This window comes from Anaeromyxobacter soli, from assembly GCF_022808855.1.
GTDB lineage: Bacteria > Myxococcota > Myxococcia > Myxococcales > Anaeromyxobacteraceae > Anaeromyxobacter > Anaeromyxobacter soli.
In genome coordinates this window covers 1-53,626 of sequence record NZ_JAKZLF010000033.1, presented here as the reverse complement: position 1 = coordinate 53,626, position 53,626 = coordinate 1, and the positions used below count along the sequence as shown (strand labels likewise).

The following is a 53,626-nucleotide window of genomic DNA, read 5'->3' as shown; positions in this document are numbered from 1 at the left end:
CCTCGAGCCCGGCGTGAAGCGCACCTCGCACCAGTGGGTCGAGGCGTACGTGTCCGGCCACTGGATCCCGTTCTGCCCGACGAACGACCACTTCGCCGAGCTGCCCGAGCGCTACCTCTCCCTGTACTACGGCGACGAGGTCCTGTTCCGGCACACCTCGGACGTGAACTTCGACTACCGGTTCGACACGCGCACGCAGCTCGTGCCGTCGCCGCGCGCGAAGGCCTCCTTCACCTTCCTCGACGTGTGGGGCCTGTTCGATCGCCTGAAGCTGCCGTTCAGCCTGCTCCGGACGATCCTCATGCTCCCCATCGGCGCGCTCCTCACCGTGCTGTTCCGGAACGTCGTCGGAATGCCCACGTTCGGCACGTTCCTGCCGGCGCTCCTCGCGGCCGCGGCGGGGGAGACCGGCGCGGGCTACGGCGCGCTCGCGGTGCTCATCGTGGTCGCGGCGGTCGCCACCGCGCGCTGGGCCGTCGCGCGGCTCGAGCTCCTCCACTCGCCCACGCTCGCGATCCTCCTCTCCGCGGTGGTGGTCACGCTCGTCGGCACCTCGATGCTCGCGGAGCGGCTGGGCGTCGCGGGGCTCACCCACATCACGATGTTCCCGCTCGCGGTGCTCGCCATCTGCGCGGAGCGCTTCTACCTGTCGCTCACCGAGCACGGCCCGCGCGCGGCGGGCAAGGAGCTCGGGGGCACGCTCGTGGTGATGCTCGCCTGCTACGTGGTGATGAACTCGCTCGCGCTGCAGGTGCTCGTCATCGGCTTCCCCGAGGTGCTGCTGCTCGCGGTCGCCGCGAACGTGTACCTCGGGCGCTGGGTGGGGATGCGCCTCAGCGAGTACCGCCGGTTCCGCGGGCTCCTGACCGGAGGCGCGCCGTGAGCCTCCTCGCCGCGGCGCGCGGCCGCGTGCGCGCGCTCCTCGCCCGCCGCGAGGCGGTCTACGGCATCAACCGCCGCAACCTCGTCCTCGTCTACCCGAACAACGACCGGCGCGACTACCCGCTCGCCGACGACAAGCTCCTCGCGAAGGAGCGGTTCGCGGAGGCGGGCGTGCCGGTCCCGGAGACGCTCGCGGTGTGCGACGGGCTCTTCTCCGTCCCCGGGGTCGTCGAGGCGCTGCGCGGCCGGTCGCGGTTCGTCGTGAAGCCGGCCAACGGCTCGGGCGGCGGTGGGATCCTCGTCGCGGGCGAGTGGCTCCCCGACGCCGGCGGCTGGCGCCGCGCCGGCGGCGCGCTCCTCACCCCGCACGCGCTCGCGCGGCACCTCGCCGACGTGGTCTTCGGGGTCCACTCGAACCAGCTCGAGGACCGCGCCTTCGTCGAGCGCCGCGTCGACCCGCACGACGTGTTCGCCGCGCTCTGGGCCGACGGGCTCTGCGACGTGCGCGTCATCACCCTGCGCGGCGAGCCGGTGCTCTCGATGATCCGGGTCCCCACCGCCGAGTCGGGCGGTCGCGCGAACCTGCACCAGGGCGGGCTCGGCATCGCGGTGGAGCTCGAGACGGGCCGCACCTCCCGCGCGCTCCACCACGGGCGCGCCGTGGAGCGCCACCCGGAGTCGGGGGCGCCGCTCGTCGGGATCGCCCTGCCTCGCTGGCCGGAGATCCTCGACGTCGCGCGCCGGGCCGCGCGGGCCGTGCCGCTCGGCTACCTCGGCGTGGACGTGGTCGTCGACCGCGAGCGCGGCCCGCTCGTCCTCGAGATCAACGCCCGCCCGGGCCTCGAGATCCAGAACGTGACCGGCGTCGCGCTCGGGGACGCGCTCGCGGGGCTCCCCGCGGTGGTCGAGGTCCCCGGCGCGCTCGCCGCGAGCGGGAGCGCCGCATGAACCGCCTCGTCCTCGACCGCCTCTGGCCCATGCTCCTGTTCCTCGGCGTGCTGCTCGCGGGCGCGCTCGCGCTCGAGGGGTTCGCGGCGCGCCGCGGCAACGACCCGCTCGTCATCTCCATCGCCGGCGACGAGGAGTCGCTCGGGGACGAGGGCGACGCGCCCGCCGCGCCCGCCGCGGCCGGGGAGGAGGGGCCGGTCTCGGAGGCCCACGCCCGCGCCCGGCGCGCCGCACGCCGGGGCGAGAAGCCGGAGGCGCTGAAGCTCTACGAGGCCGCCCTCGCCGAGAGCCCCGGCTCCGCCGCCGTGGAGGAGGAGCTCGGCGCGGTGCTCCTCGCCGCGGGCGACGCGGCGACGGCGCTCCCGCACCTGGTGCGGGCGGAGCAGCTCGGGCCGGGCCCGCAGCGCGCGCTCCGCGTCGGGCTCGCCCGCGCGCGCCTCGACGACCTGGACGGCGCCGAGCGCGATCTCCGTCGCGCGCTCGCGCTCCGGCCCACGGGCGAGGCGCGCATCGCGCTCGGGAACCTGCTCCGCCGCCGGGGAGATCCCGTCGGCGCCGTCGCCATCCTCGCGCCCGCCGCCCAGTCCGGCTCGAACGAGGACCGCGCCCGCGCGCTCGTGGCGCTCGGCACGGCCGAGCTCGCGGCCGGCCGGCGGGAGGACGCCGAGCGGCGCTTCGCGAAGGCCATCGAGTACGCGCCGGCGAGCGCGGAGATCCTGCTCGGCACCGCGCGCGCCTGGCTCGGCACCGGCTCCGCCCCGGACGTGCGACGCGCCGTGCAGGTGCTCCTCCGGGCCGCCGAGGTGGCGCCGGACCTCGCCGCGGTCCACTCCCTGCTCGGGCGCGCGCACGAGCGGGCCGACGAGACGGCGGCGGCGCTCGAGTCGTACGACCGCGCCCTCCGGCTCGACCCCACTCAGCGCTACGCCCGCCGCCGCCTGCTGCGGCTCGCGCTCCAGTCGCGCGACTTCTCCCGCGCGCGCCACGAGGCGGACCGGCTCGTCGCCGACGCGCCCGCGGAGCCGGAGCATCACTTCCTCGCGGCGCTCGTCGCGGATCGCGACGGCCGCGACGACGACGCGCGCAAGGCGTACCGCAAGGCCATCGAGGTCGCGAAGGGCGACTACCCGGAGGCCTACCTGAACCTGGGCGTGCTCGAGAAGCGCGCCGGGGACGCCGCCGCGGCGCGCGCCGCGTACGGCGAGGCCCTGCGCCTGCGCCCCGCCTACGGCGCCGCCTGGGTGAACCTCGGCAAGCTCGAGGAGGCGGGCGGCGATCGCGCCGCGGGGGAGGCGGCCTACCGCAAGGCGATCGCGCTCGACGAGAAGTACGCGCCCGCGTGGCTCGCGCTCGGGCAGCTCCAGTCCGAGGCGGGGAGGTTCGACGAGGCGCGGTCCTCGCTCGGGCGCGCGCTCGCGGCGCGCCCGGGCTACGACGCCGCGCAGCTCTCCCTCGGCGTCGCGGCGGCGCGCGCCGGGAAGCCGGACGAGGCGATCGCCGCGTACCAGGCGCTGCTCGCCCGCTCGCCGCGCAGCGTGTCGGCGCTCTACGACCTCGCCCTCGTGCTCGGAACCGTCTCCCGCCGCGACGAGGCGCGCGACGCCCTCGCGCGCGCGCTCGCCATCGACCCCGCCCATGCCCCCTCGCTGCGCGCGCTCGCCGAGCTGCACCTCGACGCCGGCCGGCTCGCGGAGGCGCGGAAGGCGTTCGAGGAGCTCCTCGACCTCGTCCCCGGCGATCTCGAGGCGCGCGCCGGCCTCGCGGAGCTCACGGCCCGCCAGGGCGACCGCGCCGCCTGCGAGCGCACCGCGCGACGGCTCCTCGCCGAGGCCCCGAAGGACCCGGCCGTGCAGGGCCTCCTTTCACGATGCGCGGGCACGGGCGCCCCCGGCCCGCACCTCGCCACCCCCACCACCGCCGTCGCGCCCTAGCGCCCCACCGAGGAGCTCCCCCGTGCACCAGCGTCACCTGAACATCTCGCGCGGCCTCGCCTGCTGCGCCGCCCTCGCCGCGCTCGCGCTCGCGTGCAGCGGCGGGCATGACGGCGCGAGCGCGCCGGGCAAGGTCCCCATCGATCCCAACCGCCCCGGCGACTCGCTCTTCGCCGAGGGGCTCGCGCTCTACGACGCCGCCAACGTCGCCGCGGCCGACGCGCGGGCCCTCGCCGCGACCGATCCCGCCGCGAGCGCGGCGAAGGCGGCGCTCGCGCTCCAGGACTACGCGGACGCGCGGGCGAGGTTCGACGCGCTGCCGGTGCAGTTCCCCACCTCGATCCGGCTCGACAACGCCGCCTACCTCGCCGGTCGCTGCAGCTACGAGCGCGGGGTCCTCGGCGGAGATCCGGCGGAGCTCCAGGACGCGGCGCTGCGCCTCGACGCGATGCAGGCCGCCTTCGCCTCCTCGCCCTTCATCGACAACGCCGCCTACTTCGACGGCCGCGCCCGGTTCCAGCTCGGCGACTACGCCGCCGCGCGCCCGCAGTTCCAGCGCTCGCTCGCGGCCTCCCCGACGGGCACGTACGCCGACAACGCGCAGTACTACCTCGGCCGGTGCGACTTCGAGCTGGGGCTCGCGCGCGCGAACGCCGGCGACGGGCTCGGCGCGGCCGCCCTGCTCGACCTCGCCGAGGCGGAGCTGACTGCGGTGCCGGCCACGAGCACCTACTACGACAACGCGCAGTACTACCTCGGGCGGAGCTACCTCGAGGAGCCGGTGAACGCCACCGCCACCGTCACGGGGCTCTCCGCCTCCGAGGCGGCGGCCCGCAAGGCCAACCTCGAGGCGGCGATCGCGGCGTTCCAGCGGACCCTCGCGGTGCCGGCGACGACGTTCGCGGGCTCCGCGCAGTACTGGCTCGGCCGCGCCCGCTACGCGCACGCGTTCTACTACGCGAGCGCGGGCCTCGACCCGGCGGACCTCGCCGCGGCGGACGCCGCGTTCCGGGCGGTCCCGGCGACGAGCACCTACGCGGACAACGCGCTGCACTACCTCGCGCGCACCTACGTGAACTCCACCTGGCAGTTCTGCACCACCCCGCACGCGTCGGATCCCGCCCCGGCCTCGGCCTGCGCCGCCTACGCGAAGCTCTCCGCCGACTTCCCCTCGAGCCCCTACGTCTCCTCGACGGCGACCTACCTCGCCGGCGCGACCCCGCCGTGCATCTGCCCGTGACAAGGAACCCCGCGATGATCCGCTCCCTCGCTCTCGCCTCCGCCGTCACCCTCCTCGCCGCCGCGCCGCCCGCCGGTGCCGCCGACGCCACGCCGCAGTGGACGCTCGACGCGCGCGCCGGCCTGTACGCGGGCGCCTTCGACGGCTACGGCGTCCGCCGCGACTCGGGCACGCTCCTCCTCGCCGAGGGTGCGCTCACGCCCGAGCTCCGGAGCGGCGCCTTCCAGCTCGACCTGCCCGTCCGCTTCGCCCACCGGCAGACCTTCGGCGCGACGCTGTCGGAGACCACCGGCTCGGTCGGCGTCGAGCCCGAGTACCGGGTGCTGAAGCGGCTCCGCCTGGGCGCCGAGGCGTCGGTCGGGGGGGCCTGGCGGCCGGGCTGGGAGGACCTCTACCAGCGCGACGCGCTCGGCGACATGCCGGGCACCGACCGCTACGGCTACTTCACGTGGCGCGCCGGCGTGAACCTCTACGCGACGCCGTTCGCGCACCAGCACCTGCGGCTCAAGTACCGCTACGTCTCGTACTCCTACGTCGAGGACCCCAACTTCGACCCGGCCGTGCCGATGCACCTGACGCCCCGCGACAACGGCCAGAACCAGCTCGAGGCCTCGTGGCGGATCCTGGGCGAGCGCTACGCCACGGCGTTCCGGATCGACTACGCCCACCGCCAGGACTTCACGCTCCTCGCGCGCGACGCCGGCACCGGCGCCACGAGCGGGAACCCGGAGCAGGAGCTCGACACGCTCGAGCCCTCCGTGGAGGTGGAGCTCTCGAAGCTCGGCGGCAAGGTCGACGTGTCGCTCCGCTACGGGTACGAGGTCCAGCGCGACGCCTGGCAGGGCTACTACTCCTACCAGGGGCAGCACCCTCGCCTCATCGTGAAGTCCCCGCTCACCGAGCGGCTCGCGGCCGAGCTCCGCGCCGAGGCGTGGCTGCGGGGCTACGGGCCGGACTCGAAGACCAACACGTCGGACGGGGCGCGGCTCCACGACAACCGCCTCGCGCTCGGCGGCGAGCTCCGCTACGCGCTCGCCGGCGGCCTCGCGCTGCGCGCGGAGGCCGAGTGGATCACGCGCGACACGAACTACCCGGACTACGTCCCCGGCGTCTATCCGGCCGGCCGCTACTACGACATCCGCTGGAGCTACGACAACGTGCGCGCCGTCGCCGGCCTCGAGTGGCGCATGCCGCGCGCCGGCCGCTGACGCCACCGGCCTCGCCGCTCCGTGTGCGCCACCGCGGTCCTCCCGGCCGCGGTGGCGCCCGGCGGGCGCGGCTCGATTAGGCTAGGCCCGTGTCCCGCCACGGCGTCCGCGTCTCCGATCCCTCCCGCTGGGTCTTCAACCGGCTCGCGGAGGACTACCGGCAGCGGCCGGGCTACCCCTCGCCGCTCGTCGCGCGGCTGCTCGCGCTGGCGGGCGGTCCGGGCGCGCGCGTCGCCGACCTCGGCGCCGGCACCGGCCAGCTCGCGCTCCCGCTCGCGGCGCTCGGCGCCGAGGTGCACGCGGTCGAGCCGGCGCGCGCCATGCTCGACGTCCTCGCGGCGGCGGGCGCGCCGCGCGTCACCGCCGTGCACGCCGCGGCCGAGGAGACCGGCCTCGCCGCGGCGGCGTTCGACCTCGTGGTCCTCGCGGACGCCCTGCAGTGGGTCGATCCCACGCGCGGAGCGCGCGAGGCCGCGCGGCTCCTCGCCCCGGCGGGCGTCCTCGCGGTGGTGACCCCGCGGCTCGCGGACACCCCGTTCCTCGCCGCGCTCACGGAGCGGATCGCCGCCGCGAACTTCAAGGCCCGGCCGGCGGCGCCGCCCGTCGGCCTCCTCTTCTCCGTCGCGGGGCTCGGCGCGCCCGAGACGGAGGGCTTCGACGACGAGGAGGAGCTCGGGCCGGAGCGGCTCGACGCCGTGCTTCGCTCGCTCTCCTACGTCGGCCCCGCGCTCGGCGAGGGCGCCCTCGCTGCGCTCCTCGCCGACGCCCGCGCGCTCGCGAGCGTCCACGGCGGCGCGGTGTGGCGCCGCGAGCTCACGCTCGCCTGGGCGCGCTGAAAGACCGGCCGCTCACCCGCCGAGCCGGGGGTGCTCCTCGCGCCAGCGCCGCACGGCGACGAGGCGCTCCTCGCGCTCGTCCGCGAGGTGGCGGCGCACGGCCACGTCGAGCCGGGGGTCGAGGTGGAGGTGGGCGCTCCAGGTCTCCGCCGGCTCGAAGCCGCGCGCGACCTTGTGCTCCCCGCCCGCGCCGCCCTCGAAGACCCGGGTGCCGCGCCGGATGCACTCGTCGATGGAGTGGTACAGCGCCACGTTGAAGTGGAGGAACGGGTGCGACTCGACGCAGCCCCAGTAGCGCCCGTACAGCCGGTCGGGGCCGGCGACGTTGAACGCCATCCCGACGAGCTTCCCCTCGCGTCGCGCCTCCACCACCTCCACCGCGTCGGGGAGCCACGCGAGGGCGCGCTCGTAGAAGCCGAGGTTCACGAAGCGCATCCCCCACACCATCCGGTCCGTCGAGGCCCGGTGGAGCCGGTAGCACGCGCGCGCCCAGCCCTCCGGGTCGCGCGAGAGCTCGTCGCCGCGCACGGTGCGGATCGCGATCCCCTGGCGCTCCGGCGCGGCCCGCTCGCGGCGGAGCGCGTTCCGGCGCTTCGAGGGGAAGCGCGCGAGGAACTCCTCGGGCGAGGCGTAGCCCTCGTTCCGCCAGTGGTACTGGAAGTCCACGCGCAGCGCGAGCCCGACCTCCTCGAGCTCGCGCGCCTCCTCCGCGTCGGCGAAGAGCACGTGGAGCCCGTGCGCGCCCTCGTCCTGCGCGACCCGCCGTGCGCCCGCGAGGAGCGCGGCGGCGAGCGCGCGCCGGTCCTCGCCGCCGGCGACGAGGACGCGCCGGCCCGTGGCGGGCGTGAAGGGGACGGCGAGGACGAGCTTCGGGTAGTACGGGATCCCGGCGCGCTCGGCCGCCGCCGCCCACTCCCAGTCGCGCGAGAAGTCCCCGTCGGAGCCGCCTCTCAGATACGCCGGCGCGGCGGCGACGAGCGTCCCACCGCGGCGGAGGGCGAGGTGGCGCGGGCGCCAGCCGGTGCGCGGGGAGGCCGAGCCGCTCTCCTCGAGGGCCCGCAGGAACGCGTGGCGCACGAACGGGCTCGCCCGGGCCGGCTCGTGGGCGAAGAGGGCGTCCCACTCCTCGGCGGGGAGCTCCGAGATGGAGGCGTGCGCGGAGAGCGAGAGGGCGGTCACGGGCGGTTCTTATAGCCCTGCTCGCCCGGGATGCTCTCGAGGGCGGCGCGTCGCCTGCCGCGACGCGGCACGGCACGGCCGCCCGCTCGCCCTACACGGGACGCCCCGCGCACCTCGCGTCTCGGGCGGGCGCCCATTAGACCCTTCGCCCGAAGATGCGCCTCGCGACCTTACGTGACGGGAGCCGCGACGGGCGGCTCGTGGTGGTGCGCCGGGACGGCGCCGCGTTCGCCGACGCCTCCGGCGTCGCGCCGACCTTGCAGGCCGCGCTCGACGCCTGGGAGGCGCGCGAGCCCGCGCTGCGGGCCCTCGCCGCGTCGCTCGACGCCGATCGCGCCAGGGCGGAGCCCCTCGACCCTGCCCGGCTCCTCTCGCCCCTGCCGCGCGCGTTCGAGTGGGTGGACGGCTCGGCCTACCTGAACCACGTGCGCCTCGTCCGCAAGGCGCGCGGCGCGGAGCCGCCGCTCACCCTCGAGCAGGATCCCCTGGTCTACCAGGGCGGCTCGGGCGTGCTGCTCGGGCCGCAGGAGGACCTGCCCCTGCCCGATCCGGCCTGGGGCATGGACTTCGAGGCGGAGGTCTGCGTCGTGCTCGGCGACGTGCCGCGCGGCGTCGCGGCGGCCGACGCGGAGCGGTACGTCCGGCTCGTCTGCCTCGCGAACGACGTCACGCACCGGAACCTCGTCCCCCCCGAGCTCGCCAAGGGCTTCGGGTTCTTCCAGTCGAAGCCGGCGACGGCGTTCTCCCCGTTCGCCGTCACGCCCGACGAGCTCGGCGAGGCCTGGCGGGGCGGCCGGCTGCACCTGCGCATGACGGTGCGCTGGAACGGCGAGCGGGTCGGCGACGTCGAGACGGGGCCGGAGATGCACTTCTCCTTCCACGACCTCCTCCGGCACGTGGCGAGGACGCGCGCCTTCACGGCCGGCACGATCCTCGGCAGCGGCACGGTCTCGAACGCCGACCGCGCCCGCGGCTACTCGTGCATCGCGGAGCAGCGGGCCCGGGAGATGATCGACCACGGCGCGCCGCGGACGCGGTTCCTCGCGCCCGGCGACCGGATCGAGATCGAGGTGCGGGACCTGGCCGGCCGGAACGTCTTCGGCACCATCGACCAGCGGGTGGTGACGCCGTGATGCGGCTCTACTCCTACTGGCGCTCCTCGTCCGCCTGGCGCGTGCGCATCGGGCTCGCGCTGAAGGGGCTCCCTTACGAGTACGCCCCGGTGAACCTGCTCGCCCAGGAGCAGTTCGACCCGGTCTACCAGCAGCGGAGCCCGATGGCGCAGGTGCCGGTGCTGGAGGTCTCGGAGCACGGGTTCTCGGTGCGGCTCGCCCAGTCGATGGCGATCCTGGAGTGGCTCGACGAGCGCTACCCGCAGGCGCCGCTCCTGCCCCGCGACCTCGACGGGCGGGCGCGGGTCCGCGCCCTCGCCGAGCACGTGAACTCCGGCATCCAGCCCCTGCAGAACGCCATCGTGCTGCGCACCCTCCGCGAGAAGCTGCCCGGCTACGAGAAGGAGTGGGCGGCGCTCTGGATCCGCCGCGGCCTCGAGGCGCTCGAGCGCGCCCTGCAGGACGACGAGACGGGCCGCTTCTGCCACGGCGAGGCGCCCGGCCTCGCCGACTGCTACCTCGTGCCCCAGCTCTACAACGCGCGGCGGTTCTCGCTGGACGTCGCGCCCTACCCCACGCTCCTGCGGATCGAGGAGGCGTGCGCGGCGCTCGCGCCGTTCCAGGACGCCCACCCCGACCGCCAGCCCGACGCACCGCCGAAGGACCGGAGGACACCATGACCACGACGCTCGAGCCCCTGGGGATCGTCCGCATCGAGGCCCTGCACTACTACGTGCACGATCTCGAGCGGAGCCGGCGCTTCTACCTCGAGCGGCTGGACTTCGCGGAGACGGGCGCGTCCACGCCGGACCTCGATCGCGAGGGCCACCAGCGCTCCGCCGCGTTCGAGGCCGGCGACGTCCGGATCCTCTGCTCCCAGCCGCTCGGCGAGGGCGGCCGCGCGTGGCGCTACCTGCGCAAGCACCCGGACGGCGTCGGCGCGGTGATCTTCGAGGTGGAGGACGCGGCTCGCGCGTTCCGGCTCCTCGAGGAGCGCGGCGGCACGCCCGTCACCGACCTCCAGGTCCACGAGGACGAGGGCGGCACGCTCCGCACCTTCAACATCACGACCCCGCTCGGCGACACGACCTTCCGCTTCGTCGAGCGGCGCGGCTACCGCGGGCTCTACCCGGGCGTCCCCCGCCACGCGGCGCCGAGGGGGGGCGCGAACGCGTTCGGCTTCGGCTACATCGACCACCTCACCTCCAACTTCCAGACCATGAAGCCGGCGCTCCTCTGGATGGAGCACGTGCTCGGGATGGAGGAGTTCTGGGAGGTGCAGTTCCACACGAAGGACGCGGCGGAGGCGAAGCGCGCCGCGGTCCAGGCGCAGAAGGGCTCCGGGCTCCGCTCGGTCGTGATGAAGGACCTGCGCTCGGGGGTGAAGTTCGCGAACAACGAGCCGTGGCGCCCCGCCTTCAAGTCCTCGCAGATCAACGTGTTCAACGAGGACCACCGCGGCGACGGCATCCAGCACGCGGCGCTCACCGTGACGGACATCCTCTCGGCGGTGCGCGGCCTGCGCGCGCGGGGCGTCGAGTTCATGCCGACCCCCGCCTCCTACTACGAGGCGCTCCCGGCGCGCATCCAGCAGACCGGGATCGGGCGGATCGACGAGGAGGTGAAGACGCTGCAGGAGCTCGAGATCCTGGTGGACGGCGCGGGCCCGGGCTCGTACCTGCTCCAGATCTTCCTGCGCGAGGCGGCGGGGCTCTACCACGAGCCCGAGGCCGGCCCGTTCTTCTTCGAGATCATCCAGCGCAAGGGCGACCAGGGCTTCGGCGCGGGGAACTTCCGGGCGCTCTTCGAGTCCATCGAGCGCGAGCAGCAGCGCGAGGGGCGCGCGTAGCGCGGGCCGCCATGCTCGACCGGATGGTCCAGGGCGAGGTCCCGCGGAAGCACCACATCGCCTTCCGCGACGCCGGGGGCAGGCTCCTGCACGAGGAGGCGTTCACGCGCGCCGGGTTCGACGGCGCGTACACCCTCGCGTACCACCGGCACCGGCCGCACGCCACGCACGCCGCGGAGGTCCGCCACGGCTTCACCCTCCCGCAGGCCGCGCCGCCCCGCGCGCTCCTGAAGCGCCACTACCGCACGCAGGATCTCCCAGCCCCGTCCGGCCCGGCGGTGGACGCGCGCGTCCCGTTCCTCTTCAACGCCGACGTGGTGGCCGGCCTCGCGACCCCCTCCGCCGAGGACCCGGTCTACTTCTCGAACGGCGACGGCGACGACCTGTTCTACGTGTTCGAGGGCGGCGGGCTCCTCCGCTCGCCGCTCGGCGACCTGCGCTTCGCGAAGGACGACTACGTCTACGTGCCGAAGGGCCTCCTCCACCGCTTCGTGCCGGATCCCGGCCCGCAGCGCTGGCTCTCGCTCGAGTTCCCGGGCGGCGTCCACCTGCCCTCGCAGTGGCGGAACGACACCGGGCAGCTCCGCATGGACGCCCCCTACTCGCACCGCGACTTCCGCCGCGTGGAGTGGAAGGGGCCGATGGACGAGGGGATCCGCGAGCTCCTCGTGAAGCGCGCGGGCGCGTTCCACGGCTTCCGCTTCGACGAGTCGCCGCTCGACGTGGTCGGGTGGGACGGCGCCGTCTACCCGTTCGCCTTCCCGATCCTGAACTTCCAGCCTCGCGCCGGGCTCGTGCACCTGCCGCCCACCTGGCACGGCACCTTCGCCGCCCGCGGCGCGCTCGTCTGCTCGTTCGTGCCGCGCGTGGTGGACTTCCACCCCGAGGCGATCCCCTGCCCCTACCCGCACGCGTCGGTGGACGTGGACGAGCTCCTCTTCTACGTCCGCGGCGAGTTCACCTCGCGGCGCGGCGTGGGCCCGGGCTCGATCTCGCATCACCCGGCGGGCGTGATGCACGGCCCGCACCCCGGCGCCTACGAGGGCTCGATCGGCGCGCGCACCACGAGCGAGCTCGCCGTCATGCTCGACTGCTACCTCCCGCTCGCCGCGACCCCCGCGGCGCTCGGGGTCGAGGACCCGGGCTACCAGGAGAGCTTCGTCCGCTGACGGCCGCCTTGGCCCTCGGCCCCGTGGCCTTGGCGCGCGGCGCGGGCGCCGCCCTCGCGTGCGGGGCGGGCTCCGGCGCGGGCGCGGGCTCCTCCTCGCCGGCCTCCGCCCCCTCGCCGGCCTCGCCGGGCGCCGACACCGGCGGCGCGCCGCGCGCGAGCTCGAGCAGCCGGTCCGTGGAGATGGGGATCTTGAGGCCCCGCCCGCCGTTCTCGAGGAACAGGCGCAGCCCGTACTCGTAGTGGCGCTTCACCGCGTTCAGGATCGACTCGTAGATCGGCTGGAGCTGCTCGGGCGTCGGCGCCGCGACCTCGAAGTCCTCGAAGCCGAACAGGCTCACGATGTAGCGGGTGTCGAGCTTCTTGAAGCGGACGCGCAGCAGGATCGAGTCGCGCGCCCGCGGCTCCTCGATCGCGAGGCGCAGGCCGACGTGCCAGAACGCGTCCGCGTCGAGGTGCATCGCGTCCTCGATCCGGTGGGTCGGCGCGGCGGGCACGTCGCCGGGGAGCGGCTCGTAGGTGACGAGCTCGCGGGGCCACCCGGCGTACTCGATGAGGCCGCGCGACAGCGTGGCGGCGAACAGCACGCACTCGGAGTGGTAGGCGGCGAACCGGGACCGGGCGTCCTCGAGCGTCTGGCAGAGCTGCTGGTATCGATTGCTCACGCGAACCTCCAGACCACAGTTCCTTTCACCTCGGCTCGCCTCCGGTGCCGCGAATGATGGGCCGTCTCGCGCGCCGGCCCCCCGGTGCGGCGGCCCTCGTGAGGGCGGCGGCATGGCGGGCGCCCGATCGCCCCTCTGGCAGCGCGGGGCCGGCGGGTATATTGACGGCTCCATGTCCACGAACCCCTCCCAGTGGGGCGGCCGGCCGGTCTGGGCCGAGGTCGACCTCGACGCGCTCGCTCACAACGTCCGCCTGCTCGCGGGCCGCGCGGCGCCTGCCCGGCTCTACGCCGTCGTGAAGGCCAACGCGTACGGCCATGGGGCGGTGGCGGTGGGGCGGGCGGCGCTCGCCGCCGGCGCCTCGGGGCTGTGCGTGGTCTGCGTGGACGAGGCGGAGGAGCTTCGCCGCGCCGGCGTGGACGCGCCCATCCTGGTCATCGGCTACACCCCCCCGAGCGACGCCGAGCGCGTCGTCGCCCTCGGGCTCCGCCCGACGGTGGGCGCGGCCGACGTCGCCGAGGCGCTCGCGGCCGCCGCGAAGCGGCGCGGCGCGGTGGTCCCGGTCCACCTCGAGCTCGAGTCGGGCCTGAACCGGCACGGGCTCCGGCCCGACGCGCTGGTCGCGCTCGCGAACCGGCTGCGCGAGATCCCCGAGCTCTCGGTCGAGGGCCTCTTCACCCACTTCGCCGCGGCGGAGGAGGGAGATCAGCGCTTCACGCGCCGGCAGTTCGAGATCCTGCGCGACGTCTCGTCGCGCCTCCCCTTCGTCAAGGAGCGCCACTGCTCCGCCTCGGCGAGCGTCCTCCTCGATCACGAGATGGCGCTCGAGGTCGTGCGCACGGGCCTCTCGATGTACGGCTACCGGCCGGCGCCGTGGTGCGGCACCGACGCGGAGCTCGTGCCCGTGCTGTCGCTGCGGAGCCGGATCGCGCGCGTGCTCGAGATCGAGCGCGGCGCCACCGTCGGCTACGGCCGCACCTGGGCGGCGCCCCGCCCGTCGCGCGTCGCGCTCGTCATGTGCGGCTACGCGGACGGCTACCGTCGCGCCTTCGGCAACCGCGCCCACGTGCTCGTGCGCGGGCGCCGGGCGCCGGTGGTCGGCCGGGTCGCCATGGACATGTGCATGGTGGACGTGACCGCGGTGCCCGAGGTGCGCGCGGGGGACGTCGCGACGCTCCTCGGTCGCGACGGCGACGAGCGGGTGGACGCCGACGAGCTCGCGTCCCTGGTGGACACGATCTCCTGGGAGATCCTCGCCGGCCTCACCGCCCGCGTGCCGCGGCTGTACCTCCGCGGCGGCGCGGTCGAGGCGGTGTCCACGCTCGCCGAGCGGGAGCCGAGAGACGCGCGGTAGCCGATCGACGGCGGTCAGCCGTCGGCGGGGCGGGGGCGCAGCCCCCGTCAGATCAGTGCAGCTCCCGCTCCGAGACCGACCGCATCGTCTCGGCCGCGCGGCGATCGTCCTCCTCCTCCACGATGTCGGAGAGGCTGATGACGCCGACCAGCCGGCCCTCCTCGTCCACGATCATCATCCGCGACTTGCGGTAGCGCGCCATGAGCTGCTCGGCGGCCTCGATGGGATCGCTGTCGCGGCAGGTGATGGTCTCGCGCGTCATCACCGCACCCGCCCGCGTCTCGCTCGCGCGGCGGTCCTCGCCGCAGACGCGGAGGGCGAGATCGCGGTCGGTGAGCACGCCCACCGGGTGACCGTCGCGATCGCAGATCGGCACGAAGCCGATGTTCACCTCGCGCATGCGGCGGGCGACGTCGATCACCGGGTCCGTCTCGCGGAACGTCTCGACCTCGCTCTTCATGACGTCCTGACACAGCATGGCGCACCTCCCGTCCGGCGGCGCCTCCGGCGCTTCCCCGTGCATAGAGCCCGCGGGCGCAGGCGGGGCACGCCCGCGTGGGGGGACCCCGTGCTGGCCCCGGACGGGCGTCCACACGCTCGCCCCTGTGCGCCCCGCGGCGCTCCTCCGCCCGGTATATTCCGCGCATGCCCGTGACCGTCGAGACCGGCACCACCCTCGCCTTCGACCGCTTCTGGCGCTGGCTCAAGCGCCACGCGAACTGCATCCTCCGCGCGGGCACGGCCGACGCCTACCTCTACGACCACGAGGACCTGCACTGGCACCTCGAGGAGGACGAGGACCGCACGCCGACCATCCAGGTCCTCCGCGGCAAGCAGCTCCTCGGCGAGATCCTCATCGAGTCGCGCGAGGTGATGTTCGTCCAGGCGATGCCCGATCCCGACGGGGATCAGGGGCAGTTCCTGTTCGAGCTGGTGGGCGGCTCCGGCGAGGAGCCGTACGCCGTCTACCACGTGGTGGTCGCGCACGGCTTCGACGAGGAGGCCCAGCACCGCCCGCAGCTCAAGCAGTGACGCCCGCCGCGCTCGTCTTCACGATCGGGTACGAGGGACGCTCGGTGCGGGCCCTCGCCACCCGGCTGCGCGAGGCGCAGGTGACGCGGGTCCTCGACGTGAGGCGCTCCGCCCGCTCGCCGAAGCCCGGCTTCTCGAAGGGCCCGCTCGAGCGCGCCCTCGTCGCCGCCGGGTTCGAGTACCGCCACCTGCCCGAGGCGGGGAACCCGTTCCACGCGGAGGCGGCCGCCGACCTCCCCGGCGTCCTCGCGCGCTACCGCGCGCACCTCGCGGAGCGCCCCGAGGCCGTGCGGGCGGTGCTCGACGCGGCGGCCGGAGCGCGGACCGCGCTCCTCTGCGCGGAGGCGAACCCCGCGCGCTGCCACCGCTCGGTGCTCGCGGAGGCGCTCGCCGCGGCGGAGCCGGGCGTGCGGGTCGTGCACCTCTGACCGCCGCCCGGCTGCGCGGGGCGGCGCCCCCGGGCGAGTGCTCGCGCGCGCACGCGCGAGCGAGGCTTCACCGCCCACGCGCCGCGGTCGTCCCCCATCCGGCGAGCGTCGCCCGCACGCGCTCGTAGCCTTCGAGCTCGCGCGGCACGACGAGGCCGCGGCCGTCGCGCGCGCGCACGGCGAGCCCGGCGGGGACGTCCTCGATCGCTGCCACCTCCGCGCGCAGGATCCGCACGGGCGGGAAGCCCACCACCGCGCGCCCGATGGCCTCCTCCTCGAGCGAAATCTCGAACGACGCCCACCGCGCGCGGAAGCGGCGCATCCGGCGCACGTACGAGAAGGCGGCGAGCACGAGCAGGAGCGCGAACGGGACCACGAGCGCGTCGAAGCCGCGGCCGGGATCGCGCAGCCCGGCGCCGTACGCGGCGAGCACGAGCGCGACCACCGCGACGAGCGTCGCGAGGAAGCGGCGGTTCATGCGACGCGCGGTGGCGCGCGACGCCTCCGGGCGCAGCCGGTAGCGGGACACGGTGCGGTGCTCCAGCTCCATGGGGCGCGCATGCTACGTCCCGCGCGCGCCGGACGCCACCCGGCTGCGCGCGGACGGAGCGGCGCCCGATCGGTCGGCGCCGCCCCCCGCGCGCGGGATCCCAGCCGGCAGGCGCGGCAGGCTGCCGCGCCACTTACGGTCCTTCCCGGCAGTTCCGCGGAACAGGAGGCGCCACATGCTGGGGAATCGTCACTTCACGGCCATGCTGCCGGTCACCGACATCACCCGGGCACGCCGGTTCTACGAGGAGAAGCTCGGGCTGCACGCGACCCGCACCCTGGAGAACGGAGACGTCGTGTTCGAGGGGGACGGCGGTGAGTTCGCGCTGTATCCGCGCGAGACCCCGCCGCAGTCCGACCACACCGCGATGAGCTGGGAGGTGCCGGACGTGCCCGCCGAGGTGAAGGACCTGCGGGCGCGCGGCGTGAGCTTCGAGGAGTACCCCGCCCTGAAGACCAAGGACGGCATCGCGGAGGTCGGGAAGGAGACCTGCGCCTGGTTCAAGGACCCGGACGGCAACATCCTCTGCATCCACCACCAGGCGTGAGCTCGATCCGAGGCGCTGCGCGCCCGGCCCGGGAAGGCCGCGCGGCGCCTCCCTCCCACCGCTAGGGCCTCCCGCGGGCGCGGCGCCATCGGCCCGCGCGTACCGGTGCGCAGCTGGGACGTCATCGTCGTCGGCGGAGGCCACAACGGCCTCGTCCTCGCGGCCTATCTCGCCCGCGCGGGCGAGCGCGTCCTCGTGCTCGAGGCGCGCGACCGCGTCGGGGGCGCGTGCACCACCGAGGAGACGTGGCCCGGGTTCAAGGTCTCCACCGCCGCGTACGTGGTGAGCCTCTTCCGCCCGGAGATCGTCCGCGACCTCGAGCTCGCGCGCCACGGCTACCGGGTGCTGCGCCGCGATCCCTCCTCGTTCACGCCGCTCCCCGACGGCCGCTCGCTGCTCCTCGGGCCGGACCTCGCCGGGAACCAGCGAGAGGTCGCGAGGTTCTCGGCGCGCGACGCGGCGCGGCTCCCTGCCTACGAGGCGCAGCTCGAGCGGATCGCCCGCGCCATCGAGCCGGCGCTCCTCGAGACGCCGCCCGATCCGTTCTCACGCCGCCCGCGCGAGCTCTTGCGCCTCGCGCGCATGGGCGCGCGCCTGTTGCGCCTCGGCAGGGAGGACGGCCCGGCGGCGATGGAGATCCTCGCCGGCGCGGCCCGCGACGTCCTCGACCGCTGGTTCGAGTCCGACGCGCTCAAGGCCACGCTCGCGACCGACGCCATCATCGGCGCCTGGGCCTCGCCCTCCACCCCGGGCACCGCCTACGTCCTCTTCCACCACGTGATGGGCGAGGTGGACGGCGCCCGGGGCGTCTGGGGCTACGTGCGCGGCGGCATGGGCGCGCTGTCCGAGGCCATCGCCGCCGCGGCGCGAGCGTCCGGCGCCGAGATCCGCACCGGCGCGCGCGTCGAGCGGATCCTCGTCCGGGAGGGCGCCGCCCGCGGGGTCGCGCTCGGGGACGGGACGGAGCTCCTCGCCCGCCGCGTCGCCTCGAACGCGGACGCGACCCGCACGCTCCTCGGCCTCGTCGGCGAGGCGCACCTCCCGCCCGCGGTGGCGGAGCGGGCGCGGCGCATCGACTACGCGAGCGGCTCCGTGAAGATCAACGTCGCGCTGTCGGCGCTGCCCCGCTTCAGCGCGCGGCCGGGGGGTGGCGGCGGCGAGCCGGGGCCGGAGCACCGCGGCACGATCCACGTCGCGCCTTCGATGGACTACCTCGAGCGCGCCTTCGACGACGCGCGCGCGGGGCTGCCCTCGCGCGCCCCGGTGCTCGAGTGCACCCTCCCCTCCGCGGTGGACGACACCGTGGCGCCCGCCGGCAAGCACCTCATGTCCATGTTCGTGCAGTACGCGCCCTACCGGCTCGCGAGCGGGGGCTGGGAGGAGGAGCGCGAGCGCTTCGCGGACCGCTGCTTCGCGGCGCTGGAGGAGTACGCGCCCGGGTTCACGGCGTCGGTCCTCGCGCGCGAGGTGCTCGCGCCGCCCGACCTCGAGCGCCGCTTCGGACTCACCGGCGGGAACATCTTCCAGGGGGCGATGACGCTCCCGCAGCTCTTCTCGATGCGGCCCTTGCCCGGCTTCGCCGACTACCGCACGCCGATCGCGAACCTGTATCTGTGCGGCGCGGCCACACACCCGGGCGGCGGGATCATGGGGGCCTGCGGCTACAACGCAGCGCGGGAGATGCTGCGCGACCGGCGCCGCGGGTGGCGGCGGAGCTGAGCGGTCAGGGCGCGCGCGCCGCGAGGTTGCGCCGGACGGCCGGCCTGGACGAGACGCGCTCGGCCCAGCGCGCGAGGCGCGGGAGGCCGAGCGCCGCCGGGGAGAGCTCCGGGCGGCGCAGCGCAAAGGGCGCGAGCGCGATGTCGGCGAGGCCGAAGGCGCCGAGCAGGTACCCATCCTGCGGCGTCTCGCGCTCGACGAGCTCCAGCGCGGCCCGGGCCGCCCGCTCGGCCTCGGGCCTCGCCTCCGGTCCACCCTTCGCGAGCTTCCCGATCGCCGCCGCGAGCGGAGCGACTCGATCGAAGAGGAGCCGCGTCCGCGCCCGGCCGAGCGCGTCGCGCGGGAGGAGCGGGACCTCGCCGCCGTGGCGCTCCTCGAGGTACTGCGCGATGACGAGCGAGTCGGGGATCACCGCGTCGCCGTCCACCAGGATCGGCACCCCGCCGAGCGGCGGGTTCATCGCGAACACCTCGGTAGGCTTCCTCGCGAGATCCATCTCGCGCGACTCCCACGCGAGCCCCATCTCGTCGAGCTGGATGCGAGTGCGCTGGCAGTAGGGGCAGGCCCACGCGTGCCACAGGGTGAGCATGTCGTCTCCGTCCTCCGTTCCGAGAATCTAGCGGGCGACGGCGCATCCCGCCGCCGCCCGCCGCGCGGAGCTGCGGACGCCTCGCGGGCCGGGCTCCGGGACGGAGCTTCACGCGGGCGGCGGCGGCAGCCCGCGCGCGCTGCGGACGTGCAGCTCGTCGATCTCGAGCCGGCCGATCCGCGCGTGGCTCACGGCGAGCTTGCGGATCGCGAGCGCGCCGACGGCGACGCTCCCGACCGCGAGCGCGCCGAGGGCGGCGGCGCCGACCGCGATCGCGAAGGTCGTCTTCGCGAGGCGAGCGGATGAAGACCTCGCCCGGAAGAGCGCACGCCCCTGAGACCTCCTCGCACGCTTGCCCCCCGCTCGTTCCGCCATGCCGTCCTCCGACCGTCGTGATCGCAGCATGGGCCTCGCGCCCGGGGCCGGCTCGGCTGGCCGGCCGGGTGCGCGGCGCGGCGCCGCGCTTCACGCAGCGACGAGCCGCGTAGACTCTACCGAGGACCCCACAACCCGGGGCGGTAGCCGGAGTCACAGGAGGATGCCATGCGGGGGATCGCGCTCGATCGCGCCCGCGAGTTCCTGGCCCAGAAGCGCATCGCCGTGGTCGGGATCTCGCGCGACGAGAAGGACTTCAGCCGGCAGGTGCTGCGCGCGCTCGTGAAGGCGGGCTACGAGGTCGTGCCGGTGAACCCCGCCCTCGACGTGGCCGAGGGAAAGGCCTGCTTCCCCCACGTCCAGGACGTGAAGCCGCCGGTGAACGCGGCGCTCCTCCTCACCCCGCCCACCCAGACCGAGGAGGTCGTGCGCGACTGCGCCCGCGCGGGCGTGCGCTACGTCTGGATGCACCGGGGGATGGGCGTCGGCGCCGCGAGCGCGGAGGCGGTCCGCTACTGCGACGCGCACGGGATCTCGGTCGTGACCGATCTCTGTCCGTTCATGGTGCTCCCGGAGACCGGGTTCCCGCACGCCCTGCACGCGTGGGCTCGCACGCGGTTCGGGAAGGCGCGCCTCGAGCACGCCTGACCCCGTCACGGACCGCGGTCGCCGCCGGCCGCCGCCTGCGCCGCGGCGCGCCGGGCGCGGGCGAGCCCCTCGGCGCGCCGGCGGATCCCGAGGAGCTGCGCCCGGACCATCATGAGCTCCTGCGGCTCGATCATCGCGACGAGCGCGGTGCTGCGGAGACCCGGCGGCGCCGCGCCGCGGACGCGCAGCACGAGCCGGGTGGTCTCCGCGTCGACGGGGTAGATCCCCCACGCCTGCGTGACGAGCGCCTCGCCGTGCTCGATGCGCAGGACGAGCGAGCGCTCCCGCTCGACGGCGTGCACGGGCCACCCGGGCGTGCCGCCGATGGGCACGACGTCGCCGGGCTTCAGGTCCTGCCACTCCGGGTGCACCCGCTCCTCGCTGGGCGCGTCCAGGACGCCGAGCGCGCGATCGAGCAGGTCGAGGCTGTAGAGGCCGCCGCGCCCGTTGCCCATCTGCGCGAGCCACGGCCAGATCTCCTCCGGCCGCGCGCGGACGGTGATGGCGCGCGTGGACCGGTAGCGCGGCCTCGAGACGAGCTCGTCGCCCGGCATCGGGCGGGCGATCTCCTCGTCGGTCGCGCCCCAGCGGCGGAGCCAGGGGCGGACGAACGCCGCCCAGCCCGCCACGGCCGCGGCCGGCAGCGCCACGAAGAGCCCGGCCCGCTTCAGCGTCGTTCGTGCGTCCATGTCCCCCCGGTATCGCGCTCTCGCGCGCCCCGCTCGCCCCGGGCGCGACCGCGGCGATCCCGGCAGCCGCTCGCCCACCCGCCCCCACCCCGAGCGATCGCGCGTTGCCCCGGCTTCCGCGGCCGGGTATACCATTCGCGGCCGTTTCGTTCGTACCGCGCCCGAAGCCTGTCCGCCGGGAGATCCCGGCCCGCGCGGTCCTCCCGTTCAGCCGGCCTCACTTCAAGACGCGCGCCGCGAATCGCCGCGCGCCTCCCACGAGGAGCACCCTCTGTCGACGTCGAAGTCCTTCGCTGATCTGAAGCTGTCGCGCGAGGCGCTCACCGCGCTCGCGCACGCCGGGTTCGAGCACCCGACCCCCATCCAGGCCGAGGCCATCCCGCCGGCGCTCGCCGGCCGGGACGTCATCGGCACGGCCGCCACCGGCACCGGCAAGACCGCCGCCTTCCTCCTCCCCATCATCGAGCGGCTCGCCGGCAAGCCGGCCGGGACGCGGGCGCTCGTGCTCGCGCCCACCCGCGAGCTCGCCGTGCAGATCGGCGAGGAGCTCGAGCGCTTCGGCCGGGGCCGCCGCGTGCGCGGCGCGGTGATCATCGGCGGCGTGGGCATGGGCGCCCAGGCCGAGGCGTTCCGGGAGCGGCGCGAGATCGTCATCGCGACGCCCGGGCGGCTCGTCGACCATCTCGAGCAGGGCAACGCCAAGCTCGACGCGATCGAGGTGCTCGTCCTCGACGAGGCCGACCGGATGCTCGACATGGGCTTCAAGCCCCAGCTCGACCGGATCCTGCGGCGGCTCCCGAAGCAGCGCCAGACGCTGCTCTTCTCCGCGACCACGGCGGGCGAGGTGGCCGACTTCGCGCGCGCGCACCTCAAGGATCCGGTCCACGTCGAGGTGGCGCGCAGCGGCACCACCGCGGCGCGCGCCGAGCAGCAGGTGTTCCTCGCGGGGCAGCACGAGAAGCTCCCGCTCCTCCTCACGCTGCTCGAGCGCGACGGCGACTCGACGCTCGTGTTCACCCGCACGAAGCGGCGCGCCGACAAGATCTGGAAGCACATCGGGCGCGCCGGCCACAAGGTCGCGCGCATCCACGCCGACCGCTCGCAGGCGCAGCGGCGGATGGCGCTCGACGGCTTCAAGGACGGGACCTACCGCGTGCTCGTCGCGACCGACATCGCCGCGCGCGGCATCGACGTGGCCGAGATCGGCCACGTCGTGAACTTCGACCTGCCGCACGTGCCCGAGGACTACGTGCACCGCATCGGCCGCACCGCGCGAGCGGCCGCGAGCGGCAGGGCCTCGAGCTTCTCCGCCCCGGAGGAGCGCGATCTCCTCCACGCGATCGAGCGGCTCACGCGCGCGGTGCTCCCGCGCGCCGAGGTGCCGCGCGACGCGGAGATCTTCCAGGTCGAGCTCGCCCGCGCTGCGTCCGCCCAGAAGGACCCGGGCCCCGCGCAGCCGCGCCACCGCCCGCAGCAGGCGAAGCCCGCCCGCGCCCGCGTGCGCGGTGACGGCCGCGCGCAGCGGTCGGGCGCCTCCCGGTCGCAGCACGGAGGCGGCGCGAGCGCGACCGACGCGGGCTCCGGCTCCGGCGGGAAGTCGCGCCTCGTGGGGTCGTGGAGCGTCGGGCGCAGCGGCCAGAAGCGGCGCCGCTGAGCGACGGCTCGCGAGGATCTGCCGCCTGGCGAACGGGTTCCCCGGCGCGGGCCGCTCCCGCCGCCGGCGCGCCGCTCGCCCTTGAAAGGACGGCCGCGCCCGTGCTTCAGTCCCCTTCATGCTCAAGCACAACGCGTACTTCGACGGTGGCGTCCAGAGCGTCGGGTTCGAGCGGAACGGGCGGCGCCACACGGTCGGCGTCGTGGACGCGGGCGAGTTCCACTTCGGGACGGACGCCGCGGAGCGGATGACGGTCGTGTCCGGCGAGCTGTGGGCGAAGCTCCCGGGGGACGCGACCTTCCGCCCGTTCCCCGCCGGGACGACGTTCGAGGTCCCGGCGAAGAGCGGCTTCGACGTGAAGGCGCTGGCGCCGGCCGCGTACCTCTGCGAGTTCCTGTAGGGCGCCGACCTTCTCGCAGCGTCACATCCCGCTCGCGGGCGTCTCTCGTTCCAGGACCACCCTCCTCGACGAGGTGCCCGTGCCCGCGTCCACCCGCGCCGCCCTGCTGCTCCCGCTCCTCGCCGCCCTCGCCTGCCGCACCGGCGGCGCGCCGCCCGCGCGCGACGGGGCGCGGCCGGCGCCGGAGCCGGGCGCCGACGATCCCGGCCGCCTCTACCTCCGCGCGTGGACGCAGAGCGGCCGAGGCGATCCCGACGGCGCGCTCGAGACGCTCCGCGCGCTCTACGCGCGCGGCTGGGACATCCCCCTCGACGCGCGGGACTTCGCCGGGCTCGCCGGCCGCGACGCGTTCCGCGACCTCGCGGCGCGGATCGCCGCCCGCGCGCCGGCGACGGACCACGCAGGCGTGGCGTTCACGCTGCAGGAGCGCGGCCTCGTCGCGGAGGGGATCGCGGTCGATCCGCGCGACGGGACGCTCTACGTGGGGAGCATCCGGCTGCGGAAGATCGTCCGCATCGCCCCGGGAGGCGCGGCGACCGACGCGGTCCCGGCCCAGGCTGGCGGGCTCGGGCGCGTGCTCGGGGTGAAGGTCGATCCCCGGCGCGGGCTCCTGTGGGCCGTGGCGAACCGTGGCGACGCGGCGGATGGCGCCGCGAAGACCGGCTCGCGCTCGGGCGTGTACGCGTTCGACCTCGCGAGCGGCGCGACGAGGCGCAGCGTCACCCTGGACGGAGAGGGGCACCTGCTGAACGACCTCGCCGTCGCCGAGGACGGCACGGTGCTCGTCACCGACAGCGAGGCCGGCGCGGTGTACCGGCTCGACCCGGGCGCGACGGCCCTCGCGCCGGTGGTCCCTCCGGGCACGTTCACCTACGCGAACGGGATCGCCTTCGCGGAGGCGCGGCTGCTCGTGGCGGACGCGTTCGGGCTGTGGGACGTGCCGGTCGCGGGCGGCGCGCCCCGGCGGCTGGCCGGACCGACGGGCTTCCCGCTGGGCGGGATCGACGGGCTGTCCGCCCAGGGGCGGACCCTCGTCGCGATCCAGAACGGGCTCGGCGCACCGCGGATCGTGCGGCTCGAGCTCGCGCCGGGCGCCGAGCGCGTCGTCCGCGCCGGGGTCGTCGAGGCCGGGAACGCGCGCTGGCACACGCCCACGACCGGGGCCCTCGACCGAGGCGCCTTCCACTACATCGGCAACAGCCACGTCGACGCGTGGAAGGAGGCCGAGCTCGATCCCGCCGGGATGGAGGAGACGCGCATCCACCGGCTCCAGATCCGGATCTGACGCGAGGCCCCGGTGAGCTCGCCTCGCTCCTAGACCGGCTCCGGGTCACGACCCGCCGCTCACTGCGTGGCGCGCGCCTCCCCCGCGCCGGCGCGCCCCGCCTTCCGGAAGCGGTTGAGATCGCGCACCGTCTCGAACGGCTCGCCGAACAGCGCCGAAAGGCTGCGGAGGATCGCGCGCACGACGCGCTGCTCGCACGCTCCATCGAACCGGATCTGGTCGTCGAGCCAGCGCTCCAGCCAGCCCGGATCGGGCAGGCGGCTCTGGACGGTGTCGTTCGGGAAGAGGGAGCGGTTCACGTGCAGGTTCGTCGGGTGGAGCGGCTTGCCGCCCCGCCCGCCGCTCGCCATGAGGACGCCGATCTTCGCGAACGCCGCGCGCGCCGTGTCGCCGTGTCGCTCGAGCGCGCGGCGCATGTACTTGAGGTACGCGCCGGCGTGGCGCGCCTCGTCCTCGGACACGAGGCCGTAGACGTGGCGGATCACCGGCTCCTCGTGCCACTCCGCGGCCCGCCGGTACCACTGCGTGAGCCGCACCTCGCCGCAGAAGTGCAGCATGAGGGTCTCGAGCGGCGGCGCCGGATCGAACTCGAAGCGCACGGCGTGGAGCTCGTCCTCCGTGGGGAGGAGGTCCGGCCGGAAGCGCCGCAGGTACTCCATGAGCACGAGGGCGTGCTTCTGCTCCTCGTAGAACCAGATGGACATGAACGCCGAGAAGTCGCTGTCGTCGCGGTTGTCGCGGAGGAACATCTCCGTCGCGGGCAGCGCCGACCACTCGGTGATGGCGTTCTGCTTCACCGTGAGCGCCTGCTCGCCGGTGAGCTTCGCCGGGTCGAAGCGATCCCAGGGCACGTCGTCGGCCAGGCTCCAGCGGGCGCGCTCCATCGAGCGGAACAGATCGGCGTAGAGGGGCATCGCGGCTCCGTGGTCCCGAGGAGCCGGGGAGATAAGGGCGCCGTGTCTCCGGCATGTCACCGCCGCCCGAAACGTTCGCTTGCGCCGCCGCGAGCAGGCCCCCGTCCGCGAGAGCGCAGGCGCGTGGCACGGCGCGATCAGGGGAGCTCGAGCTCGGCGACCACCCCGACGTGATCCGACGGCCAGCGCCCGCCCTCGAAGCTCGCGGCGTCCGCGCCGGCGAGCGCCGCGGACCGCGCGGTGAAGCCACGCTGCAGCACGAGGTCCACCCGCTGGGTCACGCCGGCCGCCGGGTCGGTGAGCGAGTCTCGGCAGCAGGTGAGGCCCGCTCCCTCGCCGGCCTCCCACGCGTCGCGGAGCCCCGAAGTGCCGTTCACGAGGAGCTCGTACGCGTCGTCGCCCGGCGCCGAGTTCATGTCCCCCACCACGATCACGGGGAGGTCGGTCCCGGCGAGCGTCACGAGCTCCGCGGCCTGGCCCGCCGACACCGCCTCCACCGTCTCGAGGTGCGTGCAGAGGAAGCGGAAGCGCCGCCCGTCGAGCTCGACGTCGACGCTCGTCCACGCGCGCGGTACGCCGAACGAGCCGCCGCCGGGGAGCGGCACGGGGAGCGGCAGCCGCGTCGCGTAGAGACCGCCGCGAGGGTTCGAGACGGCGAGCCCATCGCGCGCGAGCACCGCGACGCGATCGGCGAAGCGGTAGGAGCCGCGCGCGCCCGGCAGCGTCGGCTCCGCCGACGCCTGCAGGGACACGAGCGAGTACGCCGCGCCGCGCGCGCGCAGCTCCGCGAGGACGAGCCCCACGAGGTCGTACTCGATCGTGGCGGAGCCGTCGCGCAGCTCCGCGCGCCACAGCGCCGCCTCCTGCAGGCCGACGAGATCCGGCCGCGCGGAGGCGATCTCGGCGGCGACCTTCCGCATCCGCGCGGGCGGATCGCTCGCCACCACCCCCGCCCACAGCGCGTCGAAGGCGGCGGGGAGGTTCCCCGTCTCCGAGAGGACCCGATCGAACGCGCCCCCGTGGAGGACGTTCCAGGTCATTCCCTTCACGGGGATCGGCCCGGCCGGAGCCCCGGATCGGGTGCCGTCGCGCCCCCCGCAGGACGTCACCGCGAGCGCGACCGCGAGCGATAGAGCCTTCGTGCACGAGCGGATGCGCATGGCGCCTCCCGATGATTGACGGCCCTGCCCCCGTCTGCTTTAAGCCACCGCCGATGCGCGCCGAGGTCGAGGCGATCCTGGCCCTGATCCGCGAGCGATCCGGGGTCGACTTCCAGCACCACCGCCCCCACTTCGTGGAGCGGCGACTCCGCCAGCGCATGGCCAGCGCGGGGGTGCACCACGCCGGCGACTACCTCGCGCTCATCGCCGAGGACCCCGCGGAGGTGTTCCGGGCGGTCGAGCGGCTCACGATCAAGGTGAGCCGCTTCTTCCGGGACGCACGCGCCGCGGAGGTGGCGTGCGCCGCTGCCCGCGGGGCCGCGCCCGGCTCGCCGCGGGCTCCGGGCCTGGAGCGCCGGCTGCGCCCGGGGCGAGGAGGCGTACACGCTCGCGCTCCTGCTCGGGGCGGACACGACCGCGCCGGAGATCCTCGCCACCGACGTCGACCCGCTCGCGCTCTCGTCGGCTGCGGAGGGAAAGTACCTCGCGAGCGCGCTCGCTGACGTCCCACCGGCCTTTCACGCTGCGTTCGAGCCCGCCCCGCCGAGCCCGCCGGCGGGCCCTCCCGGAGCGCTCTCCCCGTGCTCCCCGCGCCGCGAGCCCCCGCGGCGCGTCCGGCTGCGGGCGGGCATCCGCCGGCGCGTGCGCTTCGCGCGCCACGACGTGTGCGGCGACGCTCCGCCCGCGGGCGCGCCGTTCGATCTGGTCGCGTGCCGGAACGTGCTCATCTACTTCCAGCCGGAGCTGCAGGAGCGGGTGTTCCACGCGCTCCTCGCCGCGGTCCGGCCGGGCGGCGTCCTCTGGCTCGGGGAGGCGGAGTGGCCCTGCGCGTCCGTGCTGGCCGAGCTCGAGGTGCTGGACCCCGCGGCCCGCGTCTTCCGCAGAAGGAGGTCCGCGTGACTCGACTCGACCTCGGCATCGGCGCGCGGCTCGCGCTGGGCTTCGGCGTCGTCCTCGCGATCGTGGTGGTCACCCTCGGCTCGACGTTCGCCTGGTACCACCAGCTCGAGCGGCTGCAGCGTCACCAGGCGGAAGGGATGGAGCTCTCCCGCGGCGCTGCGGCGCTGGAGGTGGCGGTGCTGGACCGGGCCGTCGCGACGCGACGGTTCGCGATCACGCGCTCCGTCGAGCACTTCGACGCCGCGGCGGCGGCGGCGCAGGAGGCCCGGCGCGCCCTCTCGGAGCTCGAGCGCCGCGGGGCCGTCCCCGGCCGCGGGGCCGAGGACGCGGCGGTGCTGCTCGAGTCCTTCCTCGTCTCGGGCGATCGGTTCCTGGAGCGCGTGAAGGACGGCGCGGACGCGACCGCGCTCCTGCAGCCGGAGGCGGAGATGACCACGCGCCGCGACCGGCTCGCGGCGGCGGTGAAGCGCCTCGAGGGGACGATCGAGGCGGAGCTTCGACGCGCGAGCGCGTCGGCCTCGGCGGCGCGAGAGGCGCTCGTGCTCCGCACGATCCTCGCGGCGGTGCTGGCGCTCCTCGCCGCGGCCTCCGTCGCGACGCTCACGACGCGCGCCGTGCGCACCCCGGCGACCGAGCTCGTGAGCGCCGCCCGCGCCCTCGCCGACGCCGACCACGGGCCGGCCCTCGCGCTCGCGCCGCCGGCTCCGGCGGCGCCGGGCCCGAGGCCGGCCGTCCGCGACGAGCTGCGCGAGCTCGCCCGCACGTTCGCGTCGGCGGCGGCGGCGCTGAAGGAGCGCGAGCGGCGGCTCTCGTCGGACGCCCGGCTGTCGCGCGCGCTCGCCGCCACGATCGAGCCGGAGTCCATCGCGCGCGACGCGCTCTCGGAGGTGGTCGGGTACGCGGGCGCCGAGCTCGGCGCCGTCTACCTCGCGGACGCGGGCGCGCTCCGTCCCATCGCGACGTTCGCGCTGCCCGCGGAGGCCGCGGGGCGGGGCGAGGGACTCCCGGCCCAGGTGGTCGTGAGCGGGACGACGCTGCGCGTGAACGCCATCCCGGCGGAGACGCCGTTCCGCGTGCGCTTCGGCTTCGACGAGGTGCCCCCGCGCTCGCTCGTCGCGACGCCGCTCCCGTTCCAGGGGCGGACGATGGGCGTCCTCCTCGTGGGCAGCGTCCGCGAGCTCGGCGACCCGGCGGCGGAGTTCGTCGAGGCCGCCGCCCCGCGGCTGGCGATCGCCCTCCAGAGCGCGCTCGCCCACCGCCGCGCCGTCCACCTCGCCGCCGAGCTGCAGGACCGGAACGAGCGGCTGCAGGCGCAGAACGAGGAGATCCAGTCCCAGAGCGAGGAGCTCCAGGCGCAGAGCGAGGAGCTGCAGGCCCAGAGCGAGGAGATCCAGGCGCAGAACGAGGAGCTGCTCGCCCAGAACGAGGAGCTGAACCGGAGCGGAGCGGAGCTGCGCCGGGGCCGGGAGGAGCTCGCCCGCGTGGATCAGCTCAAGGACGAGTTCCTCGCCGCGCTCTCGCACGAGCTCAGGAACCCGCTCGCCTCGATCTCCGCGGCCGTGCAGCAGCTCGACTGCGCCGACGCGGAGCGCGGCGGCAAGCGGCGCGCCACCATCGCCCACCAGACGCGGCGCCTCGCGCGCATCGTCGACGACCTGCTCGACGTCACCCGCATCAACAAGAACAAGCTCGAGCTGCGCCGGGCGCCGGTGGACGCGGCGCGCATCGTGGCCGACGCCGTCGACGCGGCTGCGCACGCGTTCGCGGGAGCGGGCGTGGAGCTCGTCGCGACCACGGGCGAGCCGGTCCCGGTGCACGCCGACGCCGCGCGGCTCGAGCAGGTCGTCGAGAACCTCCTCTCCAACGCGCAGAAGTTCACGCCCCCGGGAGGCCGCGTCCAGGTCTCGGTCGAGCGGGAGGGGACCGACGCCGTGATCCGCGTCCGCGACGACGGCATCGGGATGCCTCCGGACGTCCGCGCGCGCGTGTTCGATCTCTTCTTCCAGGGCGCGCGCGCGGCCGGGCGGCACCAGAACGGCCTCGGCGTGGGGCTCTCCCTCGTGAAGCGCATCGTGGAGATGCACGGCGGGACGGTGACCTGCGCGAGCGAGCCCGGGGCGGGGACGGAGTTCACGGTCCGGCTACCCGCGGCACCGCCGGGGACGGAGGTGACCGCGGCGCCGGTGCGGCCCGGGCGTCAGGACGCGAGGCCGCTGCGCGTGCTCGTCGTCGAGGACAACGACGACTTCGCGTTCCTGCTCGAGGACGCGCTCACGGGGTGGGGCCACGCGGTCACCCTCGTGCACCGCGGCGAGGAGGGGCTCGCGCTCGCGGCCGCGGGCGGCTACGACGTCATCCTGCTCGACGTCGGGCTCCCGGACCTCGACGGCTACGAGGTGGCGCGTCGGATCCGGCAGGCGGCCCCCGCGCCGCGCGCGCCCATCGTGGCGATGACCGGGTACGGCCGGCCTGAGGACGCCGCGCGGGCCGCGGAGGCCGGCTTCGACGTGCACCTCGTGAAGCCGGTCGATCTCGACCGGGTCGAGGCGCTGCTCGCGGAGCTCGGCGCGCGCGGCGCCAGCCTCGCAAGAGGCTGAACGCGGCCGCGCCGCCGTTCATCGCCGGCCGCCGCTCGCCTCCACCCAGCGCACGACGCCGTCCAGCGAGCGGAAGTCCGCCACCGAGCGGGCGCGCGCGCCGGGGATGGCCTCGGCGGCCATCCGCGCGAGGGCGTTGCCCGGCCCGAGCTCGAGGAACACCGAGCAGCCCAGCTCGGCGGCGGTCGCGAGGCAGCGGCCCCATTCGACGCGCCGCGCGAGCTGCACGGAGAGGGCCGCCACGGCCGCGGTCCGGGTCCGCGCCGGCGCGCCGGTGACGCCCGCCAGGACGGGCGTGGGGGGATCGCGAAGCCCGGAGCGCCCGAGCGCGTCCGCGAAGGGCTCGACCGCCGCGTCGAGGAGGTGCGTGTGGGCGGGGACGCCCACGGGGAGCCGCTGGACGGTCGTGGCCCCCAGGGCGCGCGCGCGCACCTCGAGGAGCGCGAGCGGACCGGCGGCGCCGCCGACGACGCAGTGATCCGGCCCGATCGCGATGGCGAGCTCCGCGCCGACCTCCCCGGCGAGCGCCTCGGCCCGGGCGAGCGCGATCCCGCGGAGCGCCAGGAGCCCGCTGCCGGCGGGGGCGGCGGCGTCCATGAGCGCCGCCCGGCGCGCGGCGAGCGTCACGGTGTCCCCTGGGGAGAGCGCGCCCGCGCAGCCGTAGGCCGCGAGCTCCCCGAGGCTGTAGCCTGCGAACACGCGCGCCGGGGGCAGCGCCTCGCGGAGCGCCGCCCAGGTCGCGAGCTCGGCGGCGCACAGGAGCGGCTGCGCGAGCGCGTTCGCGAACAGGTCGGGGCCGCCGCGCCGCGCGCGCTCCACCGGATCGTCGCCGAGCGCCGCGCGCGCCGCGGCGAGGACCTCGGCGCCGCGCGGGCTCGCGAGCGCGAGATCGAACATGGCCGGGTGCTGGCCCCCCTGCCCCGGACAGAGCACCGCGAGGCCGGCCGTCCCCGTCATCCCGCGCCCCCGGCGGGCGAGGGGTCGAGCGCGCCGAGCCGCTCGACGAACAGCGCGGCGGCGAGCAGGTCGGCGCTGCCGCCGGGCGAGAGGTCCCGCCCGACGAACGCCCGGTGCAGCGCGCGCGCGTGCTCTCGCCAGCCGCTGCGGTGCACGCCGCCCCGGGCGAGGAAGAGCTGCGCGGCCGCGCGTGCGAAGGTGAGGCCGGCCGCACCGCCGCGGTAGAGGAGGTTCGTGTCGGGGAGGACCGCGATCGCGGAGAGCAGGCACTGGACGGCCGCGGCCTCGCGAGAGGCCCCGCGGAGCAGGCTCGCGCGGAGGGCCGGCAGCGCCACGTCGAACAGGTGCGGGAACCCGGCCGCCGCCTCCGCGCGCGCGCCGCCGACGCCGTGGCGGCGTCCGGCGATCGCGCCGTGGCTCGCCACCGGCGCCGGCAGCTCGCGCAGGATCGCCGCCCCGTAGCCGCGGCGCACGGCGTCCCGGAGGGCGGCGGGCCCGAAGGGCGCGCGCGCGGCCGCGAGGCGCCCCGCCGCCGCGGTCAGGAGGCCGAGCGAGAAGATCGCGCCGCGGTGGGTGTTCACGCCGCCGGTCGCGTGGAGCATGCGCGCCTCCGCGTCGAGCGCGAGCGGGCGCAGGGCGGCGAGCGAGGCCCCCTCCGTCCCGGCGCGCGCGACCGCGTGGAAGTAGCCGCGCAGGGCCGCGATGCTCGCGCGGAAGGTCCGCGCGTCCATGTCCCGGTGCGCGCCGCGGTCCCGCGGCGTGACGAGGCCCGGCTTGGGCTCGGCCTCGAGCTCCTCGTGCAGCGCCGCGACGGCCGCCTCGCCGATCGCGTGCGCGACGCTCGCGGTGGGGGGACGCTTCACCGGGAGGCTCGCGGAGGCGGTCGTCACGGCCACGGCTCCTCCCCCGCGAGCGGCCCGAGGAGCGCCCGCGCCGGCTCGAGCGCCACCGCCGTCCCGGACTTCACGAGGACCCGCGCGGCCCCCGCGGCGAGCTCCCGCCACGAGACGCCTCGCCCGCCGGGGAGCAGGACCTCTCCGTCCAGCCGCGGGATCCCGTCGCCGCGGGCGCGGAGGAGCGCCAGCGCACCGCGGAGCTCGCCCGCGGAGCGGGGCTCGACGAGCAGGTCCACGTCGGAGCGCTCCGTCACGTAGGCCCGCCCGGAGAGGTGCTGCCACGCGAGCGAACCGTACACGCGCAGGACGAGCCCCGCGTCGCGCGCTGCGTGGTCGAGCGCTCCGAGCCGCTCCCGCCACGCCGGCGGCGCGCTCCCGGCGGCCTCCCGGAGGGTCGCCGGCGCCCCGATCCGCTCCACGGCCCTCGGCTCCACGGCGAGCGCCACCCGCCGCTTCTCGCCCGCCGCGGAGGACGGCAGCGCCACCGCGAGCGGGATCGCGTCGCCGCAGGAGCCGTCGCGCCGGCACGCGACGGCGGGGAGCCGGCGGCCGAACCAGTCCCCGAGGGCGTCCAGCGCGGACGGCGCCACCGCCCCGCGCAGCGCCTCGCGCCACATGGGCCGGAGCCAGACCAGATCGTGGCGGGCCGGGAAGTCGCCCGAGACCGCGTCAGGGCTCATCGCCGTCCTCTCCGCTCACCCGCCGCGCCACCGCCGCCGCCAGGAGCCGCCCTCCTCGCTCGAGGCCGAGCTCCGCGCGGCGGTCCCGTCCGGCCGGACGGGAGAGCGCGGCCGCGAGCTGCTCCGAGAGCGGCGGCTCCCAGCGCGGCTCGATCGCGCCGAGCCGCACGAAGCGGTCGAGGCCCGGCGCGAGCACCGGCGAGCTTTGCGACAGCTCCTCCAGCCGCTCGAGCGGGAGCTTCGTCACGCGCGCCATCGCCGGCAGGCTCATCACCCACGGGTGCGCCCCCTCCACGGCGTGGACGGCGTCCGCCATGAAGCCGAGCGGCAGCACCCCGCCGCTCACCGCGTCGCCGCTCACCACGGCGACGATGGGGTGCCCGCGCCGCCGCGCGAGCTCGACGCAGGCGGCGAGGTGTCCGAGGTAGCCGTTGAGGCCGAGCACCTCGTCGCGCCGGCTCATCCGCTGGCCGCGGGTGTCCACCAGGACGACGATGGGCCGCCCCGGGTGCTCGCGCACGGTGCGGAGGACCTCTCCCGCGAGGGCGAGCGCCGCCTCGACGCCGACCTCCACCCCGCCCGCGGTACCGAGCACCGCGACTTCGCCGGCCGCGGTGTGCGCGGCGCCGACGACGATCCCGCCCTCCTCCCGGACGGCGTGCCCGGCGGGGAAGAGCGCGCCGACGAGGGCCCCGAGCGCGGGGGTCACGGCTCCTCCCCGCGCGCAGCGGCGACGGCGCGGCGGAACGCGTCCGCGTCGAGGAGCGGGAGGCGGTCCGGGTCCGGCACCGCGGCGGCGCGCCAGACGTCCGCCGCGTCCGTGCAGCCGCCGAAGTCCGCGAGCCGTCGCGCGAGGCGCTCGTGCTCGCGCGCGAGCGCGCCCTCGTCGAGCGACCGCGGGCTGGCGAGGAGCGCCGCGGCGGCGTCGCGGAAGGCGGCGAGGTCGTCCTCCACGAGGAGGTCCGCCTCGCCGAGCAGGTAGCGGTGCTTGCCGCCGTAGGTGCGCCACACGAGCGCGCGATCCGCGGCGTCGAGCTCCTCGACGCCCTTCGTCGCCTCGATCACGTCGGGCCCGGAGATCCCGAGCCTCCCCTCCTCGCTCATGGCGAGCGCGTCGCAGCAGCGCGCCACGATGCCCATCCCGCCGAAGCATCCCCAGCCGCCGCCGATGAGGCCGACGACCGGCACGCCGGCGGCGCGCGCGCCGAGCAGCGCGCGCATGATCTCGGAGACCGCCACGAGGCCCGCGTTCGCCTCCTGCAGCCGCACGCCGCCCGAGTCGAGCAGGAGGAGCACGCCCGCCGGGCGCTCCCGCTCGGCGCGGCGGAGGAGCCCGACGAGCTTCGCGCCGTGCACCTCGCCCACCGCGCCGCCCATGAACCCGCCCTCCTGGCTCGCGGCGAGGACCACCCGGCCGCCGAGGAGGCCGCGCCCGACCACGACGCCGTCGTCGAAGGCGACGGCGAGGCCGAGGCCGGCGAGGTGCGGGCTCGTCACGCGCTCGGAGGGGCCGAGGAGCTCGGTGAAGCTGCCGGGGTCGAGGATCCCCGCGAGCCTGCGCCGCGCCGTCGCCTCGCGATAGCTCCTCCGCGCGGGGAGGTGACCCGGGTTCCCCGGCGTCACGGCCGCTGCCCCAGGTACTCCTCGACCGCCTGGTCGAGGCGCAGGCTCACGACGGCGGGGGTCGCCCCCGCGTCGTTCACGGACAGCGCGAGCCCGGCGACCGCGTTCCGGGCCGCGAAGTCCCGCAGCACGGCGTCCCAGATCTCCGCGAACCCGTTCGCGGACGTGGCGACCTCGACGCGGCAGCGGCCCGCGAGGTCCCCCGGCTCGACGAGCACCTCGAGGTTCCCGGACGCGACGACGCCGACGACGACCGGCGGCGCGCGCGGCGCCGGCGGGCCCGCCGACTCGAGCTCGAACGCGAGGCGCTCCATCCCGTCCCTCCCCTCACCAGCTCCGGAACCGGGCGGGCGGCTCGTAGAGCCCGCCCGACCAGCGCACGAGGTCCTTCACGCTGCGCGCGGCGAGCAGATCGCGCGTCGCCTCGCGCTTGTCGATGCCGAGATCCTCCGCGCGGCGGATGACGCCCCGGCGGCGGAGCTCCTCGACGGCGCGCCGCGAGCGCGCGCGCCCGACCGGCGTGTAGCCGGCGACGCCGCGGATCGCCTCGGCGCGCTCCTCCGGCGTGCGGCACAGGAGCAGGTTCGCGATCCCCTCCTCCGTCACCACGTGCGTCACGTCGTCGCCGTGGATCATCACCGGCGGGAGCGCCATGCCCATCGTCTCGGCGAGCCTCCACGCGTCGAGCCGCTCCACGAACGCCGGCTCCATGTGCTCACGGAACGTCTCGAGGAGCTGCACCACGAGCTTCCGCCCCCGCGGCATGGCCGCCGGATCCGCCTGCGCCTCGCGGCCGGCGCGGAGCCAGGCCGCGCTGGCGTGGCGACGGCCGCGCGCGTCCGCGCCCATGTTCGGCGCCCCGCCGAACCCGGTGATCCGGCTCGTCGTGGCGGTGGAGCTGTTCCCGGCGAGGTCCAGCTGGAGGGTCGAGCCGATGAAGAGATCGCAGGCGTAGTGCCCGGCGGTCTGCGAGAAGGCCCGGTTCGAGCGCAGGCTCCCGTCGCGCCCGGTGAAGAACACGTCCGGCCGCGCCGCGACGTAGCGCTCCATGCCGAGCTCCGAGCCGAACGCGTGGATCGACTCGACGAACCCCGCCTCGATGGCGGGGATGAGGGTCGGGTGGGGGTTGAGCGCCCACTGCCGGCAGATCTTCCCGCGCAGCCCGAGCCGCTCCGCGTAGGTGGGCAGGATGAGCTCGATGGCCGCCGAGTCGAAGCCGATGCCGTGGTTGAGCCGCTCGACCCCGTACTCCGCGTAGATCCCCTTCACGACCATCATGGCCATGAGGACCTGGACCTCGCCGATCTGCGCCGGATCGCGCGTGAACAGCGGCTCGATCGCGCTCTTGGCCGGCGCGACCGTGACGAAGTCCACCCAGCCGGCGGGGATGTCGACGCGCGGGAGCCGCTCCACGCGCTCGTCCACCTGGGCGACGACGATCCCGTCCTTGAAGGCCGTCGCCTCGACGATGGCAGGCGTGTCCTCGGTGTTGGGGCCGGTGTAGAGGTTCCCCTCGCCATCGGCGGCGATGGCCGAGACGAGCGCGACGCGCGGCGTGAGGTCCACGAAGTAGCGGGCGTAGAGCTCGAGGTAGGTGTGGATGGCGCCGATCTCGATCCGCCCGGCGGCGACGAGCTGCGCGAGGCGCGTCCCCTGCGGCCCGGAGAAGGAGAAGTCCAGGCGGCGCGCGAGGCCGCGCTCGAAGAGCTCGACGTGCTCGGGGAGCGCGAGCACCGACATGACGAGGTGCAGATCGTGGACGCGGGCGGGATCGGCCCGCGCGAGGGCGCGCGCGAGGAAGTCGGCCTGCTTCTGGTTGTCGCCCTCCAGGCAGACGCGGTCGCCCGGCTCGAGGAGGGCCTCGAGGAGCGGCGTCACGCGCCCGGGATCGACCCAGCGTCCGCCGCCGACGGCGGCGCTCGCGCGCGCGAGCCGAGCGAGGCGGCTCCGCCGGGCGGTGTCCCAGACGCGCGTCACGGGGCCTCCCGGGCGCGCCGCCTCGGCCGGCCGCGGGGGCGGCGCGGCGGCTCGGTAGACGGCACGACGCTCGCCCGGGCGCTCGCGCCCGGCGAGCCCCGGGCGCTCGCCTTCGGCGCCCCCGCCGCGGCCGCGCGCGAGCGGCCCGGCCTCGCCATCGCGTCCTGCACCGCGAGCGCCGCGCGCTGCGCCATGAGGTGGGCGCGCATCACCCGCTCGGCCTCCTCCGCGTCGCCGCGCCGGAGCGCGCGCATGAGCTTGCGGTGCTCGGCGAGCGAGGCCTCGAGCCGGCCGGGCACGCGGAGCTGGCGGCCGTGCAGGAGCCGCAGGAACTGGCGCAGCTCGGAGACCATGCGCGACAGCCACGGGTTCGCGGCGAGGTCCTGCACCGCCTGGTGGAAGAGGTAGTTGAGCTCGTAGTACCTGCCCACGTCGTCCGCCGCGGCGCAGCGCTCGAGCCGCTCGTGGAGCGCCTCGAGCCGGCGGACGTCCTCCGGTCCGGCCTTGCGGACCGCCTCCTGCGCGCACAGCCCCTCGAGCAGCGCCATGAGCGGGAAGATCTCGTCGAGGTCCCGCGGCGTCAGCTCGCCGGAGACGAACGACCCGCGGCGCGGCGTGAGGCGCACGAGCCCCTCCGCGTGCAGCACCTTCAGCGCCTCGCGCAGCGGCGTCCGGCTGATGCCGAAGCGCTCGACCAGGGCGCGCTCGTCGATCCACGTCCCCGGCTCGAGATCGCCGGCGTAGATGAGCTGCCGGAGCCGCTCGGCGACCTCCTCGTACAGCGCGCGTTGGGCGATGCGCGTCATCGGGTCGCTCTCCGCTCAGAGGCCGAGGTACGCCGTGCGGATCTCGGGGTTGGCGGAGAGCTCCGCGCTCGTCCCCTCGAGCCGCACGCGCCCGGTCTCGATCACGGTGCCGCGCTGCGCCACCTCGAGCGCCTTGCGCAGGTTCTGCTCGACGAGCAGGACGGTCATGCCCTGGGCGTGCAGGTCGGACACGGTCCGCATCACCTGGTCGACCAGGATCGGCGCGAGGCCGAGGGAGGGCTCGTCCAGCATGAGGAGGACGGGCTCTCCCATGAGCGCCCGCCCGATGGCGCACATCTGCTGCTCGCCCCCGGAGAGGCTGCCCGCGATCTGGCCGCTCCGCTCGGAGAGGCGCGGGAACATCGTGAACACCCGCTCCAGGTTGCGCGCCGCGTTCGCGCGCACGCGCGGGTGGTAGGCGCCGAGATCGAGGTTCTCCCGCACGGTCAGCTGGGCCCAGAGATCGCGGCCCTCGGGGACGAGGGCGATCCCGAGCTCCGCCCGGCCGGCGGCGGGGAGACCCACGAGCGACTTCCCGCGGAAGCGGATGTCCCCGGCGCGCGGGCGCCGGAGCCCGGAGACGGCGCGCAGCGTGGTGGTCTTGCCCGCGCCGTTCGAGCCGAGGAGCGTGACGATCTCGCCCTCGCGCACCTCGAGGCTGAGGCCGTACAGGACCTGGATGTCCCCGTAGAACACGTCGATCGCGTCGACGCTCAGGAGGGGCTCGCTCACGCGCTCACCTCGTGGCCCTTGCCGAGGTAGGCCTCGACGACGAGCGGATCGCGGACTACCTCGGCCGGCAGGCCCTCGGAGATCTTCTTGCCGTGGTCGAGCACGGCCACCCGGTCGGAGAGCGACATCACCGCCGGCATGACGTGCTCGATCATGATGACCGAGACCTTCCGCTCGTCGCGGATGCGCCGGATGAGCGCGGCGAGCTTCATCGCCTCGGCGGGGTTCACGCCGGCGATGACCTCGTCGAGCATGAGCACCCGGGGCACCGTGGCGAGGGCGCGCGCGAGCTCGAGCCGCTTGCGGCCCGAGAGGGTGAGCGCGCCGGGGAGCTGGCCGGCGCGGTCGGCCAGGCCGACGAACTCGACGATCTCCGCGGCGCGCTGGCGCGGCGTGCCCTCCGCGCGCCAGCTGCCGTGGATCGCGCCGACGGCGACGTTCTCGGCCACGGTGAGGTTCGGGAAGGGCCGCACGATCTGGTGCGTGCGGACGATCCCGGCGCGCACCACGCGGTGCGCGGCGTACCCCGAGACGCGCCAGCCCTGGAGCCGGACCTCGCCCGAGGTCGGCCGGATCGAGCCCGCGATGAGGCTGAAGAGCGTGGTCTTCCCGGCGCCGTTCGGGCCGATGACGCCGAGGATCTCGCCCTCGTTGAGCTCGAGCGTGACCTCGTCGACGGCCTTGAGGCCGCCGAAGCTCTTCGAGACCGCGTGGCAGCTGAGGAGCGGTGGCATGGGGTCGGTCAGGCGAGCGACTCGCGCGGCTCGCGGCGCGCGCGGCGCCGCACGGCGCGGGCGAGGCGCAGCGCGAGGCCGGTGAGCCCGAGCGGCTCGAAGAGGATGATGAAGATGAGGAGGAGCCCGTAGAGGCCCAGGTAGAGCTGCGGGTAGGAGGCGAGCAGGAACTGGCGCAGCAGCACGAACACGATCGCGCCGAGCACCGGTCCGAGGACCGTCCCCACCCCGCCGATCACCGACATGAGGACGAAGGCGATCGAGCGATCGAAGCCGAACATGTCGCCCGGCTCGATGAAGCTGAAGTACGCGGCGTAGAGCCCGCCGGTGATGCCCACCACCACCGCGGACAGCGCGAAGACGAGGTCCTGGTAGAAGGTCGCGTTGACCCCGACGTCTGCGGCGGCGTCCACGTCGGCCTTGATGGCGAGGAGCTGCAGCCCGAGCGTCGAGCGACGGATGAGGAACGACGCCGCCACGACCAGGGCCGCGAGCCCGAGCCCCCAGAAGTAGAGCCGGTCCTTCATCTCCACGTCGATGGGCAGCGAGAGGCCGGAGGAGCCGCCCGTGAAGTCCTCCCAGTAGGTGAACAGGAGCCGGGCCGCCTCGCCCACGCCGATGGTGGCGATCGAGAAGTACGGCCCGCGCAGCCGCAGCATCGGGTGCGCGCCGAGCGAGAAGATGCCCGCCGCGATCCCGCCCACCAGCCAGGCGAGCGGCGCCGGCGCGGGCGGCTCCATGATCATGAGGCGCGCCGCGACGAACCCGCCCACGCCGAACAGCGCCGCGTGGCCGAAGCTCACCTGCCCCACGAAGCCGCCCATCCAGTTCCAGGCGAGCGCGCCCGAGATCATCAGGAAGGCGAGCGTGACGAGGTTCTTCGAGTAGATGGAGAGGTCGAGCGCGGCGGGCGCGACGGCGAGCGCGGCGACGACGAGGACGAACGCCGCCAGCGCCCAGCGCGGCACGATCGGAGGCCAGGCGAACTTCATCCGAGCACCCGCTGGCCGAAGAGCCCGCCCGGCCGGAACACGAGGACGAGCACGAGCATGACGAAGCCGACCGCCGCCGTGAGGTAGGAGGGGAGCACGAGGATCGCGAACACCTCGACCACCGCGAGGACGAGGGCCGCGATCCCGGTCCCGAACACGCTGCCCAGGCCGCCGAGCACCACCACCACGAACGACTTGAGGAGCTCGCCGGACCCGAACCCGGGGTTGAACGAGAAGATCGTCGCGGAGAGGAGCCCCGCGAGCCCGGCGAGGGCCGTGCCGAGCCCGAAGGTGATCGTGTAGATGCGCTCCACGTCGATCCCCACGAGCGTGCAGCTGTCCGCGTTCTGCGCCACGGCGCGGATGGCGCGGCCGAGGTACGTCCGCTTGAGCAGGAGCTGCAGCGCCGCCGGGGTGACGACCGCGATCGCGAGCACCGCGAGGCGGTTCACCGAGACGTACGAGCCGAGGAGCGGGATCGCCCGCGTCGAGTAGGCCGTCCGGATGGTCTGGTCGTTCCCGCTGAAGAGCAGGTACGCCGCGTTGCGGAGGACGAGCCACACGCCGAAGAGGAGCAGGAGCGAGGCGGGCCCGCCCGCGGCGCCGCGCGGCAGGTGGCGCACGAGCACCCGGTAGGTGAGGACGCCGAGCAGGAACGTGACGCCCACGACGAGCGGGATGGCCAGGTAGGGGTCGAGCCCCAGCCACCCGTGGAGGATCCAGCCCAGGTAGGCGCCGGCCATGATGACCCCGCCATGGGCGAGGTTCACCACGCGGAGCACGCCGTAGATGAGGCCGAGCCCGTACGCCATGGTGGCGTAGAGCCCGGCGAGCAGCACCGCGGAGACGGCGAGGTCGACGAAGCGGTCCACGGGATCACTTCGCGCAGCGCGGGTTCGGGGCGACGCCGGCGGCGCTCGCCACGTCCTTCGGGAAGATGATGGGCGAGGTGCCGTCCGGCTGGTTCTGCTGCACCACGAACGAGTTCTGCGCCTGCTGCCCGAACTCGGCCTTGAACTCGAGGGTCCCGCCGGGCAGGAGCGACGGCATCTTCATCGACGCGAGCTTGGCGCGCACCGCCTCCCGGTCGACCTTGCCCGCCTGCTGGATGGCGGTGAACAGGGCACGCGCGCTCTCGTACGCGAGCGCCTGGAACCACTCCGGCTCGCGGCCGCCGTACTTCGCCTTGAACGCCTTCACGAACTCCTGCGAGGGGCCGGGCTTCGTCCCGAGCTGCGCGTTCCACCAGACGCCGGAGAGGACGTAGTTCACGTTTTCCTGCCCGAGCGCCTTCACCGCGTCCTTCTCGCCGCCGCGCGCGCCGTAGCTCACGACCTTGTGGCACATCCCGTTCGCCACGTACTGACGGTGCATGGTGATGTAGTCGGGCAGGTGGGCGTCCACGAGGAACAGGTCCACGTTCGCGGCCTTCACCTTCCCGAGGAGCGCCCCGAAGTCGCGCGCGTTGAGCTCGAACGACTCGTCGACCACGACCTGGTACGCGCCGCCGCTCTTCCCGGCGAAGTCGGAGACGCCCTTGCGGAAGTCCTTGCCGTGCGCGGTGTTCTCCCACAGGAGCGCGATCTTCGCGGGCTTCGGCAGCTTGCCGGCCTTCTGCTGCTCGTCCATCCACTGCATGAGCGTCCCGCCGAGCAGCTCGACGGGGGAGATGAGGCCGAAGAGGTACTTGAACTTGCGCTTGTAGATCTTGGTCGCGCCGCCGCCGCCGTTCACGTACGGCACGCGGTTCTGCTCGGCGACCGTGCTCTGCGCCTCCACGAGGTGGCTCGCGTAGGTGCCCAGGAGGAAGTCGACCCGGTCGCTGTTCACGAGCCGGTCGGCGAGGCTCACCGCCGACGCCTGCGTGCTCGTGTCGTCGAGGAGGAGGAACTGCACCGGCAGCTTCTTGCCGCCGACCTCGAGGCCGCCGGCCTTGCTCACCTGCTCGAACGCGAGGTCGTAGCCCTCCTTGAAGAACCCGCCGACGCGGGCCTCCGCGCCGGTGAGCGGCAGCGTCGCGCCGATCAGGATCTTGTCCTTGTCGGCGGCGGCCGCGGCGCCGGGGAGGGCGGCGGCCGCGGCGAGCGCGGCCAGCGCGAGGAGCAGCGGGGCGTACGGCCGGCGGGGGTTGCGAGTGCTCATGAGCGCCTCCAGGGCGAAGGAGAGCTGCGTCTCCGTAATTATGGATTACGGCTTCGCGACACGATGGTCCCGGCGCAACGCGAAGATCCACCTGGGCCCCAACGGAGACCCGGGCCCGCGGCGACGGGCCTTACACTCCGGGGACATGCACCCGCTCCTCCCCGAGCTCGCGGCGCGCGGCGGCCGCGTGGCGCTGCGCGTCATCGCGAGCGCCGGCCCGGCGGCCGTGACGCGCGCCGGCGCCGCGCCGCGTCGCGCCGACGTCTCCTACGCCGAGCTCGACCGCGCCGCGCGCGCCCACGCGGCCCGCCTGCTCCAGGACGGCGTCCGCGCAGGCGAGCGCGTCGCGCTCTGGGCGACGCCCGAGCTCGCGACGATCGCCGCCGTCATCGGCGACGCGCTCGCCGGGGTGGCGACGGTGCCGCTCAACCCGGCGCTCGGCGAGGGCGAGCTCGGCCACGTGCTCGCCGACGCCGCGCCGCGTCTCGTCCTCGCGGCCGACCCCGCCTCCTTCCGGGCGCGCACGCCGGACGTCCGGGGGATCACGCTCGACGGCCCGGGCGCCTCGCCGCCGGCGCCCCGCCCGGACGACCCGCTCCTCGTGCTCTACACGTCGGGCACCACCGGCAAGCCGAAGGGCGCGATCATCACGCACCGGAACGCCGCGTTCGACCTCGACGCGCTCGTGTCGGCGTGGGGGTGGACGGATCGCGACGCGCTCGTGCACGCGCTGCCGCTCTTCCACGTGCACGGCCTCGTCCTCGGCGTGCTCGGGTCCCTGCGCGTCGGGGCGTCGATCCTGCTCCTCCCCCGCTTCACGCCGGAGGGGGTGTGCGCGGCGATGGAGGGCGGCGGCACGATGCTCTTCGCCGTGCCCACGATGTACCACCGGCTCGCCGAGCACTGCGAGGCGAGGCCAGACGAGGCGCGGCGGCTCGGGTGCGCGCGGCTCCTCGTCTCGGGGTCCGCGGCGCTGCCCGTCCGCGAGAACGACCGCCTGTTCCGGCTGTTCGGGCAGCGCGTCGTCGAGCGCTACGGCCTCACCGAGACGCTCATCCTCACCGCCGCGCGCCACGACGGCCCGCGCACGCCGGGCGCGGTCGGGCCGCCGCTGCCCGGGGTCACCCTCCGCCTCGTGGACGACGCGCGGCGCCCGCTCGAGCCGGGCCCCGACGTCCTCGGCGAGGTGGCGGTGAAGGGCCCGACGGTGTTCGCGGGCTACCTCAACCGGCCGGACGCGACGGCCGCGGCGATGGACGCGGACGGCTTCTTCTACACGGGAGACATCGCGTCGATCGGGCCGGGCGGCGAGGTGCGCATCGTCGGCCGCCGCGCCACCGACCTCATCAAGACCGGCGGCTACAAGGTCGGCGCCGGGGAGGTGGAGGCGGCGCTGCTCGAGCACCCCGCGGTGCGGGAGGCGGCCGTGATCGGCGTCGCCGACGAGGATCTCGGCGAGCGGATCGTGGCGTTCGTGGTCCCCGCCCCGGGCGCGGCCCCGCGCCCGGAGGAGCTCGCCGAGCACGTCGCCCGGCTCCTCTCGCCCCACAAGCGCCCGCGCGCGGTGCGGCTCGTCGAGAGCCTGCCGCGGAACGCCATGGGGAAGGTGCTGAAGAAGGAGCTCGCGGCGCTCGGCTGAGCGCGGCGCCTACGGCGCGCGACGGCGGCTCACTCCCAGATCAGGTACAGCGTGCGGTGCTTGCCGATGAGGTCCGCGAGCCCGGCGATCGGGTTCGAGTGCCCGGCGACGAGGTCGGGCGCGATCTCGGCCGCCCGGCGCGCGATCTTCTCCGGGTCCTTCGGCTGCCGCTGGAACCGCCCGGCGACGTAGTCCGCCCCGATCTCGTACAGCTCGAACGCCTCGTCCCGCTCCAGGGTGGAGAGCCACGCCACGATCTGCTCGCTCGTCACCCCGCGCTTCGGGCCTGCCGTGCCGATGCGGCGGATCACGACGTTCGGGTCGGCCGTCGCGAGGAGGCCCACGAGGTCCTTCTCGCCAGCGAGGCCGAAGCTGCGCTCGTAGCGGAACAGGTAGACCCCGGCCTTGCGGAACGTCGTGTGGCTGCCCGCGAGCAGCCGCTCCGCGGTGCGGGTGTCGACCGCGAAGGCACGGCCCTCGGAGAGCGGGATCGGCTTGACCTCGCTGTCGATCTGGCCGCCCTTCACGCCCGCGGCGTCCTCGACGAGCTTCACGGCGGCCGCGAAGCTCTTCGGGGCGGGGAGCACGATGGGCTGGGCCTCGGCGGCCGGCGCCTCGGGAGCGGCCGCGACCGCCGCGGCCGTCGACGGCTCCGCGCGGACGCCGAGCGGGCCCATCGCGAGGAGCGTGGCGGCCGCGAGGAACCGGCGGGCGAAGACGTTCGTGCGAGCACGATCGAGGCGGCGGGACGGTTGCGTCATGGAGGCTCCCTTTTGCCGCACGCGAACGGCCGTGCGGCAGAGAGCCGCAATCTACACGCCCCTATCGGCATGATCGACTTTGCGTCCCCCGCGCACCGGCCCCCACAGCGGAGCTGGGCCGCCCGGACGGGCCGGGCGGTCCAGACCTACCCGCTATCGCCCGCGCCAGCCGGGAGGCGGCTCGGCGTAGCCGCGCTCGCGGAACGGCTCGGCGGTCTCGCGCAGCCAGGCCTCGCGCCGCGCCGCCCAGCGGCCGTCCACGTCGATCCCGAGCGCCGCGAGCCCCTCGCGATCGTCGTAGCGGAGGGCGAGCACCGCCTCGGGCTTCGCGCTCGCGCGCTCGAAGCGGACCGTGCGCACGTGGGAGGCGTGCTCCTCCGCGAACTCCGTGCCGAGCCCCGGCCGCGCCGTCGCGCGCGCACCGGGGGACGGCTCCGGCGCGAGCGCTCGCGCGCCGGCGGAGGCCTGCGGCGCCGGGGCGGCGTCCGCGTGCGCCTCGCCGGCCGGCGCGGACCGGCGCGACTCCGGGGAAGCGCCGGCGCGGCCCTCGTCCTCGAGCGGCTCGGCGCGGCGGAGCGGCGCGACGGGGCGGAGCTCGCGCTCGGGGAAGACCGCCACCCCGACGACGCCGACGTCGCGCGCATCGCCGGTGAGCGCCGCGTACGAGCGCGGCACGCTCGAGAAGCGGAACGCCGCGACGGACTCGCGGCTCGTCCGGAACCCGTCGATGGCCACCTCGGACCAGCCCTCCACGAGGTACCCCCGCTTCGTCCACGTCGCGGGACGTCCGTCGATCACGTCGCGGCCGTCGACCGACACGACCACCTCCACGCGGCGGCCGGAGTCGTTCCGCACACGCACGAGGTACCTCCCGCCGAGCGAGCCGAGGACGTAGGTGCGCCCGCGGTGGGAGAAGGTCGGCAGCGCCCTGCCCTCCTCGTCGGTGAGCTGGATGGAGTAGGGCCCGGCCTGCGCGGGCCGCTCCGGCGGACGGGCGGTGGCGCGGGCGCCGGGAACTGCGCACAGCAGGGCAAAGGCAGCGGCGAGGACGTGTACACGGACGTGCATGGTCGGCTCCTCTCTCTCGCGAGGTGAACGGACGAGCGGGCGAAAGGATCTACGGACGCCGTCCGGGTGACACGGGGGCATGCGCGACGCGGATGACGCGTTGCGTCCGCCGGGCGAGGTGCGGACATTCGCGCCATGCCCACGCCACGCGACGCCGTAGCCGTGCTCGAGGACGATCACCGTGAGGTCGAGGAGCTCTTCCAGGCCTTCGAGCGCTCCCGGAGCGCCACGCACCGGGAGGACCTCGCCGCGAGGATCGTCCGCGAGCTCTCGATCCACGCCTCGATAGAGGAGCAGCTCGTCTACCCGCGCGTGCGGCAGGTGGTCGACGGCGCGTCCAAGGAGCCGGCGGTCCTCGTCGCCCTCGAGGAGCACCACGTCGCGAAGCTCGCGCTCACCGAGATCCGCACCCTGCGGGCGACCGACCCTCGCTTCGACGCCAAGGTCCGCGTGCTCATCGCGAGCGTGCGCCACCACGTCGAGGAGGAGGAGCGCGACCTCCTTCCTGCGATGGAGCGCGCCTACACGACGGAGGAGCTGCGAGAGCTCGGCGCCGCGCTCGAGCGCGCGAAGCGGATCGCTCCGACGCGGCCCCATCCCTTCGCGCCGGACGAGCCGCCCGGCGCCATGTTCGCAGGGCTCGCCGCCGGCGCCCTCGACCGCAGCCGCGACGGCCTGGCCCAGCTCGTCGACATGGCGGTGGACATGAGCCGGCAGCTCGTGGACTCGGCGCTCCGCCGTGGCGAGGACGCGGTGCGCCGCGCGCGCGGGCGCCTCACGCGCAGGCTCGAGGAGGCGCGGGCGGAGGTGCAGCCCGAGGCGGTCGAGCGGCGGATACGGCGCGGCGTGCGCGCGGCCCGGCGCGCTCAGCAGCGGATCGGCGAGGGCGTAGAGGAGGTCGGTCGCGAGCTCCAGCCGGAAGCCGCGCAGTAGCGTCGCGCGCCCGCGCCCGGGGTCCGACCGCGCCCTACCCGGCCGCGCCTCGGCGCACTCGCGCGCCCTTGTGGCTCCTCGGCCGCCCGTGCGAGGTTCCCGGCCCGGCTGCCCGCCTCACGGTGCAGCCGCGTCCTCGTTCCTCGCCCGGGAAGGGCTCCGGAGCCCGCATGAAGACCCTCGTCGCCTCCGTCATGGCCGTCGCGCTCCTCGGAACCGGCTGCATCGTCCACGGCGGCCCGGTCTACCGCCGGTCCAGCAGCGGCGCCGTGGCTGCGCCCGCGAAGAGCTGCCCGCCCGGTCACCGCTGGAGCGACGGCCGCTGCCACTCCAAGGGCAAGGGGCACGACCGGTAGCGCGGCAGCGCGCCGCCTACGGGGTCGGCTCAGCCGGTCGCGCCGCGCCAGCGGAGAAAGGCCGCGGACCGCCTCCGCGCGCGCGCACGCCACAGCTGCGCGAGCGAGAGCGCGAGGCCCGCGGCGAGGAGCACGAGCATCCCGCGGAGATACGCGTCGTTGATGGGGGTGCGCGGCGCGAGCCCGAGCGCGAGCGCCCCGAATCCTGCGAGCGCGCCGGTGAGCGCGACGAGCTGCGCGGACACGGCGGCGCGCCAGCAGCGCCACGAGCCCGCGAGCAGCGAGTAGCCCGCCCACAGGAGGACGAGGCCGCAGAGCCCCTCGACGACGGTGGCGAGGGGGATGGGCGGCTCCTCGATCCGGAGGGCGCCGAGCGCGAGCGGGTGCCCGTGGTGGGCAGCGGCGAAGACGAGGAACGTCGTCGCCTCGGCGACCAGGATGAGGCCGAACAAGGCGGCCCCGGGCGTCGTCCGGCGCGGTGTTGCCATCCCTCCTCCTCCCCGAGCCGGCTCCTGGAGCGCGAACGGCTCGCCTGGAGATCGTAAGCACGACGCGCCGCGTGGGACCCGGGAGGTCGCCCGGCGCCCGTGGCCCAGGCGATCGGGGAGACGGCCGGTGCATGGGGATGTGCTAGCGTCACCGCGTGCTCCGCCGCCCCCCGCAGAGCGTCGTCCTGGCGATCGCCTCGGCCGGCGTCGTCGGCGCCGAGGCCCTGGCGCTGGGCGTCTGGTGCGTCCGGCTCCTCGGGCAGGGTGAGGCGATGCTGCGCTCCGCCGCGACCGCGGTCCTGTGCCTCCTCGTCGCGGGCGGGATCGTCGCGTTCATCCGCGGTGCGCTCCTCCAGCGCCCCGACGTCCGCATGACTGCGGTCGGCTGGACCATGCCGATCGCGGCGTGCCTGGGCGTGTTCGCGATGCTCATCGGGCTCGTGGCCGCGCTGCTCTCGGCCCGCACGGCCGCGCTCCCCCTGCTCGCGTTCGCGCTCGTGGTGGTCCTGCCGATCGGGACGATCGGCGTCGCGCTCCTGCGCCCGTCGGCGCGCGCGTGGTTCGACGCCGGCGCCGAGCGGGAGAGACGGTCCCGCCGCGCCTGAGGCCCCGGCTGGCCTGGTCGTCTCGTGCGGCTGGCGGCCCCCCGTGCGCCTGTCCGCGTTCCGCAATATCCTGCGGGCATGGCGACCGAGCCCATCCGACTGTTCGTGACCGGCGGCACCTTCGACAAGGAGTACGACGAGCTGACCGGGCGCCTGTACTTCAAGGACACGCACGTCCACGAGATGCTGCGGCTCGCGCGCTGCCGCGTCGAGACGCGCGTGCGGACGCTCATGATGATCGACAGCCTCGACATGACCGACGCGGATCGCCGCGCGATCGTCGAGAACTGCCGGAGCGCCGCCGAGCAGCGCCTCGTGATCACGCACGGGACGGACACCATGGCCGAGACCGCCCGCGCGCTCCTGGACGCGGGGCTCGGCAAGACGATCGTCCTGACCGGCGCGATGGTCCCCTACGCGTTCGGCTCCTCGGACGGGCTCTTCAACCTCGGCAGCGCGATCTCGTTCGCGCAGGTGCTGCCGCCCGGCGTCTACGTCGCGATGAACGGCCGCGTCTTCCCGGGCGACCACGTCCGGAAGAACCGGCAGAGCGGCATCTTCGAGGAGGTGTGACCCGCCCGGGCGCTCGCGCCCCGGAGCCGCCCGAGGGAACGTCCGGGCCATGGCTCCTTCCGAACCGCGATGGGAACTCCTCTACTGGCCGGGCCTCCAGGGCCGCGGCGAGTTCGTCCGGCTCGCGTTCGAGGACGCGGGCGTCCCGTACGACGACGTGGGGCGCATGCCCGACTCGGAGGGCGGCGGCGCCGCCGCGATCGAGCGGCTGCTCGAGGAGCCCGGGCCGTGGCTCACACCGCTCGGGCCCCCGGCGCTCCGGCACGGCGAGGTCCTCGTCGCGCAGACCGCCGCGATCCTGCAGTACCTCGCGCCGCGCATCGGCGTCGTCCCGGAGGACGAGGCGAGCCGGCTGCGCGCGCACCAGATCCAGCTCACGATCGCCGATCTCGTCGCCGAGACCCATTCCACGCATCACCCCGTCGCGACCTCCCTCTACTACGAGGCCCAGCGGCGCGAGGCGAAGCGCAACGCGGAGGCGTTCGTGCGCGAGCGCATCCCGCTCTTCCTGCGGTACCTCGATCGCGCGCTCGACTCGAACCCCGCCGGCGGCGGGAGGTGGCTCGTCGGGAGCGACTGCAGCTACGCCGATCTCTCGACGTTCCAGATCATCGCCGGGCTCCGCTACGCGTTCCCGAACGCGATGCGCCAGCACGAGCGGAGCTTCCCCCGGCTCGCCGCCCTGCATGACGCCGTCGCCGCGCGACCGCGCATCGCGGCGTACCTCGCGTCCGACCGCCGCCTCCCTTTCAACGAGTGGGGCATCTTCCGGCACTACCCGGAGCTCGATCTCGGAACCGCGGCCCGGACCGGCCGCGCGCGCGCCCGGAAGGCGGGCCCGATGAAGGCCGCAGCCCGCTCGAAGATCGTGCGCCGCGCGCCCGCCGGGAAGTCTCGCGCCGCTGCGACCGTCCGCGGCAAGGGTCGGAAGCCACGGCGGGAGGCGTGAGGCGGACCGGGCGGGCGGACCCGCGCGAGGGACCCCATTCGAACTCTTTCCGCGCAGTGACGTTCGCGGCCAACTCACCACCTCGAAGGCCACCCGAACCCGGAGTTGACCATGAAGCGGATCGCCCTCGCCCTCCTCCTCGGCTCGCTCGCCACCCCCGCCCTCGCCGCGACGAAGACCTACCAGGTGACCGGTCCGGTCCTCGAGGTCACCGAGGACAGCGTCACCGTCCAGAAGGGCAAGGAGAAGTGGGAGATCGCCCGCACGCCCGACACGAAGATCACGGGCGAGGTGAAGAAGGGCGAGAAGGTGACGGTCGAGTACCGGATGACGGCGACCAGCGTGGAGGCGAAGCCGGCGGGCAAGGCGAAGAAGTAGCGCGCGACGTTCGGTGAAGGTGCGGCGGCGGCGCGGGCGCGCCGCTATCTTCCTCGCGTGCCCGGCCGCCCGCTCTCGCTCCGCGCCCTGAACCGCGCCACCCTCGCGCGCCAGCTGCTCCTCGCCCGCCAGCGCGTCCCCGTGCTCCGCGCCATCGAGCGGCTCGCCGGCCTGCAGGCGCAGCTCGCGCGACCGCCGTTCATCGGCCTCTGGTCGCGGGTCGAGGGGTTCCGCCGCGAGGAGCTGAGGCGGCTCGTCGCGTCGCGGGCGGTGGTCCGCGGGCCGCTCATGCGCGCGACGCTCCACCTCGTCACCGCCGCGGACTTCCTCGCCTTCCGCGGTCCCCTCCAGCCCGCCCTGGACGCCGCGTCCAGGATCGTCGCGGACCGCCTCGTGAACGTGGACCTCGCGCGGGTGATCGCCGCGGCCCGCGCGCTTTTCGAGGAGGAGCCGCGGACCTTCGACGAGCTCCGGCCGCTGCTCGGCGCGCGGTTCCCGGGGGTGGACCTTCGCGCGCTGGCCTACGCCGTGCGCACCCAGCTCCCGCTCGTGCAGGTCCCGAGCGAGGACGCGTGGGCGTTCCATGGCTCGGGGCGCTTCGCGGTGGCGGAGGCGTGGCTCGGTGAGGCGATCCCGGACGAGCGCTCCCCGGAGGCGCTCGCCGTCCGCTACCTCGCCGCGTTCGGCCCCGCGACCGCGGCGGACCTGCAGGCGTGGTCGGGCCTCGGGAGGCTCGACGGCGCGCTCGCGGCGATCCGGCCGAAGCTGCGGAGCTTCCGCGACGAGGACGGGCGGGAGCTCCTCGATCTCCCCCGCGCTCCCCGTCCGCCGGAGGACACGCCCGCGCCCGTGCGGTTCCTGCCGGAGTGGGACAACCTGCTGCTCGCCCACGCCGACCGTCGCCGCGTCGTGGCCGAGGCGCACCGGAAGGCGCTCACCACGAAGAACCTGGTCGTGCCTCCGACCTTCCTGGTGGACGGGTTCGCCGCCGGCAGGTGGCGGATCGCGGGCACCGGCAAGCGCACGAAGCTCGAGCTCGAGCCGTTCGCGCCGCTGCCGAGACGCACGCGGGACGCGCTCGAGGAAGAGGGCGAGCGGCTCGTCGGGTTCGTGGTGAACGACGAGGAGGCGGCTCGCGCGCGGGGGCGGCGGGGGTGACCGCGACCTCGACCGCCGGCGCGCGCTCCGGCGACCGTCATCGCAATGGCGCGCGTGAGAAGTAGACTCCCGGAATGACCACCTCCCCGCTCCGCGACCTCGTCGCACGCTGGCGCGACGATCCCGGCGGCACCTACCGCACCTGGTTCACGTGGGACGAGCGGCTCAAGAACTTCCGCTCCATTCGCCGCGGCATCGAGAAGGTCGTCGCGGAGATCGAGGCGGGCGCGTTCGGCAACGTCTACAAGGGCTCGTCCCTCGAGACCGCCGTCGGCGCGATCGCCGAGCAGCGCCAGATCTTCAAGGGCGCCGACCACGCGTTCCTTTGGAAGCCCAAGCTCCGCATTCCCGACATCTACGAGGACCGCGAGAACCAGCTCGCTTTCGGCCGGTTCCTCGGTGCCTGCCTGTGCTGCGGCGGCGAGGAGGCGCTGCTCGCCGAGGTCCGCCGGCTCGCCGCTCGCCGGATCAAGGGGCTGGGCCCCGCCGCGGCGAACCTCCTCTACTTCCTGCACCCCACGCTCGCGCTGCCCTTCAACACCGCCATCGTGAACGGCTACAACGCGCTCGCGGGCGCGAAGGTGAAGCTCGGGCGGTGGGACGACTACCTCGCGCTCCGCGAGGGCGCGCTCCGGCTCGTGGCCGAGCACCGGGACCTCCTCTCGAACGACCTCGGCGCCGTGGCAGGCCTCCTGTTCGACGTCGGCTCGGGCCGCTACCGCGCGCCGCCGCGCGCCGACGACGCAGCCGCGCTCACCGCCTGGCAGGCGGATCTCGCGAAGGTGCGCGAGGAGAGCGCGAAGGAGCGGAAGACGCGGGAGGCCGCGTCGGCAGGCGACCGGACTCACACCGAGATCCAGGCCTGGCTGCGCGACCTGGGGCGCGCGCTCGGCTATGGGGTGTGGATCGCGTCGAACGATCGAAACCGGCCCTGGGGGGATGGCCGCCTGTGCGATGGATGCCTCGCGGAGCTGCCGCCGTCACTCGCGGGCGGCGCCGGATCGGGGTTCATCCCGCTCATCGACGTCCTCTGGCTGGAGCCAGGATCCGGCCGCGTCGAGGCTGCCTTCGAGGTGGAGCACACCACGACGATCCAGACGGGCGTGATGCGCATGCTCGATCTCGCCGAGACGCAGGCGGGAGGCCTCCGCGGGATCTTCCTGGTCGCGCCGGACGATCGCGAGGACGACGTGCGGCGGCAGCTCTCCCGCCCGGCGTTCCGACGGATCGGCGAGCTCGACGTTCGCTGGCTCCCCTACGGCGAGCTCGCGCGGAACCGGGAGGCGATGGCGCGGTTCGGGACCGGCCTGAAGGCAGTGGCGAGGCGGCTCGGCTGAAGGGCGGTGGAACGTCCAGGCGCGCGAGCACGCTCCTCGAGCCGGGATCGACCCTCGTCTGGGTGTGAACGTCGCGGGCGAAATATCGCTGTCGGACCCGCGTACGATTTCTCGCCCCGGAGGTCCCCATGCGCGTATTTCCGATCGTGGCGTCCCTCGCTGTCACCATGCCCCTCGTGCTCGCCGTCGCGCCCGCAGCCGCGATCGCCGCCGACACGAAGCGCAGCTGCGACGTGGAGATCACCGGCAAGGACGAGATCGTCCGGAGCGGCGACGTCGTGGTCTCCGCCGGCGAGCACCCCCGGCACGTCGTCGCGCTGAGCGGGAGCGTACGCGTCAAGAGGGGCGCGACCGTCGACGAGGCCGTCGCGCTCGGTGGAGACGTCGTCATCGAGAGCGACGCTGCGGTCACGGGCGACGTCACCGCCGTGGGCGGGAACGTCCGCCTCGAGAAGGGCGCGCGCGTCGAGGGGAACGCGACCACCGTCGGCGGCAAGCTGCTCGTCGCGCAGGGGGCTGCGCTCCAGGGGGAGCGCCACTCCGTGGAAGCCATGATCGACGGGGAGAGCCTGGCGCAGCGCGTCGTCGGGGCCGTGTCGGCCGCGCTGCGCGACGCGGACTGCCACGTCCGGATCCGCAAGGAGTAGGGGCCGCACGCGCGCGGCGTGATAGGACCGTCGCATGCCGCTCTTCTCGCGCCGCCTGCCGCACGTCCTCACGCAGAAGGATCTCGTCCTGCTGCTCGCGCCGACCTATGCGGCGGCGCGCAGCGTGGACGAAGAGGAGGCACAGGACCGCCTCGCGCAGGCGCTCGCCGTGCCGGCGGCGCTGGACGACGTGTACCGCGGGTTCTCGGAGGCGCTCCGCGCGCTCCAGGGCCCGCGGACGAACGAGGACCAGCTCATGGACAAGCTCTCCGCGGGCGTGCTCGCGCGCCGCGCGCGCGCCAAGCCTGCCCCGGCGACGCCGGCCGTCTCGGCGGTGCTCGTGCGGCTCGACCTCGAGATCGGCCTCGCCGCCGAGGCGATGCGCGGGACGCTCGCCACGCCGCGCGGCAAGGCGCTGCTCGACGAGGGGCTGCGTACGCTCGGCGCGCACGTCGTGAAGGATTTGCTGAAGTAAGAGGCACGTTCACCGGCCGACGCGCCCCCGCGACCCCAGAGCGACCGCCCGACGACGGCCCGGCTGAGGACGATCGGGCGCCGAGTGGCGCGAGCGCGGCCGGGAGGTCGACCGCGCTCGCGAGCCGCTACTTCCCGCCGTGCTCCTCGTGAAGCTTGCGAATCTGCGCCTCGCTGAGCTTCGTCAGCTTCACCGCCTTCGCGTCCTTCCGCTCGGCCTCCGGCACCTTGTTGATCGCGTCCTCGGGGCTCTTCGCCTCGGTGGTGAGGTACATCGTGTGGTCGCCCGACATGCAGCCCCACTCCGCCTTGCCGAGCAGCTTCTTGTCCTTCGCGACCTCGTCCATCCGCGCGAGGCACTCCTCCGGCGTGTGCTTCACCGTCACGAGGTACTTGCCCTTCCCCTCTCCTGCCATCGTGGTGTCGGCCGCCAGGCTCGGCGCCGCCGCGATGAAGAGCGCCGCGATCGTCGTCGTCCACAGGGCGAGCTTCATGAGCGTCTCCTCCTTTCACGCGCCCCCATACGCCTCCCTCCCGCCCGGCGCACGCCCACGACCGCGACGCCCGAAGGGCTGGGAGGCGCCTGGAGCGTGCACCCGACCGAGAGTACCGCTCCGCGGACCGACCGCCCGCGGCGCGGTCTCTCCTGCCGACCGCTCCTCCGAATGGCTCGCAACAACATGTCCCGGCGGCGGCACGATGCCTGCTTTGCCGCCGTTCTCATGACTGCTCCTCGGGTGCGGTACCAAGACATCGCTGACGCTTTTTGAGTCAGGACATCGCTGACAGTCGTGGCTGCTCGACTGTGGCGTGCCCTGGAAAGTTCAGCGAGCCATGAGCCAGAAGCTGGAGTTCGTCGAGA

General features: G+C 75.2%; 58 protein-coding genes and 1 pseudogene (1 of these 59 cut by a window edge). 33 read left to right on the top strand and 26 right to left on the bottom strand.

Features of this window, described 5'->3' with window-relative positions; all coding sequences use genetic code 11:
* The 6 genes from MLV88_RS19230 to MLV88_RS19205 all read left to right on the top strand — a co-directional run.
* A protein-coding gene (locus tag MLV88_RS19230; RefSeq protein WP_243338404.1) for a 7TM domain-containing protein crosses the window boundary here: on the top strand, positions 1-883 show its 3' portion. The gene continues 692 nt to the left of window position 1, outside the view; 883 of the gene's 1,575 nt are visible here — the last part of the coding sequence; its start codon lies off the left edge, out of view; its stop codon occupies positions 881-883.
* Entirely contained in the window at positions 880-1,830 is a 951-nt protein-coding gene (locus tag MLV88_RS19225) for a sugar-transfer associated ATP-grasp domain-containing protein (RefSeq protein ID WP_242339941.1), read from the top strand. The genes MLV88_RS19230 and MLV88_RS19225 overlap by 4 nt, the downstream gene beginning before the upstream one ends.
* Positions 1,827-3,761: a tetratricopeptide repeat protein gene (locus MLV88_RS19220; RefSeq protein ID WP_242339940.1), complete on the top strand. Its 1,935-nt coding sequence runs from the start codon at positions 1,827-1,829 to the stop codon at positions 3,759-3,761. The genes MLV88_RS19225 and MLV88_RS19220 overlap by 4 nt, the downstream gene beginning before the upstream one ends.
* Before the next feature lie 22 nt (positions 3,762-3,783).
* Positions 3,784-5,001 carry a tetratricopeptide repeat protein gene (locus MLV88_RS19215; RefSeq protein WP_243338402.1) on the top strand — a complete coding sequence of 406 codons (1,218 nt, stop codon included), beginning with the start codon at positions 3,784-3,786 and terminating at the stop codon, positions 4,999-5,001.
* Positions 5,002-5,015: 14 nt separating this feature from the next.
* Positions 5,016-6,209: a hypothetical protein gene (locus MLV88_RS19210; protein WP_242339938.1), complete on the top strand. Its 1,194-nt coding sequence runs from the start codon at positions 5,016-5,018 to the stop codon at positions 6,207-6,209.
* An 89-nt stretch (positions 6,210-6,298) separates the two neighbouring features.
* Positions 6,299-7,045: a class I SAM-dependent methyltransferase gene (locus tag MLV88_RS19205; protein ID WP_242355061.1), complete on the top strand. Its 747-nt coding sequence runs from the start codon at positions 6,299-6,301 to the stop codon at positions 7,043-7,045.
* A 12-nt stretch (positions 7,046-7,057) separates the two neighbouring features.
* Here MLV88_RS19205 and MLV88_RS19200 read toward each other — a convergent pair whose 3' ends face one another.
* Entirely contained in the window at positions 7,058-8,224 is a 1,167-nt protein-coding gene (locus tag MLV88_RS19200; protein ID WP_242340231.1) for a GNAT family N-acetyltransferase, read from the bottom strand.
* Positions 8,225-8,379: 155 nt separating this feature from the next.
* On the opposite strand from MLV88_RS19200, the gene MLV88_RS19195 reads away from it, so the two are divergent.
* Genes MLV88_RS19195 through MLV88_RS19180 form a run of 4 tightly spaced genes read left to right on the top strand, consistent with a single transcriptional unit; the run spans position 8,380 to position 12,354 of the window.
* The gene (locus MLV88_RS19195) at positions 8,380-9,357 is read left to right on the top strand and encodes a fumarylacetoacetate hydrolase family protein (RefSeq protein ID WP_242371321.1); all 978 of its coding nucleotides are present in this window, start codon (positions 8,380-8,382) and stop codon (positions 9,355-9,357) included.
* Positions 9,357-10,016 (top strand): maleylacetoacetate isomerase, encoded by a 660-nt coding sequence (gene maiA, locus MLV88_RS19190; RefSeq protein ID WP_242355057.1) that lies wholly within the window; start codon positions 9,357-9,359, stop codon positions 10,014-10,016. Before MLV88_RS19195 ends, maiA begins: the two co-directional genes overlap by 1 nt.
* Positions 10,013-11,185: a 4-hydroxyphenylpyruvate dioxygenase family protein gene (locus MLV88_RS19185; RefSeq protein WP_242371323.1), complete on the top strand. Its 1,173-nt coding sequence runs from the start codon at positions 10,013-10,015 to the stop codon at positions 11,183-11,185. Before maiA ends, MLV88_RS19185 begins: the two co-directional genes overlap by 4 nt.
* Positions 11,186-11,196: 11 nt before the next feature.
* Complete coding sequence (locus MLV88_RS19180; RefSeq protein ID WP_242371324.1) at positions 11,197-12,354, top strand: homogentisate 1,2-dioxygenase; 1,158 nt, start codon at positions 11,197-11,199, stop codon at positions 12,352-12,354.
* Here the strand turns inward: MLV88_RS19180 and MLV88_RS19175 are convergent.
* Positions 12,266-13,018: a hypothetical protein gene (locus tag MLV88_RS19175; RefSeq protein ID WP_243338399.1), complete on the bottom strand. Its 753-nt coding sequence runs from the start codon at positions 13,016-13,018 to the stop codon at positions 12,266-12,268. The genes MLV88_RS19180 and MLV88_RS19175 overlap by 89 nt on opposite strands.
* A gap of 172 nt (positions 13,019-13,190) precedes the next feature.
* On the opposite strand from MLV88_RS19175, the gene alr reads away from it, so the two are divergent.
* Entirely contained in the window at positions 13,191-14,372 is a 1,182-nt protein-coding gene (gene alr, locus MLV88_RS19170; RefSeq protein ID WP_242340225.1) for an alanine racemase, read from the top strand.
* Between the two features lie 52 nt (positions 14,373-14,424).
* Here alr and MLV88_RS19165 read toward each other — a convergent pair whose 3' ends face one another.
* Positions 14,425-14,850, bottom strand: coding sequence for a CBS domain-containing protein (locus MLV88_RS19165; protein ID WP_242340224.1), 426 nt, complete (start codon positions 14,848-14,850; stop codon positions 14,425-14,427).
* A 167-nt stretch (positions 14,851-15,017) separates the two neighbouring features.
* Between MLV88_RS19165 and MLV88_RS19160 the strand changes: the two genes are divergently transcribed.
* Both MLV88_RS19160 and MLV88_RS19155 read left to right on the top strand, forming a co-directional pair.
* Positions 15,018-15,404 (top strand): hypothetical protein, encoded by a 387-nt coding sequence (locus tag MLV88_RS19160; RefSeq protein ID WP_242340223.1) that lies wholly within the window; start codon positions 15,018-15,020, stop codon positions 15,402-15,404.
* On the top strand, positions 15,401-15,832 hold the full coding sequence (locus tag MLV88_RS19155; RefSeq protein ID WP_242340222.1) for a DUF488 domain-containing protein: 432 nt from the start codon (positions 15,401-15,403) through the stop codon (positions 15,830-15,832). The genes MLV88_RS19160 and MLV88_RS19155 overlap by 4 nt, the downstream gene beginning before the upstream one ends.
* A gap of 67 nt (positions 15,833-15,899) precedes the next feature.
* Here the strand turns inward: MLV88_RS19155 and MLV88_RS19150 are convergent, their stop codons facing one another.
* Complete coding sequence (locus MLV88_RS19150) at positions 15,900-16,382, bottom strand: hypothetical protein (RefSeq protein WP_242340221.1); 483 nt, start codon at positions 16,380-16,382, stop codon at positions 15,900-15,902.
* Positions 16,383-16,557: 175 nt separating this feature from the next.
* Here MLV88_RS19150 and MLV88_RS19145 point away from each other — a divergent pair, with 175 nt between their 5' ends.
* On the top strand, positions 16,558-16,929 hold the full coding sequence (locus MLV88_RS19145) for a VOC family protein (protein WP_242340220.1): 372 nt from the start codon (positions 16,558-16,560) through the stop codon (positions 16,927-16,929).
* Positions 16,930-17,034: 105 nt separating this feature from the next.
* A complete protein-coding gene (locus tag MLV88_RS19140) occupies positions 17,035-18,648 on the top strand; it encodes a phytoene desaturase family protein (protein WP_242340219.1) in 1,614 nt (537 codons plus the stop codon).
* Between the two features lie 4 nt (positions 18,649-18,652).
* On the opposite strand, the gene MLV88_RS19135 is transcribed toward MLV88_RS19140, so the two are convergent.
* Together MLV88_RS19135 and MLV88_RS19130 are read right to left on the bottom strand one after the other, a co-directional pair.
* Positions 18,653-19,237 carry a glutathione S-transferase family protein gene (locus MLV88_RS19135; protein WP_242340218.1) on the bottom strand — a complete coding sequence of 195 codons (585 nt, stop codon included), beginning with the start codon at positions 19,235-19,237 and terminating at the stop codon, positions 18,653-18,655.
* A gap of 108 nt (positions 19,238-19,345) precedes the next feature.
* On the bottom strand, positions 19,346-19,612 hold the full coding sequence (locus MLV88_RS19130; RefSeq protein ID WP_242340217.1) for a hypothetical protein: 267 nt from the start codon (positions 19,610-19,612) through the stop codon (positions 19,346-19,348).
* Positions 19,613-19,780: 168 nt separating this feature from the next.
* Here MLV88_RS19130 and MLV88_RS19125 point away from each other — a divergent pair, with 168 nt between their 5' ends.
* On the top strand, positions 19,781-20,260 hold the full coding sequence (locus tag MLV88_RS19125; RefSeq protein WP_242340216.1) for a CoA-binding protein: 480 nt from the start codon (positions 19,781-19,783) through the stop codon (positions 20,258-20,260).
* A 5-nt stretch (positions 20,261-20,265) separates the two neighbouring features.
* Here MLV88_RS19125 and MLV88_RS19120 read toward each other — a convergent pair whose 3' ends face one another.
* Positions 20,266-20,949, bottom strand: coding sequence for a hypothetical protein (locus MLV88_RS19120; RefSeq protein ID WP_242340215.1), 684 nt, complete (start codon positions 20,947-20,949; stop codon positions 20,266-20,268).
* On the opposite strand from MLV88_RS19120, the gene MLV88_RS19115 reads away from it, so the two are divergent.
* From MLV88_RS19115 to MLV88_RS19105, 3 genes are all read left to right on the top strand, one after another.
* Entirely contained in the window at positions 20,948-22,603 is a 1,656-nt protein-coding gene (locus tag MLV88_RS19115; protein WP_242340214.1) for a DEAD/DEAH box helicase, read from the top strand. The genes MLV88_RS19120 and MLV88_RS19115 overlap by 2 nt on opposite strands.
* 118 nt (positions 22,604-22,721) lie before the next feature.
* On the top strand, positions 22,722-23,003 hold the full coding sequence (ppnP, locus tag MLV88_RS19110; RefSeq protein WP_242340213.1) for a pyrimidine/purine nucleoside phosphorylase: 282 nt from the start codon (positions 22,722-22,724) through the stop codon (positions 23,001-23,003).
* A gap of 79 nt (positions 23,004-23,082) precedes the next feature.
* Entirely contained in the window at positions 23,083-24,288 is a 1,206-nt protein-coding gene (locus MLV88_RS19105) for an SMP-30/gluconolactonase/LRE family protein (protein WP_242340212.1), read from the top strand.
* A 59-nt stretch (positions 24,289-24,347) separates the two neighbouring features.
* Here the strand turns inward: MLV88_RS19105 and MLV88_RS19100 are convergent, their stop codons facing one another.
* On the bottom strand, positions 24,348-25,202 hold the full coding sequence (locus MLV88_RS19100) for a ferritin family protein (RefSeq protein ID WP_242340211.1): 855 nt from the start codon (positions 25,200-25,202) through the stop codon (positions 24,348-24,350).
* A gap of 137 nt (positions 25,203-25,339) precedes the next feature.
* Entirely contained in the window at positions 25,340-26,242 is a 903-nt protein-coding gene (locus MLV88_RS19095) for an endonuclease/exonuclease/phosphatase family protein (RefSeq protein WP_243338397.1), read from the bottom strand.
* A 131-nt stretch (positions 26,243-26,373) separates the two neighbouring features.
* Here MLV88_RS19095 and MLV88_RS19090 point away from each other — a divergent pair.
* From MLV88_RS19090 to MLV88_RS19080, 3 genes and pseudogenes are all read left to right on the top strand, one after another.
* Positions 26,374-26,568: pseudogene (locus MLV88_RS19090) on the top strand (hypothetical protein); the annotation flags it as partial.
* Between the two features lie 100 nt (positions 26,569-26,668).
* On the top strand, positions 26,669-27,262 hold the full coding sequence (locus MLV88_RS19085; RefSeq protein ID WP_242340233.1) for a CheR family methyltransferase: 594 nt from the start codon (positions 26,669-26,671) through the stop codon (positions 27,260-27,262).
* Positions 27,259-29,859, top strand: coding sequence for a hybrid sensor histidine kinase/response regulator (locus tag MLV88_RS19080; RefSeq protein WP_243338391.1), 2,601 nt, complete (start codon positions 27,259-27,261; stop codon positions 29,857-29,859). The genes MLV88_RS19085 and MLV88_RS19080 overlap by 4 nt, the downstream gene beginning before the upstream one ends.
* 18 nt (positions 29,860-29,877) lie before the next feature.
* Here MLV88_RS19080 and MLV88_RS19075 read toward each other — a convergent pair whose 3' ends face one another.
* The 13 genes from MLV88_RS19075 to MLV88_RS19015 are packed head-to-tail and all read right to left on the bottom strand — an operon-like array spanning position 29,878 to position 41,398.
* On the bottom strand, positions 29,878-30,816 hold the full coding sequence (locus MLV88_RS19075) for an ACP S-malonyltransferase (RefSeq protein ID WP_242341318.1): 939 nt from the start codon (positions 30,814-30,816) through the stop codon (positions 29,878-29,880).
* The gene (gene mdcB, locus MLV88_RS19070; protein WP_242341317.1) at positions 30,813-31,706 is read right to left on the bottom strand and encodes a triphosphoribosyl-dephospho-CoA synthase MdcB; all 894 of its coding nucleotides are present in this window, start codon (positions 31,704-31,706) and stop codon (positions 30,813-30,815) included. The genes MLV88_RS19075 and mdcB overlap by 4 nt, the downstream gene beginning before the upstream one ends.
* Positions 31,703-32,392, bottom strand: a complete 690-nt coding sequence (gene mdcG, locus MLV88_RS19065) for a malonate decarboxylase holo-[acyl-carrier-protein] synthase (protein ID WP_242341316.1) — start codon at positions 32,390-32,392, stop codon at positions 31,703-31,705. Before mdcG ends, mdcB begins: the two co-directional genes overlap by 4 nt.
* Entirely contained in the window at positions 32,382-33,101 is a 720-nt protein-coding gene (locus MLV88_RS19060) for a biotin-independent malonate decarboxylase subunit gamma (RefSeq protein WP_242341315.1), read from the bottom strand. The genes mdcG and MLV88_RS19060 overlap by 11 nt, the downstream gene beginning before the upstream one ends.
* Entirely contained in the window at positions 33,098-34,015 is a 918-nt protein-coding gene (locus MLV88_RS19055) for a biotin-independent malonate decarboxylase subunit beta (RefSeq protein WP_242341313.1), read from the bottom strand. Before MLV88_RS19055 ends, MLV88_RS19060 begins: the two co-directional genes overlap by 4 nt.
* Entirely contained in the window at positions 34,012-34,329 is a 318-nt protein-coding gene (mdcC, locus tag MLV88_RS19050; protein ID WP_242341312.1) for a malonate decarboxylase acyl carrier protein, read from the bottom strand. Before mdcC ends, MLV88_RS19055 begins: the two co-directional genes overlap by 4 nt.
* A 13-nt stretch (positions 34,330-34,342) precedes the next feature.
* Entirely contained in the window at positions 34,343-35,992 is a 1,650-nt protein-coding gene (mdcA, locus tag MLV88_RS19045) for a malonate decarboxylase subunit alpha (protein ID WP_243338389.1), read from the bottom strand.
* Positions 35,989-36,798: a GntR family transcriptional regulator gene (locus tag MLV88_RS19040; protein ID WP_243338388.1), complete on the bottom strand. Its 810-nt coding sequence runs from the start codon at positions 36,796-36,798 to the stop codon at positions 35,989-35,991. Before MLV88_RS19040 ends, mdcA begins: the two co-directional genes overlap by 4 nt.
* A 15-nt stretch (positions 36,799-36,813) precedes the next feature.
* Positions 36,814-37,530 carry an ABC transporter ATP-binding protein gene (locus MLV88_RS19035; protein WP_242341420.1) on the bottom strand — a complete coding sequence of 239 codons (717 nt, stop codon included), beginning with the start codon at positions 37,528-37,530 and terminating at the stop codon, positions 36,814-36,816.
* On the bottom strand, positions 37,527-38,264 hold the full coding sequence (locus MLV88_RS19030; protein ID WP_242341421.1) for an ABC transporter ATP-binding protein: 738 nt from the start codon (positions 38,262-38,264) through the stop codon (positions 37,527-37,529). The genes MLV88_RS19035 and MLV88_RS19030 overlap by 4 nt, the downstream gene beginning before the upstream one ends.
* 8 nt (positions 38,265-38,272) lie before the next feature.
* The gene (locus MLV88_RS19025; RefSeq protein ID WP_242341422.1) at positions 38,273-39,256 is read right to left on the bottom strand and encodes a branched-chain amino acid ABC transporter permease; all 984 of its coding nucleotides are present in this window, start codon (positions 39,254-39,256) and stop codon (positions 38,273-38,275) included.
* Positions 39,253-40,128, bottom strand: a complete 876-nt coding sequence (locus MLV88_RS19020) for a branched-chain amino acid ABC transporter permease (RefSeq protein WP_242341423.1) — start codon at positions 40,126-40,128, stop codon at positions 39,253-39,255. Before MLV88_RS19020 ends, MLV88_RS19025 begins: the two co-directional genes overlap by 4 nt.
* A gap of 4 nt (positions 40,129-40,132) precedes the next feature.
* Entirely contained in the window at positions 40,133-41,398 is a 1,266-nt protein-coding gene (locus MLV88_RS19015) for an amino acid ABC transporter substrate-binding protein (RefSeq protein WP_242341424.1), read from the bottom strand.
* A gap of 145 nt (positions 41,399-41,543) precedes the next feature.
* On the opposite strand from MLV88_RS19015, the gene MLV88_RS19010 reads away from it, so the two are divergent.
* Positions 41,544-43,037 carry an AMP-binding protein gene (locus MLV88_RS19010; RefSeq protein WP_242356866.1) on the top strand — a complete coding sequence of 498 codons (1,494 nt, stop codon included), beginning with the start codon at positions 41,544-41,546 and terminating at the stop codon, positions 43,035-43,037.
* Between the two features lie 29 nt (positions 43,038-43,066).
* On the opposite strand, the gene MLV88_RS19005 is transcribed toward MLV88_RS19010, so the two are convergent.
* Positions 43,067-43,798 carry a DUF4253 domain-containing protein gene (locus tag MLV88_RS19005; protein WP_242341568.1) on the bottom strand — a complete coding sequence of 244 codons (732 nt, stop codon included), beginning with the start codon at positions 43,796-43,798 and terminating at the stop codon, positions 43,067-43,069.
* 153 nt (positions 43,799-43,951) lie between these two features.
* Complete coding sequence (locus MLV88_RS19000; protein WP_243338387.1) at positions 43,952-44,866, bottom strand: hypothetical protein; 915 nt, start codon at positions 44,864-44,866, stop codon at positions 43,952-43,954.
* A 135-nt stretch (positions 44,867-45,001) separates the two neighbouring features.
* Here MLV88_RS19000 and MLV88_RS18995 point away from each other — a divergent pair, with 135 nt between their 5' ends.
* Positions 45,002-45,799, top strand: coding sequence for a hemerythrin domain-containing protein (locus tag MLV88_RS18995; RefSeq protein WP_242339887.1), 798 nt, complete (start codon positions 45,002-45,004; stop codon positions 45,797-45,799).
* Positions 45,800-45,969: 170 nt separating this feature from the next.
* Complete coding sequence (locus MLV88_RS18990; protein WP_242339886.1) at positions 45,970-46,155, top strand: hypothetical protein; 186 nt, start codon at positions 45,970-45,972, stop codon at positions 46,153-46,155.
* 29 nt (positions 46,156-46,184) lie between these two features.
* On the opposite strand, the gene MLV88_RS18985 is transcribed toward MLV88_RS18990, so the two are convergent.
* A complete protein-coding gene (locus tag MLV88_RS18985) occupies positions 46,185-46,643 on the bottom strand; it encodes a hypothetical protein (RefSeq protein WP_242339885.1) in 459 nt (152 codons plus the stop codon).
* A 155-nt stretch (positions 46,644-46,798) separates the two neighbouring features.
* Between MLV88_RS18985 and MLV88_RS18980 the strand changes: the two genes are divergently transcribed.
* The 8 genes from MLV88_RS18980 (at position 46,799) to MLV88_RS18945 (ending at position 52,765) form a co-directional block, all read left to right on the top strand.
* Positions 46,799-47,248 carry a hypothetical protein gene (locus MLV88_RS18980; protein WP_242339884.1) on the top strand — a complete coding sequence of 150 codons (450 nt, stop codon included), beginning with the start codon at positions 46,799-46,801 and terminating at the stop codon, positions 47,246-47,248.
* Between the two features lie 78 nt (positions 47,249-47,326).
* Complete coding sequence (locus MLV88_RS18975; RefSeq protein WP_242339883.1) at positions 47,327-47,821, top strand: asparaginase domain-containing protein; 495 nt, start codon at positions 47,327-47,329, stop codon at positions 47,819-47,821.
* 49 nt (positions 47,822-47,870) lie between these two features.
* Positions 47,871-48,770, top strand: coding sequence for a glutathione S-transferase (locus tag MLV88_RS18970; RefSeq protein WP_242355538.1), 900 nt, complete (start codon positions 47,871-47,873; stop codon positions 48,768-48,770).
* Positions 48,771-48,881: 111 nt separating this feature from the next.
* Complete coding sequence (locus MLV88_RS18965; protein ID WP_242339881.1) at positions 48,882-49,148, top strand: hypothetical protein; 267 nt, start codon at positions 48,882-48,884, stop codon at positions 49,146-49,148.
* Positions 49,149-49,205: 57 nt separating this feature from the next.
* Complete coding sequence (locus MLV88_RS18960; RefSeq protein WP_242339880.1) at positions 49,206-50,306, top strand: winged helix DNA-binding domain-containing protein; 1,101 nt, start codon at positions 49,206-49,208, stop codon at positions 50,304-50,306.
* 74 nt (positions 50,307-50,380) lie between these two features.
* Complete coding sequence (locus MLV88_RS18955; protein WP_242339879.1) at positions 50,381-51,643, top strand: type II restriction endonuclease; 1,263 nt, start codon at positions 50,381-50,383, stop codon at positions 51,641-51,643.
* A 128-nt stretch (positions 51,644-51,771) separates the two neighbouring features.
* A complete protein-coding gene (locus MLV88_RS18950) occupies positions 51,772-52,290 on the top strand; it encodes a polymer-forming cytoskeletal protein (RefSeq protein WP_242339878.1) in 519 nt (172 codons plus the stop codon).
* A gap of 34 nt (positions 52,291-52,324) precedes the next feature.
* Positions 52,325-52,765, top strand: coding sequence for a hypothetical protein (locus tag MLV88_RS18945; RefSeq protein ID WP_243338386.1), 441 nt, complete (start codon positions 52,325-52,327; stop codon positions 52,763-52,765).
* 127 nt (positions 52,766-52,892) lie between these two features.
* Here MLV88_RS18945 and MLV88_RS18940 read toward each other — a convergent pair whose 3' ends face one another.
* A complete protein-coding gene (locus tag MLV88_RS18940; RefSeq protein ID WP_242339876.1) occupies positions 52,893-53,258 on the bottom strand; it encodes a hypothetical protein in 366 nt (121 codons plus the stop codon).
* Between the last annotated feature and the right edge of the window lie 368 nt (positions 53,259-53,626).

What these genes read in the sequence shown, in the direction of transcription:
- MLV88_RS19010 (WP_242356866.1), top strand. Translation starts at nt 41,544, where the DNA reads ATGCACCCGCTCCTCCCCGAGCTCGCGGCGCGCGGCGGCCGCGTGGCG.
- MLV88_RS19005 (WP_242341568.1), bottom strand. Translation starts at nt 43,798, where the DNA reads ATGACGCAACCGTCCCGCCGCCTCGATCGTGCTCGCACGAACGTCTTC.
- MLV88_RS19160 (WP_242340223.1), top strand. Translation starts at nt 15,018, where the DNA reads ATGCCCGTGACCGTCGAGACCGGCACCACCCTCGCCTTCGACCGCTTC.
- alr (WP_242340225.1), top strand. Translation starts at nt 13,191, where the DNA reads ATGTCCACGAACCCCTCCCAGTGGGGCGGCCGGCCGGTCTGGGCCGAG.
- MLV88_RS18985 (WP_242339885.1), bottom strand. Translation starts at nt 46,643, where the DNA reads ATGGCAACACCGCGCCGGACGACGCCCGGGGCCGCCTTGTTCGGCCTC.
- MLV88_RS19195 (WP_242371321.1), top strand. Translation starts at nt 8,380, where the DNA reads ATGCGCCTCGCGACCTTACGTGACGGGAGCCGCGACGGGCGGCTCGTG.
- MLV88_RS18940 (WP_242339876.1), bottom strand. Translation starts at nt 53,258, where the DNA reads ATGAAGCTCGCCCTGTGGACGACGACGATCGCGGCGCTCTTCATCGCG.
- MLV88_RS19015 (WP_242341424.1), bottom strand. Translation starts at nt 41,398, where the DNA reads ATGAGCACTCGCAACCCCCGCCGGCCGTACGCCCCGCTGCTCCTCGCG.
- MLV88_RS19095 (WP_243338397.1), bottom strand. Translation starts at nt 26,242, where the DNA reads ATGACCTGGAACGTCCTCCACGGGGGCGCGTTCGATCGGGTCCTCTCG.
- MLV88_RS18970 (WP_242355538.1), top strand. Translation starts at nt 47,871, where the DNA reads ATGGCTCCTTCCGAACCGCGATGGGAACTCCTCTACTGGCCGGGCCTC.
- MLV88_RS19075 (WP_242341318.1), bottom strand. Translation starts at nt 30,816, where the DNA reads ATGACGGGGACGGCCGGCCTCGCGGTGCTCTGTCCGGGGCAGGGGGGC.
- MLV88_RS19000 (WP_243338387.1), bottom strand. Translation starts at nt 44,866, where the DNA reads ATGCACGTCCGTGTACACGTCCTCGCCGCTGCCTTTGCCCTGCTGTGC.
- MLV88_RS18995 (WP_242339887.1), top strand. Translation starts at nt 45,002, where the DNA reads ATGCCCACGCCACGCGACGCCGTAGCCGTGCTCGAGGACGATCACCGT.
- MLV88_RS19025 (WP_242341422.1), bottom strand. Translation starts at nt 39,256, where the DNA reads ATGAAGTTCGCCTGGCCTCCGATCGTGCCGCGCTGGGCGCTGGCGGCG.
- MLV88_RS19135 (WP_242340218.1), bottom strand. Translation starts at nt 19,237, where the DNA reads ATGCTCACCCTGTGGCACGCGTGGGCCTGCCCCTACTGCCAGCGCACT.
- ppnP (WP_242340213.1), top strand. Translation starts at nt 22,722, where the DNA reads ATGCTCAAGCACAACGCGTACTTCGACGGTGGCGTCCAGAGCGTCGGG.
- MLV88_RS18950 (WP_242339878.1), top strand. Translation starts at nt 51,772, where the DNA reads ATGCGCGTATTTCCGATCGTGGCGTCCCTCGCTGTCACCATGCCCCTC.
- MLV88_RS19030 (WP_242341421.1), bottom strand. Translation starts at nt 38,264, where the DNA reads ATGCCACCGCTCCTCAGCTGCCACGCGGTCTCGAAGAGCTTCGGCGGC.
- MLV88_RS18975 (WP_242339883.1), top strand. Translation starts at nt 47,327, where the DNA reads ATGGCGACCGAGCCCATCCGACTGTTCGTGACCGGCGGCACCTTCGAC.
- MLV88_RS19165 (WP_242340224.1), bottom strand. Translation starts at nt 14,850, where the DNA reads ATGCTGTGTCAGGACGTCATGAAGAGCGAGGTCGAGACGTTCCGCGAG.
- MLV88_RS19150 (WP_242340221.1), bottom strand. Translation starts at nt 16,382, where the DNA reads ATGGAGCTGGAGCACCGCACCGTGTCCCGCTACCGGCTGCGCCCGGAG.
- MLV88_RS18955 (WP_242339879.1), top strand. Translation starts at nt 50,381, where the DNA reads ATGACCACCTCCCCGCTCCGCGACCTCGTCGCACGCTGGCGCGACGAT.
- MLV88_RS19130 (WP_242340217.1), bottom strand. Translation starts at nt 19,612, where the DNA reads ATGGCGGAACGAGCGGGGGGCAAGCGTGCGAGGAGGTCTCAGGGGCGT.
- MLV88_RS18945 (WP_243338386.1), top strand. Translation starts at nt 52,325, where the DNA reads ATGCCGCTCTTCTCGCGCCGCCTGCCGCACGTCCTCACGCAGAAGGAT.
- MLV88_RS18965 (WP_242339881.1), top strand. Translation starts at nt 48,882, where the DNA reads ATGAAGCGGATCGCCCTCGCCCTCCTCCTCGGCTCGCTCGCCACCCCC.
- MLV88_RS19180 (WP_242371324.1), top strand. Translation starts at nt 11,197, where the DNA reads ATGCTCGACCGGATGGTCCAGGGCGAGGTCCCGCGGAAGCACCACATC.
- maiA (WP_242355057.1), top strand. Translation starts at nt 9,357, where the DNA reads ATGCGGCTCTACTCCTACTGGCGCTCCTCGTCCGCCTGGCGCGTGCGC.
- MLV88_RS18990 (WP_242339886.1), top strand. Translation starts at nt 45,970, where the DNA reads ATGAAGACCCTCGTCGCCTCCGTCATGGCCGTCGCGCTCCTCGGAACC.
- mdcG (WP_242341316.1), bottom strand. Translation starts at nt 32,392, where the DNA reads ATGAGCCCTGACGCGGTCTCGGGCGACTTCCCGGCCCGCCACGATCTG.
- MLV88_RS19100 (WP_242340211.1), bottom strand. Translation starts at nt 25,202, where the DNA reads ATGCCCCTCTACGCCGATCTGTTCCGCTCGATGGAGCGCGCCCGCTGG.
- mdcC (WP_242341312.1), bottom strand. Translation starts at nt 34,329, where the DNA reads ATGGAGCGCCTCGCGTTCGAGCTCGAGTCGGCGGGCCCGCCGGCGCCG.
- MLV88_RS19145 (WP_242340220.1), top strand. Translation starts at nt 16,558, where the DNA reads ATGCTGGGGAATCGTCACTTCACGGCCATGCTGCCGGTCACCGACATC.
- MLV88_RS19120 (WP_242340215.1), bottom strand. Translation starts at nt 20,949, where the DNA reads ATGGACGCACGAACGACGCTGAAGCGGGCCGGGCTCTTCGTGGCGCTG.
- MLV88_RS19125 (WP_242340216.1), top strand. Translation starts at nt 19,781, where the DNA reads ATGCGGGGGATCGCGCTCGATCGCGCCCGCGAGTTCCTGGCCCAGAAG.
- MLV88_RS19220 (WP_242339940.1), top strand. Translation starts at nt 1,827, where the DNA reads ATGAACCGCCTCGTCCTCGACCGCCTCTGGCCCATGCTCCTGTTCCTC.
- MLV88_RS19185 (WP_242371323.1), top strand. Translation starts at nt 10,013, where the DNA reads ATGACCACGACGCTCGAGCCCCTGGGGATCGTCCGCATCGAGGCCCTG.
- MLV88_RS19210 (WP_242339938.1), top strand. Translation starts at nt 5,016, where the DNA reads ATGATCCGCTCCCTCGCTCTCGCCTCCGCCGTCACCCTCCTCGCCGCC.
- MLV88_RS19040 (WP_243338388.1), bottom strand. Translation starts at nt 36,798, where the DNA reads ATGACGCGCATCGCCCAACGCGCGCTGTACGAGGAGGTCGCCGAGCGG.
- MLV88_RS19115 (WP_242340214.1), top strand. Translation starts at nt 20,948, where the DNA reads ATGTCCCCCCGGTATCGCGCTCTCGCGCGCCCCGCTCGCCCCGGGCGC.